We start from the raw sequence: 57,671 nt of genomic DNA, 5'->3' as shown, positions 1-57,671 counted from the left end.
CCTGCGCGCCCTGGCGGATCCGCGCGACGGCACCGTCGGCGATCGCGACCCGGCCGGGTTCGGCGCCGGCGACGTCCAGCGCGATCCGCTGCGGTCCGGATAGCAGGAACGCGCTCGCCTGGGTGACCGGCGCGTCGAATTTCACGACGATGCGGTCGCCGTGCACGCGCACTTCCTGCACCACGCCTGCCCAGCTCGGCACCCCGGTCAACCAGCCGGAGAGGAGGGCAAGCAGGAATAACACCCGCGCGATATGCCGCGCCGGGCCATGAGGGGTCCAGCCCAAATGCATGATACCTAACTCTGAGACACGTCTTCCCTGACAGATCCGGTTTAGGCGGCGGCCATCAAGCCGAAGTGAAACAGCTTGGTTAATCGGCATAAATTTGCCGGATTGCCGGCAATTCCCTGCCGCGGCGGCACGCGGTTATTCGTATTTGGCGCGGTTGCCGCGTGGCGCGGGGGGTGCTAGCAAGAGCTCGCTCCGATCCTTGTATCGGACGATATTCGCGGCCACATCCGCCGCGACAGTTCAGGTTGACGCTCGCATGAGGCAATTTCCCCATCGTCCCACCCGCCAGGCCCTTTCGGCCGGCCGCGTGACGATGGTGGAGCTTCCGGACCACGCGTCCGGGCGTGCCCTGCGAGCAGCAGCAGTTTTCGAAACCTGCGAGACCACAGCCGGCGCCGCCGGCCAAGGCCGCAATTTGTATCGCGCGCTCGCGCTCCAGCCCTTCAGGGTTACCGCCTTCAGGGGTCCAGGCCGGCGCGCCCGGAGAATAATAAATGACCATGCGTATGCTGATCGACGCACGCCACCGGGAAGAGACCCGGGTGGCCGTCGTCAAAGGGAACCGGATCGAGGAATTTGATTTCGAGTCCGCCGAGCGCAAGCAGCTCAAGGGAAATATCTATCTAGCCAAGGTTACCCGGGTCGAACCGTCGCTTCAGGCGGCGTTCGTCGATTACGGCGGCAACCGCCACGGCTTCCTCGCTTTCAGCGAGATCCACCCCGATTACTATCAGATCCCGAAGGAAGACCGCGAAGCGCTGCTGCGCGAGGAGGCCGAGCACGCCGCCGAGGAAGCCGCGCTGCGTGCGCAGGATGATTCGGACGACGACGAGCATCTCGACGGCGAGGACGGCGTAGAGGTTCTCGAGCGTCCGCATGACGACGACGAGCATGAGGAAGATTCCGAGGCGTCGGAGCATGAGGGCGGCGAAGGTCATGACCGCGGCGCTCGTGGTGGCGGCGGTGGTCGTCGTCGCGGACGCGGCGGCAAGGACGACGAGGCCGAGGCGCTGCGCCAGCGCCGGATGAATCTGCGCCGTCGCTACAAGATCCAGGACGTGATCCGTCGCCGTCAGGTGCTGCTCGTCCAGGTCGTCAAGGAAGAGCGCGGCAACAAGGGCGCGGCGCTGACCACCTATCTGAGCCTCGCCGGCCGCTATTGCGTGCTGATGCCAAACACCGCGCATGGCGGTGGCATCTCGCGCAAGATCAGCTCGGCCGCCGATCGCAAGCGCCTCAAGACGATCATGTCGGACCTCAAGCTGCCGCCGTCGATGGGCTGCATCGTCCGCACCGCGGGACTCCAGCGCACCAAGACCGAGATCAAGCGCGATTTCGACTATCTCGCGCGGCTGTGGGACGGGATCCGCGAGACGACGCTCCAGTCGTCGGCGCCGGCCCTGGTCTATGGCGACAGCGACCTGCTCAAGCGCGCGATCCGCGATATCTACAACAAGGATATCGACGAAGTCATCGTCGAGGGCGAGGATGGCTATCGCCAGGCCAAGGACTTCATGAAGCTCCTGATGCCGAGCCACGCCAAGAAGGTGAAGCAATATGCCGATGCGGTGCCGCTGTTTCAGCGCGCCGGAGTCGAGGACCAGCTCTCGGCGATGTACAATCCCGTCGTCCAGCTGAAGTCGGGCGGCTATCTGGTGATCAACCCGACCGAGGCTCTGGTCTCGATCGACATCAACTCGGGCCGTTCGACTCGCGAGCACAATATCGAGCAGACCGCGACCCAGACCAACCTCGAGGCCGCGCAGGAAATCGCGCGCCAGCTCCGGCTGCGCGACATGGCCGGCCTCGTCGTCATCGACTTCATCGACATGGATCACGGATCGAACGTCCGTAAGGTCGAGAAGGCGATGAAGGAGGCGCTCAAGAACGATCGCGCCCGCATCCAGGTCGGCCGCATTTCGGCGTTCGGCCTGATGGAGATGAGCCGCCAGCGCCTGCGCACCGGCGTGCTCGAGGCATCGACTCGCCAGTGCCCGCATTGCGAAGGCACCGGGCTCGTCCGCACCGCTTCGTCGGCAGGCCTGTCGGCGCTGCGTCTGATCGAGGACGAGGCCGCCCGCGGCCGCGGCTCGCAGATCACGCTGCGCGCCAGCCAGGAAGCGGCCTTCTATCTGCTCAACCGCAAGCGCGCCGAACTCGCCGAGATCGAGGATCGCTATGGCGTCCTCATCGAAGTCGTGTCGGACGGCGATGTCGAAGGCGCGCGCATGTCGGTTGAAGCCGGCGGCCCGCCGCCGGCGCACGCGCCCAAGATCGAGCGCCTGATCGAAGAGCCCGAAGACGATTATGTCGAGGAGGTCGACGAAGAGGAGATCGAGGAAGAGACCGAGGCCGAAGCCGAAGCGCCCCGTGCCGCTCGCCCGCCCCGCGAAGCGCGCGAGCGCGACGAAGCCGAGGGCGAAGGCCGCGGCAAGCGTCGCCGTCGCCGGCGCGGTCGTGGCCGGCGCGGTCGCGAGGGCGAGAATGGTGAGCAGGAGGCCGGCGAGAACGAGAGCGGCGAAGACGACCGCGAAGACGAGGGCGATGAGTCCCCCGCGAACGCCGCGACCGAGACTGCCGAGCGCGTCGACCATGACGGCGGCGAAGAAGGCGAGGCCGCCCGCAAGCGGCGCCGGCGCGGTCGCCGCGGCGGCCGTCGCGGCCCGGGCCATGCTGATGAAGCGGTCGCCGACGCGGCGGACGTGGCCGAGGCAGCGGAACCCGCAAGCGACGTCGCTGCGCTGGAAGCCGAACCTGCAGCCGAAGTCGAGGCGCCGGCCAAGCCCAAGCGCTCGCGCCGCAAGAAGGCCGATGCCGAAGCGCCGGCTGCAGCCGCTGAACCCGCTGTAGAAGCGGCGCCGGAAGCTCCGGCAGCCAAGGAGCCGGCCACTGCGCCCGCACCGAAGCGGTCGCGTCGCAAGAAGGCCGATGCCGAACCGGCGCCGGCCGAGGCTGCGGCTCTCGAGCCGGTTGTCGCGGAAGCGCCCGCCGAAAAGCCCAAGCGCAGCCGTCGCAAGAAGGCCGATGCCGCACCTGCCGAGGTTGCGGCGGAAGCACCGGCCGAAGCCGAACCGGTAGCGCAGGATCTCGCGCCGCCCGAGGGAAGCGATGCCGACGACGACACCGCTCCGGACGGCGGTCCGCGCCGCGGCTGGTGGCAGCGGACCTTCGGCGCCTGATCGCGTTCAAGGCCTGAAAAAGGGGGCGTCGGTTCGATGGAGCCGGCGCCCTTTTTCTTTGGCGATTATATAGTTTGCAAATACGTGGTCAGTACGGATGAAACCAATAAACGCCTTGATCTAGTTTCGAATACCGTCCCGCAGGCTCTGGCCAGTCGCGCTCGTTTCGTGAAACATGATACCCCCAGCCGCCATCAAAAAATGGCTTCGTTACTATGTCGATGCTATCCGGACGGACGAATATGATTTCGGGATGGAGGCCCGCGATGGCGGGCGGCCACTGACTTTCCGGAAGGGCCGGGCCAACATAGGTCCGCTTAGATGCCATCAAGATTTGAGATTCGGCTCTTACGGCCTTCAAAGTCGCCTGATCATAGGTCGGGTGCGGAAACGCGCAGTAGACTCCGACCGCTACCAAAATAGTGATAGCGACTCCAATGCTCAGGCACCCTTTCAATCCGGCTTCTCCGGCGCGGGCTTGTGCTTCGCCACCTTCATTAGCCGCTCATCCCCACGCGCTTCGTCCTCATCGGCCTCCACTTCGCGGGCGAGTTCCTTGAACTTGTCGGATCGGGTTTTCGGTTCGGTCATCACCCTACGCCACACGAAAAGCCCGACGGATAAGGGAGGGGTTCGGCGCATGGTGCAACATTGTCATATGAGCGGAGACTTCACCAGCGGTTCATCGGTGCGCACGCACGGCCAATGCCATTGATCGCGGGTGGAAATGGGGAGATACGGACAGCCATGAAGCGCATCCTCGCCCTGCTCTCGGCAGCTCTGCTGCTCTGGGTCCAGCCCGCCACGGCGCAATCGATCCTGCGCGATGCCGAGACCGAGGCTCTGCTCGCCGACATGTCGCGCCCGATCATCATCGCGGCGGGGCTTTCACCTGCCAATGTCCGGGTGGTGCTGGTCAATGATCAGTCGATCAACGCCTTCGTCGCGGGCGGGCAGATCGTCTATATCCATTCGGGGCTGCTCGACGCCGCCGACACCGCCAACGAAGTCCAGGGCGTGATTGCGCACGAGATCGGCCACATCGTCGGCGGCCATGCCGTGTTCCAGAACGACGGCGGCTACACCAACATCTCGATCCTCAGCCTGTTGCTCGGTGCCGCCGCGATGGCGGCGGGCGCGGGCGAGGCGGGCACCGGCATCCTGATGATGGGCCAGCGCGCCGCGATCGGCAAATATCTCGCGTTCAGCCGGGTGCAGGAATCCTCGGCCGATGCGGCGGGCGTGCGCTTCATCAAGGGCGCGGGCATCAGCGGCAAGGGCATGCTCAGCTTCTTCGACAAGCTGACTGCGCAGATGCATCGCTATGGCTATTACGCGACCGAGAATAATCCCGAGGTCGATCCCTTCGCCCAGACCCATCCGATGTCGGCAGATCGCGTCGAGACGCTGAGGACCGACCTGCAAGCCGCGCCGTCATGGAACAAGCCGCTCGATGCCGGCATCGAACGGCGCTTCAAGCGGGTCCAGGCCAAATTGCGCGGCTATGTAGCCGAGCCCGAGACGACCTTGCGGCGCTATCCGGCGAGCGATCAGTCGGCTCCGGCGCATTATGCGCGGGCTTATGCCTATCACAAATCGGGCTATCCCGATCAGGCGGCGGCGGAGACCGCGGCGCTGGTCAAGACCGCGCCCGACGATCCCTATTTCCTCGAGCTCGAAGGGCAGATCCTGCTCGAATCGGGCAAGCCGGCAGAGGCGCTCGGCGCCCTGCGCGAGGCCACGCGCCGCTCGAACAATCAGCCGCTGATCGCCGCGACCTTCGGCCATGCCTTGCTCGCCACCGAGGACAAGGCGAACCTTGCCGAAGCCGAGTCGGTCCTGCGCACCGCAGTCGCGCGCGACAAGGAAAACCCGTTCGCGTGGATGCAGCTCGGCACGGTCTATGAACGCAAGGGCGACGAGCCGCGCACTGCGCTGGCGACGGCCGAGCGCGCGCATCTGATGGGCGATATGCGCACCGCGCTGATGAGTGCGCGCGCGGCGATGGGCAACCTGCCGCAGGGTTCGACCGACTGGATCCGCGCGCAGGACATCGCGATGGTCGCACAGACCGCGATGGACGAAGAAAAGCGGCGGCGGCGATGACCGACAAACTGTTGCGCAGCCCGCTGGCGCTCGCCGGCGCGATGCTGGTGTCCGCCTTGCTCGGCGCGGGCGCATTCGCGCTGCTGCTGAGCTGGATGCCCGGGCTCGCCGGGCCGGCGATCCGCGGCTATCTGCTCGAGCATCCCGAAATATTGCCCGAGGCGATGGAGCGGCTCCAGGCGCGCGAATCGGCGCGCTACGAAAAGGCCCAGCAGGGCGCGCAAGCGGTAGTTCCGCAGCACCTCGCCCAGCTGCAAAAGCCCTATGCCGGCGCCTGGGCGGGCAATCCGAACGGCGACGTCACCGTGGTCGCGTTCATGGACTATGCCTGCGGCTATTGCCGCGCCAGCCTGCCCGGGATCGAGGAATTGCTGGCGAAGGATCCGAACGTCCGCGTGGTCTATCGCGAATTACCGGTGCTCGGCCCCGAGAGCATGGTCGCCGCGCGCCTCGCGCTGGCCGCGGCGGAGCAAGGCAAGTTCCGCGCCTTCCACGACGCGCTGTACGCCGCGGGATCGCCCAATGCGGAGAACATCGCGGCGGCCGCCGAAAAGGCCGGGCTCGACAAGGCGCTGGCGACCAAAGCCAGCCAGTCGAAGCCCGTCGAGCAGGAGATCGCCGCCAACCACAAGCTCGGCGAACAGCTGGCGATGACCGGAACCCCCAGCTGGGTGGTCGGCGGCAAATTGCTCTACGGCGCGCGCGATTATGCCGGGCTGGCGGCGGCCGTCGCCGAGGCGCGGGCGGGGAAATAATCGCCCCCGGGTTGCCGCATCTCGAGGCCAACCCTACGTAACGGATCCGTTCCGGTCCGGGGTCCCCCATGCAATCCATTCTGTCGGTTTCCCAGGTCAGCAAGACCTATGGCTCGGGCCATAAGGCGCTCGACCATGTCGATCTGGAGATCCGCCGCGGCGAGATCTTCGCGCTGCTCGGCCCCAATGGCGCGGGCAAGACCACCTTGATCAGCATCATCTGCGGGATCGTCACGCCCAGCACGGGGACGATCATGGTCGACGGGCACGACGCGATCCGCCACCCGCGCGAGGCGCGCAGCCGAATCGGGCTGGTGCCGCAGGAAATCGCAGTCGACATGTTCTCGAGCGTCGCCTCGACGATGCGCTTCTCGCGCGGGCTGTTCGGCAAGAAGCCCGATCAGGCGTATCTCGATCAGGTGCTCAAGGATCTGTCCTTGTGGGACAAGCGCGACGCCAAGGTCATGGAATTGTCGGGCGGCATGAAGCGCCGGGTGATGATCGCCAAGGCACTCAGCCACCAGCCCGAGATCCTGTTCCTCGACGAGCCCACCGCGGGCGTCGACGTCTCGCTTCGCCGCGACATGTGGAAGATGATCGGGAAGCTGCGCGAGCAAGGCACGACGATCATCCTGACCACCCATTATATCGAGGAGGCCGAGGAAATGGCCGATCGAGTGGGCGTGATCAACAAGGGGCAATTGCTGCTGGTCGAGGAAAAGGCCGCGCTGATGAAGAAGCTCGGCAAGCGCGAGATGGACATCGCTTTGGTCGATCCGATGACTGCGATCCCCGCCGATCTCGACGAATGGCATCTCAGCCTCGAGGATGAGGGGCATCGCCTGCGCTACGTGTTCGACGCGCAGGCCGAACGCACCGGCATCCCGTCGCTGCTGCGCAAGCTCGCCGATCTGGGGATCGCCTTCAAGGACCTCGACACCAGCAAGTCGAGCCTCGAGGACATCTTCGTCGATCTGGTCGAGCACAAGGAAGCGTCGAACGAAGGAGCCGTGGCATGACCGGCGTCAATTTCCACGGCATCTGGGCGATCTACAAGTTCGAGATGGCGCGCACTCTGCGCACCCTGTGGCAGAGCGTGGTCACGCCGGTGATCACCACCTCGCTATACTTCATCGTCTTCGGCGGGGCGATCGGCAGCCGGATCGATACGATCGGCAACGTCAATTATGGCAGCTTCCTCGTTCCCGGGCTGATCATGCTCTCGCTGCTCACCCAGAGCATCGCCAATGCCTCGATCGGCATCTATTTCCCCAAATTCACCGGCACCATGTTCGAATTGCTGTCGGCGCCGATCTCGGCAGTCGAGATGGTGATCGGGTTCGTCGGCGCGGCGGCGACCAAGTCGATCGTCATCGGATTGATCATCTTGATCACTTCGGCATTCTTCGTGCCGCTCCGGATCGATCACCCCGCGGCGATGCTGGCATTCCTCGTGCTGACTTCGGTCACGTTCAGCATGTTCGGTTTCATCATCGGCATCTGGGCCAAGGGCTTCGAGCAATTGAACGTCGTGCCGGCGCTGCTGGTGACGCCGTTGACCTTTCTCGGCGGCGCCTTCTACTCGATCGACATGCTGCCAGAGCCGTGGCGGACGGTGAGCCTGTTCAACCCGGTCGTCTATCTGGTCAGCGGCTTCCGCTGGAGCTTCTTCGGCCAGGGCGATGTCAGCGTGTGGTGGAGCCTCGGCGTCACCGGGCTGTTCCTGTTGCTGTGCCTCGGCCTGATCGTGGCGATCTTCCGCACCGGGTATCGGCTGAAGAACTAGGGAAACTGGCGCAGCGCCGGCAAGTCTGTATGGTCGGGGGATCAGCGGAGGACGAGCGATGCGACATACGCTACCGGTAACCTTGCTCCTGACCTTGACGGCGTGCGGCGGCGGCAATGTGCCACAGGACGCGCAGAAGACCGCCGATGCCCTTACCGGCGACGCCAAGGGATCGGCGGCGGACAATCCGGTGTGCAAGCTGTTCACCCCCGCCGAACTCGAAGCCTATGCCGGCGAGCCGCTCAACGCCGGCGCGAACGCCGGGGGCGGGCTGGGATGCCAGTGGACGGCCAAGGACGGCGAAGGCGACGTGATGGTCGTCGCGGTGCCCTCCAATTACGCCGAAGTCCCGAAGCTGGCCGACGGCTTCCGCGACATGCCCGAGTTGGGTGAGAAGGGCTATGCCGCTCCCGAGTTGGGCGGCTGGGTCGCCGGCGCGATACTCGGCAAGGAATTCGTCAAGGTATCGGTCGCGGGCGCCAAAGCGAGCGCCGACAATGCGGTCGCGCTGTTCAAGGAAACCGCCAAACGGCGCCCCGCCGGCTGACGGGAGCCGTGGCAGACGAACAAGAATATCGATGGCGGCAGATGTCGGCGGGGGATCTCGCTACGGTATCGTCGATCTCGGATGCGGTGCACGGGCGTTTCACCGAACCGGTCGCGATCTATGCCGAACGGCTGGCGCTCTATCCCGCCGGCTGCCGCGTGCTGGAGCGTACCGGCGGGGTCGTCGGCTATCTGATCAGTCATCCTTGGCATCGTGAGAATCCGCCGAAGCTCGGCGCATTGCTCGGCGCGATCCCGCCCGATGCCGACAGCTACTATCTCCACGACCTCGCCTTGCTGCCCGCCGCGCGCGGGACCGGCGCGGGCAAGGCGGCGCTGGACTTCGTCAAGGCGCAGGCCCGCGCGCTCGGATTCTCCGATATCGCGTTGATGGCGGTGGGCGGCGCCGATCGCTACTGGGCCGCACAGGGCTTTGCCTATGTCCCGCGCGACGTCGACCCGTCCTACGGCCCGGCCGCGTATCTGATGCTCGGCGCCGTGCTTATCTGATCACCGGCAGCGCCACCAGCGATCCGCTGCATACCCGCTGGGTCGCCTTGACGAAGTCCTCGGGCGCCGCCTTGTAGATATTGGGGACGAACTTCTGCGGGTTGCGGTCGATCACCGGGAACCAGCTCGACTGGACCTGCACCATGATCCGGTGGCCCTTCTTGAAGACATGGTCGTGGCTGCGCAGCGGCACGTCCCACGCCACCACCTGGTTCGGCGTCAGCGGCGTCGCTTTCTCGAAACTCTGGAGATAGCGTCCGCGGCGGATCTCCATCGCGATCGGGAATTGATAGCCGTTCATCGTGCGCGGATAGTCGCCGAGCGCGCCGCGGACGGGCTCGTAATCGTCGGGCAGCACGTCGATCAGCTTGACCACGAAGTCGCTGTCGGTGCCCGAGGTCGACGCCATCAGCTTTGCCGCGACTTCGCCGGTGACAGTGAGGTCGGCCTCGAGCGGAGCGCTGGAATAGCTGAGCACGTCGGGGCGGTGATCGACGAAGCGCTGGTCCGCGGCTTCCCACCAGCGCCATTCCTGCGACGGATAGGTGCGCGAGATCGGACGCTCGCGGAACGGCACCGGATTGGCCGGATCGGAAACATATTCGCGGCACTGGCCGGGGTCGGCAGGCGCGGTGAAGGAGAGCGTGCCGTCGCTCTGGAGATAGAGATTGGTCATCGTCGCGCCGGGGGCCGGCCATCTGGCGTACGACTTCCATTCCCACGAGCCACTCTGGAACATCCGCGCCTCGAAAGCCGGCTTGGCGCCCTTGCCGTGGAGCCAGTGCGCAAAGAACGGCGCCTCGATGTCGCGCATGAAGTCCGTGCCGCTTTCCTTACCGAACTTCACATAGCCGACATCGCTGCCGGGCGAATGCCACGTGCCGTGCGCCCATGGGCCGGCGACGATCATGTTCAGGCCGTCCGGGTCCTGCGCCTCCATCTTTTCGTAGATCTTCCACGTGCCAAGCGGATCCTCCTGATCCCAGAAGCCGGCGACGTGGAGCGTCGGAACCGCCGTGCGACCGAGCGTCTCGGTCCAGCGCTGGCGCTTCCAGAAATCGTCGTAGTCGGGATGCTCGATCATCGCGGTCAACTGCGGCACCGATCCCTTGAAATAGAGCTTGTCGAGGTTGGCGACCGGGCCGAGCTTGAGGAACCAGTCATAGCTGTCGACCGGGGCCTTGCCGCCATAGTCGAAATCCTCGCCGGAATCGTTGTTCTGCAGGCTGAACAGCCAGTCGGTGGCGTAGGACAGCCGCATCGCGCCGTAACGGTGGAGATCGTCGTTGATCCACCAGTCGTTCCACGCCGCCTGCGGGCTCACTGCCTTGAGCGCCGGGTGGGGCCGGGCGAGCGCCACTGCCGAGGCATAGCCGGGATAGGAGACGCCCCACATCCCGACCTTGCCGTTATTGCCGGATACGTTCTTGACCAGCCAGTCGACACTGTCCCAGGCGTCAGTCGCCTCGTCGACGCCGTTCCTGCCCTTGGCGTCGAGCGCCATCGACATGGTGAAGTCGCCGTCCGATTTGAACTGGCCGCGCATGTTCTGGAAGACGAGGATATAGCCGTCCTCCATCAGGAACCGCATCGACGCGGGCACGCTCGACGGTGCCTTGTCGGGGACGCCATAAGGGGTGCGCTGGAGCAGGATCGGCAGCTTGCCGGACTTGCCCTTGGGGCGGAGTATGACGGTCTGGAGCTTCGCGCCGTCGCGCATCGGCACCATCATTTCTTCGTAGCTGAAGGCAGAATCAAGGACGCTCGAGAGTGCCGACCGTGGCGCGGTTTGCGACGATGCCGATGCGAGCGGGACGGCAAGCGCCGCCAGTGCCACGAAACCTGCCAAACCACGCATGTCATGCCCTCCCGGATACTGCGTGGGAGGGGTAGGGCGCTGGCGAAGGGGGAGCAAGAGTGCGCTGCACCACGATGCGCAGGATGCGCCTGGGCCAGCAGGCAGGCGAATTTCCAGTGCTCCTGCGAAAGCAGGAGCCCAGGATGACGGGACACTGCGCTACCCTGGGCTCCTGCTTTCGCAGGAGCACTGGAGGTGCAGCATCCGTCTATCCGCCTTTCGGTTGACTTCAGCTGAGCCGGTGCTCGCCCTTGACCCAGCGGACAGTGCCGGAGCTCGCGCGCATCACTACGCTCTCGGTGGTCATCTTGCCGCGCACGCGCTTGACGCCTTCGAGCAGCGAGCCGTCGGTGACGCCGGTCGCGGCGAAGATGCAGTCGCCCTTGGCGAGTTCGGTGAGGTCGTAGATCTTGTCGAGATCCTCGATCCCCCATTTGCGCGCGCGGGCGCGCTCGTCGTCGTTGCGGAACACCAGCCGGCCCTTGAACTGGCCACCGACGCAGCGCAACGCCGCGCAGGCGAGCACGCCCTCGGGGGCGCCGCCCGAGCCCATGTACATGTCGATCGTGGTGTCGGGATTGGTGGTGGCGATCACGCCGGCGACATCGCCGTCGCCGATCAGCACGATGCCGCAGCCGATCCCGCGCAGCTCCGCGATCATCTTCTCGTGGCGCGGGCGATCGAGCACGCAGACGATGATCTCATTGGGTTCGACGCCCTTCGCGGCGGCGAGCGCCTTGACGTTCTCGGTCGGCGACTTCGCCAGATCGATCACGCCTTCCGGATAGCCGGGGCCGACCGCGATCTTGTCCATATAGACGTCGGGCGCGTTGAGCAGACCGCCATGTTCGGCGACGGCGAGTACCGCGAGCGCATTGGGGCCGGCCTTGGCGCAGATGGTGGTGCCTTCGAGCGGATCGAGCGCGATGTCGATCTTGGGGCCGGTGCCGATCGCGCTGCCCACTTTCTCGCCGATATAGAGCATCGGCGCCTCGTCGCGCTCGCCTTCGCCGATCACCACGGTACCGTCCATGTAGAGCGAATTGAGCGCCTCGCGCATCGCCTCGACCGCGACATGATCGGCCGCCTTCTCGTCGCCGCGCCCGACGAGGCTCGACGCGGCGATCGCGGCGGCTTCGGTGACGCGCACCATTTCGAGGACGAGGACACGATCGAGAACGTGGCTGGCGGTCGTCATCGGCTGGAAATCCTCTTGGCAGAATCTGAGGTGGCGATAGGCGGGGCATGTTGCACTGTCGAGGCCGCTAGCGCTGTCAGGGCATTCGCATTTTCGCCACAACCGTGCGCCAGGCTCGCTTCGTCGCAAGCGTAAGGATTTCGGGATGCTGTTGCCGCTGTTACTGATGCTCCAGGAAACCCCGGCGCTCGACGACGCGGTCGCCGCCTATCGGGCGAAGATCGCGGGAGAGGTACCCTGCCGGAATACCGATGCCGACGACGAGATCGTGGTTTGCGCGCTGCGCGATGCGGACCGCTACCGGGTGCCTTTCGTGCCGCCGTCACGGCAGGAACTGCCCGATCAGCGGGTGGATCGGCTGGTTGGCGGGCGTACCGAACCTGATTGCGGGCAAGGCGCCTTCATGGCGCATTGCGGCTCTGTCGGCGTCAGCGTCTCGGTCGGCGGTCGCGGCACGAAATGGGTCAAGCGCGACCTCGCGCCCTGATTCACGCCGCGCGCCGAGCCTGATTTATGCGTCGAGGATGTGCATCCACATCGGTTCGCCGACGAGGCTCTGCGAGCCGCGCAATTTCTCGAGCGCCTGCGCGACGCTGCGCTCCGGGCCCTCATGGGTGACGATCGCGACGAGCACGCTGCCGTCGGCCTGCGCGCCGCGCTGGATCAGGCTCTCGATCGAGACGCCGGCATCGCGCATCGCCGCGGCGATCTCGGCGAGCACACCGACCTTGTCGGAAACAGTCAGCCGGACATAGGCGCGGGCGCGGCGCTCGCCGCTGTCTGCCACTTCCTGCGCTGCCAGCGCGTCGGCGGGCATCGCATAAGGCGGGCCGAATTCGCCGCGGGCGATGTCGATCAGATCGGCGACTACGGCGCTGGCGGTCGGGCCGTCGCCGGCGCCGGCGCCCTGGAACAGTAGCCGGCCGACGAAATTGCCCTCGGCGACCACGGCGTTGGTCGAGCCGACGACATGCGCGAGCGGATGGCTGAGCGGCACGAGATGCGGATGGACGCGCTGGAACAGTCCGTGCGCCCCTGAGTCTGCGACGCCGAGCAGGCGCACACGATAGCCGAGCGCCGCGGCCTCGGCGATGTCGGCGGCGAGGACGTGGCGCACACCGGTGATCGCCACGTCGTCGAACGCCGGCTGCGCGCCGAACGCGACGCTGGCGAGGATCGACAATTTGTGCGCGGCGTCGACGCCGTCGATGTCGAAGCTGGGATCGGCCTCGGCATAGCCGAGCGCTTGCGCCTCGCTAAGGATTTCCGAAAAGTCGCGACCTTCCGCCTCCATCTTCGACAGGATGAAATTGCAGGTGCCGTTGAGGATGCCATAGACGCGGGCGATGACATTGGCGGCGGCGCCTTCGCGCAGCCCCTTGATCACCGGCACGCCGCCGGCGACTGCGGCTTCGAATTTGAGCGCGAGATTGGCGGCCTCGGCGGCGCGCGCGAGCTCGAGCCCGTGATGCGCGATCATCGCCTTGTTGGCGGTGACGAGGCTCTTGCCCGCGCCGAGCGCCGCGCGGGCGAGGGCGAGGGCAGGACCGTCCGATCCGCCGACCAATTCGACCACCACATCGACGTCGGGATGCCGCGCCAGCTCGGCGGGATCGTCGACCCAGTCGAATCGCGCGATGTCGACGCCGCGGTCCTTGGTCCGGTCGCGTGCCGAGACCGCGGTGACCAATATCGGCCGCCCCGCGCGCCGCGCGATCAGCGCGCCATTCGTATCGAGCAGGCGAATCACTCCCGCGCCCACGGTTCCGAGGCCGGCGAGTGCGATACGAAGCGGTTCGGTCATGGGATCCTCGATTGTGGAAGCGGCGGAAAGGGCACCCAGCCCCGTCCGCCGCAAGTCCTCCCTAACCCCGGCATCCTGCCGAGGGGAAGATAGGATTACTTCTTGATCAGCCCGATCTCGACGAGCCGTTCGTGGAGATAATCGTGCGAACTGATCGGCACCGGATACCGGTTCGGCCGTTCGTCGCCGATGCACCCCGGCAGCGTCTCGATCAGGAAATCGGGCGCCGGATGAAGGAAGAACGGCATCGAGTAACGCGAATTGCCGCGGCGTTCGGGCGGCGGATTGACCACGCGGTGCGTAGTCGAGGGCAATACGTGGTTGGTCAGCCGCTGGAGCATGTCGCCGACATTGACCACCATCGCGCCTTCGGGCGGCTTTACGGCCATCCATTTGCCGTCGCGGTCGAGCAGTTCGAGCCCGGCTTCCTCGGCGCCGAGCAGCAAGGTGATCAGATTGATGTCCTCGTGCGCGCCGGCGCGGACCTCGGGCGCGTCGGCGGCGACCGGGGGGTAATGGAGCAGGCGCAGCACCGAATTGCCGTCCTTGACCGCGGGGTCGAACCAGTCGGGCGCCAGCCCGAGATAGCGCGCGATCGCCGAGAGCAATTTGTCGCCGGCATCGTCGAACGCCTGGAACAGCTCGAGAAAGGTTTCGCGAAAGCCTTCGGGCCGATCGGGCCAGATGTTCGCCGGCATCTGCGCGGCGAAACGGTGGCCCTCGGCCAGCTGGCGGCCGACATGCCAGAATTCCTTGAGGTCGACATGGCTGGCGCCCTTGGCGATCTCGGTCTTGAACGGCGTGTAGCCGCGCGCGCCGCCGCCGCCCTCGACGAAATAGCCGCGCTTCTGCTCCTCGGGCAGGTCGAAGAACGCCCTGGTCATCGCCCAGGCGCGCTCGATCAGCGCGTCGGGGATGCCGTGATCGCGCACCACCGCAAAGCCGAAGCGCTGGAAGGAACGGCCGAATTCCTCGGCGAAGCCGTCGGGATCGGATTGCTGGCGCCCAAGCGAAAGCGCCGGGATCTCCGCGAGAGTGTCGAGCATGCGAGTCTCCATGTTGCGTCCAGTTAGACCCGCACACCCCTGCCGAACAAGCGGCTGAAGTTCGGCCCGGGCGGAACGAGGGGGGTGACGCCCGCGCACCGATCGGCCATTGGCACCGCCATGTCCGAGCCGCATCTGTCGACCCAGTCCGTCAATCGCGCGCCGCTGGCGTTCGGCGAATTCGTCGCGCTGATCGCCGCGATGATGGCGCTGACGGCGCTCGGGATCGATTCGATGCTCCCCGCGCTGCCGGCGATCGGCGACAGCCTCGGCGTCACCGAGCCCAATCACCGCCAGTTCGTGATCACTGCCTTCCTGCTCGGCTTCGCCTTCGCCCAGCTGATCTACGGCCCCTTGTCGGATCGGTTCGGTCGGCGGCCGGTGCTGGTCATCGCGCTGGTAAGCTATGTCTTCACCAGCGCGTTGGCGGCGATCTCGGGCAGCTTCGAGCTGCTGCTGGTCGCGCGCGCGGCGATGGGCGCGTCGGCCGCGGGCGCGCGGGTGGTGACGGTGGCTTTGGTCCGCGATTGCTTCGCCGGCCGCGCAATGGCGCGGGTGATGAGCCTCGCCTTCATCGTGTTCATGGCGGCGCCGGTATTCGCCCCCGCCTTCGGTCAGGGTGTGCTCGCCGCGGGCGGATCGTGGCGGATGATCTTCTGGGGCGTCGCGGTGGTTTCGGCGCTGGTGGTGGCATGGTTCTGGCTGCGCATGCCCGAAACGCTCGCCCCGGGCTCTCGCCAGAGCCTGCAGCCGAGCCGGATCGCTGCCGATTACGCGCTGGTGATGCGCGATCGCGGCGCGGTGGGCTATACGATCGCCGCGGCGTTGCTCTCCGGCGGGCTGTTCGGCTTCATCGGATCGGTGCAGCAGATCATGGAAGTCGTATTCGGCCGGCCCGAATTGCTCACTTTGGTGTTCGCCGCGGTGGCGGGCACGATGGCGATCGGGTCGTTCCTCAATTCGCGGATCGTGATGCGAGTCGGCACGCGGCGAATCTCGCACACCGCGCTTTCGGCGCTGATCCTGTTCGCCGCGATCCACCTCGCCATCGCCTTTTCGGGGCACGAGACCTTGTGGACCTTCGCGATCCTCCAGGCGCTGATGATGGCGAGCTTCGGCCTCGCCACCTCGAATTTCTCGGCGATGGCGATGGAGCGGATGGGCGAGATCGCCGGAACCGCCTCGAGCCTGCAGGGCTTCGTCTCGACTCTGGGCGGGGCGCTGATCGGCGCGCAGATCGGCCAGTCGTTCGACGGCACCACCGTGCCGCTCTACACCGGCTTCCTCGCAATGGGTGTGCTCGCCCTCGTCGCAGTCGCCGTCGCCGAGAAGGGCCGGCTTTTTCGGCCGAGCTGAGCGCTTCGTATCGCGCTTTACGGAACGGATAGGGCGCGCTTTCCGTTCGGTCGGGTGACGGGGGACGTTGGTCGCCCCTGGAACAGAAGGACAGGCTATGGGCGGCAATCAGGTTACCCCGCATCCCACCGACAATTGGTCCGCGGAAGGCTATGACGAGGCGCAGGGCGCCGAAATCATCGAAGCCACGCAGGACGGGCCGAGCAACGGCACGATCCTGACCGACATTCCGCTCGGGCTCGACGACCCGGACGCAGTCGCCAGCGAAGACGAATTGACCATGGTCGATGGCGAGATCGGCGAAGAGGATGACGACGCCGACCTTGCCGACGACGATATGCGCGAGGACGAGATCCAGGCCGATCTCGACGACGAGGATGTCGACGAGGAGGATCTGGACGAGGAACTCGACGACGGCGACGATACCGCGCTTGCCCCCTGAAGCTTGACCGGGCGCCCGGGCCGGATCAGCATTCGCGGCCGATCAGGGGAGGAGCGCCATGCCGCAGGATCCGCGCGTCGACACCTATATCGCCGGCCGGGCCGAATTCGCCCGGCCGATCCTGAGCTGGATGCGCGCGCGCGTCCACGCCGCCTGCCCCGATGTGGAGGAATCGATTAAATGGTCGATGCCGGCCTTCCTCTACAAAGGCCGGTCGCTGGCCAATATGGCTGCGTTCAAGGCGCATGCGAGCTTCGGCTTCTGGGATCGGCAGGCGCTCGCGACGGGCAAGGAAGGCGAGGCGATGGGCCAATATGGCCGGATCGAGAGCCTCGACGATCTGCCCGCGGCGGAGATGTTCGAGACGCAGGTGCGCGACGCAGTGGCGCGGATCGATGGGGGGCAGAAGCCCGTCCGCGCCGCGAAAGCGCCGAAGCCCGAGCTCCCGGTGCCGCCCGAGCTGGCCGAGGCGCTGGCCGGCGATCCGAAGGCGACGGAGACCTTCACTGGCTTTCCGCCGGGCTGCCGCCGCGAATATTGCGAATGGATCGCCGAGGCAAAGCGGCCCGAGACAAAGGCGAAGCGCGTCGCCGACGCAGTCGAATGGCTGCGCGAAGGCAAGCGCCGCAACTGGAAATACGAGAGTTGCTGAGTCCTGACTCAGCCCCAGGCCGCTCGTCATCCCGGCGAAAGCCGGGATCTCAGTCGAAGGCGGGATACGGCACGAGATTCCGGCGTGCGCCGGGATGACGTGGGGTTGATCGCCCCTCTGGACAACTTCTCCGGTCATGATACGTTGCATCATAACAACAAAGGAGAGGTGCCATGGTCAAGGCCGCGCGTGTCCCCGAGCCCGTTCCGTTCAGCGCGATCAACGTGACGCCGTTCATCGATGTGATGCTGGTGCTGCTGATCGTGATGATCCTCAGCATTCCGATCGCCACGCACAAGGTGCCCATCGACTTGCCCAGCGGCCCGGGGCTGATCGTTGAAGAGCGGCCGCACCAGCTCGGCATCGATCGCGGCGGAGCACTGTTCTGGGATGGCCGCCGGATCGCCGACGCCGAACTGCCGGGGCTGCTGGAGACGATGCAGCGCGACACGGCGGCGGTGCTCCACATGAACACCGATCCCGATGCGCGTTACGACCGGTTCGACGGCGTGCTGGCGGTGGTCAAGCGCGCCGGAGTCGAACGGCTCGGCTTCGTCGGCAATCGTCCTCTCCCGGACTGAGGAACAGGCGCGGCGGCGGGCGCGTTCGTCGCCCGCTGCCTGACATGGATCATCCTATGCGCCTGACTCTGCCGTTGCTCCTCACGCTTGCCGCTTGTTCGTCCCAGCCCGCCGAAAATGCCACGACCCCCGGCAATGCGGCCGTGCCCGGAAACGACGTGGCTGCGCTCCCCGCGGACACGCCGGCCCCGGCGCCGGCCCCGGAGCCTTCGGCAAGTCCGGCGCCGCTCAATCCGCCGGCGCCGGGCCAGCCGGGCGGACTTGACGACGACAGAACCCCGGTCAGCGAAGCCCCGTTCACCGAAGACAGCGCGCAGGGCGCGGCCAATGTCGTGCAGACCTATTATGCGCTGCTCGGCGAAGGCAAATACGGCCAGGCGTATCGGCTATGGGAGCCGGGAGGCGCCGGCATGGACGCCCGCGCGTTCGCCGCGAGCTTTGGCCGCTATTCCGAATATCACGCCAATATCGGCGCGCCGGGCCGGATCGATGCCGGCGCGGGGCAGCGCTACGTGACCGTGCCGGTGCAGGTCTATGGCCGGCTCAAACAGGGCGCGCGCGAATTCAACATGCGCGGCTCGGTGACGCTCCATCGTACCGCCGACATCGACGGCGCTACCGCAGACCAACGCCGCTGGCGCATCCGCAGCACCGACATCAAGCCGCGGCCCGAGATAGCGCCCTCGCCGCGGCCGACCGAGGACAATCGCTCGACCGCGCGCTATCGCTGCATGGACGGTTCGCGCCTCGTCGCCCGGTTCGACCCCGACAAGGATCGCGTCACCGTCTCGCGCGGCGGCAAGGTACTGGCGACCCTGCGGGGCCAGCGTGTCGCCTCCGGAATCCTGTATGCGGCGGGCGGATACGAGCTGCGCGGCAAAGGCAGCGACATCAGCTTCACTGCGCCCGGCCTGCCGCCGATCGCCTGCACCGCGATCCGCTGAGGGGCGCTCGCATCGAAATCACGGCTGCGCTAGACCCCTGCGCATGACGCCCTACACCACCACGATCACCGCGGGCCCCGAGGACATCGACATCCTCGGCCACGTCAACAATGCCGTATGGGTCAAGTGGATCCAGGACGTCGCGGTGGCGCATTGGCACGCGATCGCCGCTCCCGGGCATCACGACGCCTATATCTGGGTGATCACGCGCCACGAGATCGATTATCGCGGCAGTGTCCTCGAAGGCGAGACGGTGACCGCCGAGACCTGGGTGCAGGAGCCGCCGCGCGGCGCGCGGTTCAATCGCTACATGAAATTCACCGGCGCCGACGGCAAGGTCCGCGTCGAGGCGAAGACCACCTGGGCGATCCTCGATCGCGCCACCGGACGATTGGTGCGCGTGCCGCCGGAAGTGGCGGCGCCGTTTCTCGAATAGCCGTGCTCCTGCGAAAGCAGGAGCCCAGGATCACAAAGGTCCGCGATCGCGACTCTGGGCTCCTGCTTTCGCAGGAGCACTGGTCTTTACCCGCTGTTGCGCAGTGCCGTGGCGATCGCGTTGATCGACAGCAGGATGCCTTCGCCGATGCGCGCGTCTTCCTCGCCCGCGCGGTGGCGCTTGAGCAATTCGATCTGGAGCAGGTTGAGCGGCTCGATATACGGCGTGCGCAGCCGGATCGACGTCTCCAGCCCCGGATGCTTCTCGAGCAGGCGGGTCTGGCGAGTCACGGTCAGTAGCCCGTCATGGGTCGTCTTCCACCCGTCGTGAATGCGGCTGAAGATCGCGTCGCGCAGGTCCCCGTCTTCGACCAGGGCGGCATAATGCTGCGCGATGTCCATGTCGGACTTGGCGAGCACCATCTCCATATTCGCCAGGGTCGAGGCGAAGAGCGGCCAGCCCGTCGCCATCTCGCGCAGCAGCCCCTTGTCGACGAACGCCTCGATCGCCGCGCCGACGCCATACCAGCCCGGCAGCATCACCCGCGCCTGCGCCCAGCTGAACACCCAGGGGATCGCGCGCAGATCCTCGATCGCGTCCGATTTCTTGCGGCTGGCCGGGCGTGAGCCGATCTTGAGCCCGGCGATCTCGGCGATCGGCGTTGCCTGGCGGAAATAGGTGGTGAAGCCTTCGGTCCCGTAGACCAGCCCGCGATAGGCCTTGAACGCGGTTGCCGAGAGTTCGTCCATCGCCGCGGCGAAGCGCTCCGCATCGGCTGGCGCGAGCTGTTCGGGCTCGAGGCTGGCGAGCAGGGTCGCCGACGCCATCGCCTCGAGATTGGTCATCGCGCTCGCGCGGGTGCCGTATTTGGCGGCGATCACTTCGCCCTGCTCGGTGATGCGGATGCGGCCCTGCACGGTGCCCGGCGGCTGGGCGAGGATCGCCGCAAAGCTCGATCCGCCGCCGCGCCCGACCGCGCCGCCGCGGCCATGGAACAATTGCATCGCGAGATTGGCTTTCTCGAATACCGGCTTGAGCGCAGTCGATCCGCGCGAGAGCTGCCAGGTCGAGGTGAGATACCCCCCGTCCTTGTTCGAATCGGAATAGCCGATCATCACTTCCTGATGCCCGCGCTTCGCCGCGATCGCGGCCACTTCGGGCAGGTCGAGCCACGCCGCCATGATCGCCGGCGCGCCCTCGAGATCGGCGATCGTCTCGAACAGGGGGATCGCCATGATGTGCGCCTGCGGCTGCGCGCCGGGGATGTACAGCCCCGCTTCCTTGAGCAGCACATGGACCTCAAGCAGGTCAGACACCGATTGCGCCATCGAGACGATATAATGGGTGATGCACTGGCGGCCGTATTTCGCATGCGCCTCGGCGGCGGCGCGGACGATGGCGAGCTCTGACGCGGTCTCTTCCGAATATTGGGCATAAGGGCTGGTGAGCGGGCGCGGGCTCTCCAGCTCGTGGCGAAGCAGCTTTACCCGTGCCTCCTCGGACAATGCGGCATAATCGTCGCACGCGCCTGCGGCCTTGAGCAATTCGGCGACGGCGCGCTCGTGCACCGCGCTGTTCTGGCGCATGTCGAGGGTGGCGAGATGGAAACCGAACGTCTCGACCGCGCGGATCAGCCGGCCGAGCGCGCCGCCGCTCGCCAGCGGTCCGTCGCCCTCGGCCGCCAGCCCGCGCGCGATCGAGGCCAGCTCCTCGCGCAACTGCGTCGGCTCGGCATAGGGTTCGGCCTGAAGCGGGGCCGGCCGGGCGGCAGGCTTGCCGGTGAGCTTCTGATGCGTTGCCGAAAGCCGCGCATAGATGCCGGTGAGCGCGCGGCGATAGGGTTCGTCCTCGCGGCTGCGGCCGGCGTCGCGGCTGGCCTCGGCGAGCTTGAGGACGGCGTCGCTCACCCTGGTGTGTTCGGTCGAGATCGACAGCTCGGCGCCGAGCGCGTGGACCGATTCCATGTAATAAGCGAGCACCGTCTCGGCCGAGCGCGCCAGCGCCAGTTTCATCGAGTCGGCCGTGACGAAGGGGTTGCCGTCGCGGTCGCCGCCGATCCAGCTGCCCGCGCGCAGGAAGCTGGGCGCGCGTTCGCCCAGCGCGCGGTCCCAGCGGGCATAGAGCGCCGGGAGGACGGGCAGGAACACGTCGCGCAGATACGAGAGTGCCGTCTCGACTTCGTCGGCGACGCCCAGTTTCTCGCGGCGCAGGACGCGGGTCTGCCAGAGCAAGGCGATCTGGCGCAGGATCGCCTCCTCGACCTTGTCGCCGTCCTCGGTCTCCTCGACTCCGCGATCCTTGAGCGCCATCAGCTCGGCGATGCGGTTCTTGTGGTCGATCATCGATTTGCGGCGCACTTCGGTGGGATGTGCGGTCAAAACCGGGGCGACCAGCGCATGCTCGAGGAGGGCCATGACTACATCGTGGCCGATACCATGCTCCCGCAACCGCACCAGCGCCGACCCCATGTCGGCCTCTGCCTCGGTCTCGACGCCCTGACGGTCTTCGGCGAGGTTGGCGAGCATCGAGAAGAGCATGAAGCCGCGGACGAAATCGAGCGTCTCGTCGAGGCTCAGCCGGTCGAGCCCCGAATCGATCGCGCCTGCGCCGGCGACGCCGCGATGCCGGTCGACCGAGGTGGCGCGGATATATTCGATGCGCTTGAACAGCTCTTCGCCGCCATAAGCGCGGATCACGTCACCGAGAAGCCGACCCAGAAAGCGGATGTCGGGATTGTTTGCGATCGCGAGACTTGCCATGGCCGATGTTGCTGCACTGCGGGAGGGACTTGGTCAATCCACGCCTTGTTGCGTCACCAAAATGGCCGCTTTTGCTCCCGATTTGTCTGCGTAAGCGTGCGCATTGTCGCGCCTCCCGGCTTGTCGAACACGCGCGGCGCCCTAGCTTGAGCGGATGAGTCCCGCCAGCCGAGCCGCCCGCACCTTCAAATCCGCGCTGATCGGACAGGTGCGCGCGGTGTTCAACGATCAGAGCCGCGGCGAGAAACCGGTGGTGCGCAGTCCCGATGGACTGTTCGGTCCGCAATCAACGGTGTGGCGCGTGCATGGCGATGTCACGACGATGATGGTCGGCGGAGTCGCGGCGCTGCTGCTCCAGATGCTCCACCCCGCAGTGCTTGCCGGCGTCTGGGATCATTCGAGCTTCCGCGGCGACATGCTCGGCCGGCTGCGTCGTACCGCGCGCTTCATCGCGGTCACCAGCTATGGCTCGCGCGAAGACGCCGAAGCGATCATCGCCAAGGTTCGCGACGTCCACACCCGGGTGCGCGGCATCCTGCCCGACGGCACGCCTTACACTGCGGACGATCCCCGCTTGCTGGCCTGGGTGCACGTCACCGAAGCAGTGAGCTTCCTCGACGCCTGGCGCCGTTATGCCGAGCCCGGCATGTCGCTGCGCGATCAGGACCGCTATTTCGCCGAGTTCGCGCGCATTGCCGAGGCACTGGGTGCGGATACGATCCCCCGCAGTCGCGCCGGGGCCGACGCCCTGATCGACGCCATGCGGCGCGAACTCGTCGCCGACGAACGCACCCGCGAAGTCGCCCGGCTCGTGCTTTCGCAGCCGGCGCCCAATCTGGCGATGAAGCCGTTTCAGGCGCTGACCTTTCAGGCGGCGGTCGATCTGCTACCCACCTGGGCACGCCGGATGCACGGTCTCGCGGGTCCCGGTCTTGCGGCGCCGGTCGTCCGGTTCGGCACAAGCGGGATCGCGAGCACGCTGCGCTGGGCGTTCCGATAGGGTGTCTTGCCGTGGCGTCGACTGGACCGGCTCGGAGGCACGATCTTGAAGCAAGTCTTTTCTGCGGCCGAAGCGCGCCGGATCGCACTCCATGCCCAAGGCTTTGGCAAAGCGCGCCCATCAGCCGGGATCGGGCCTGCGCATCTCGCCAGGGTGATCGGCCGCGTCCAGCTACACCAGATCGACAGCGTCAACGTGCTGACGCGCGCGCATTATCTGCCGCTCTTCTCGCGGCTGGGCGCCTATCCGCGCGATCTGCTGGACCAGCTGGCCTGGGGCAAGCCCCGCCGCCTCTTCGAATATTGGGCGCATGAGGCCTCGCTCTTGCCGCTCGAACTCCACCCGCTGCTGCGTTGGCGAATGGGGCGCGCCGAGCGCGGCGAGACGATCTGGGGTGGCATGAGACGGTGGGCGGGCGAACAACGTGGCGAGGCCGAGGCACTGCTCGCCCGGATCGAGGCCGAGGGGCCGCTGGCCGCTTCCGATATCGCCGAGACCCGCGGCACCGGCGGCTGGTGGGGCTGGAGCGATACCAAGAGCGCGCTCGAATGGCTGTTCTGGGCGGGGCGCATCACCACGGCGACACGGCGGGGCAGCTTCGAACGCGTCTATGATCTGCCCGAGCGCGTCCTTCCCGTCGCCGTGCTTGCGCAGCCCACCCCCGCCGATGCCGATGCGCATCGGGCGCTCCTCGCGCGTGCGGCCGCCGCGTTCGGCATCGCCACCGCGGGCGATCTGCGCGACTATTTCCGCCAGAAGCCCGCCGACGCGCTTCCGCGGATCGCCGAGCTGGTGGAAGAGGGGACGCTGCTGCCGGTGCAGGTTCGCGGCTGGAGCCAGCAGGCCTATCTGCACAGGGATGCCACGCTGCCGCGCCGCGTGGCCGGTCAGGCGCTGCTCGCCCCGTTCGACCCGTTGATCTGGGAACGCAGCCGCGCGGAACGGCTGTTCGGCATCCGCTATCGCCTCGAAATCTACACGCCGGCCGAGAAGCGCGTGCACGGTTATTATGTCCTGCCTTTCCTGTTGGGCGAGCGGATCGTCGCGCGCGTGGACCTCAAGGCCGATCGCAAAGCAGGCCGTCTCGTCGTCCAGAGCGCCCATTCTGAGCCCGGTGCACCGGACGCGGCGCCGGCGCGTTTGATGGAGGAGCTCGAACGCATGGCGGGTTGGCTCGCCCTCGACGGTGTCGAGATCACCGGCCGCGGCGATATGGCCGCGGCGATGCTCGCGGTTCAGGGTGTCCGGTGTACTGAGGCGTAGTGGGAGAGCGGGTTTCGGGCGTCTCGCTGCAGGCGTCAGCGCGCGGCAATCCCCGCCGGGCCGAGGATGCCCGAAGGCTGGCCCGCTGGCGCTTCGAGGAGCAGCACGACCGTGCGCGGCCCCACGCCCGGTGCGATCGCTGCGCGCAGCGGCGCAGCCTCCGGACTGTCCTTGACGGCGATGCGCGTCGCGTCGACCCACAGCTCGGCGCGACCGCTGATTGCCTCGAAAGTGATCACGCCCCCGTTTGCGGCGATGCGCTTCCACGGCGTTACCCGCGCCCGATAGATGCGCCACCCCGTTTTGGCCTCGGCGGGGGTGGGCTGGCCGCTGCGGACGACATCCCAGCTGTTATTGTCGCCATCGGCCGGGGCGAGGGCAGGATCCGGTCGCTCGGCGAAGGCCGCCGAGCGGCGCCACTCGCGCAGCTGCATCGCCGCCGGCGGTGTCGCCGCGATCTGCGGACGCGGCGCGACATCGGCACGGTCGATCACCAGCATCGCCGCCTTCAGTCCCTCCGCCGTGGCGCGCACGGTGATCCGCCCCCGGCCGGTGCCGGCGCGCACGATCAACTGCGCAAGGCCGTTGAACAGCGCGCGCGTTCCCGCCGGCCTGGCGAATTGCTCGGGCTCATGGCTGTTGGGATCGCCATTGCCGACCCCGAGGAGCGTCGCGCCTTCGACGGTGAAGTGCGTCATCAGATTGGCGGTGGGGACGTGCCGCCCGCGGGCGTCGACTGCGTCGATCGTGATCGGCTGGGCGTCCTCGTCGTCGCCGGCCATGACGGTGCGCGCGGGCGTCAGCCGCAGCGCTACCGGCTTGCCGGCGGTTTCGTGCACCGCCGTGGCCAATAATTTACCGCCGCGCATCGCGCGGGCCTCGATCCGGCCGGCGGCATAGGGAACGGTCCATTCATTGCCCATAATCCGGTCGACCTGCTGAACGCCGAGGTCGCGACCGTTCAAGCGCAACGCCACTGTTTCGGCATTGCTGGCGACGAATATTTTGACTGGCTCGCCCTCGCGCCCCGGCCATGTCCAGTGCGGGGTGATCGCAACGACCGGCCGGTCGTCGATCCAGTGCGCGCTGTGAATATCGAACGCGGTCTTGGGGAAGCCGCACAGATCGAGGATCCCGAAGAAGCTCGATATGGTCGGCCAGGCGTGCGGGGTCGGTTCGCCGTGATAGTCGAATCCGGTCCAGACGAAGCCGCCGGCGACGAACGGCCGCGCGGCGATTTCCTTCCACGTATCGCGATGGGTGCCGCCCCAGCTCGCCGCTTCGGTGTCGTAGGACGTGATGACGTGTCCGGCCGAATCAGTCGCGAAGGCGCCGCGGGTTTCGAAGGCACTGGTGTCCTCCGAGCTGGTGATCGGCTTGGTCGGGTTCAGCCGGTGGAACTTGTCGTAATCGGCCTGATAATAATTGAACCCCATCACATCGACGACGCTCGACACGTTTGCGGGATTGTAGAACGAGCCGTTCATCGCGGCGGTAACCGGGCGGCTGTCGTCGAGCCGGCGGACCGCCGCCGACATCCGCCGCACCATCTCGACCCCGGCTTCGGTGCCCTGCATCGGCTCCTCGTTGAACACCGACCACAGGATCACGCTGGGATGGTTGCGATCGCGTCGCACCAGCCATTCGAGCTGGGTGAGAAATTCGGGTGCCGGATTGAAGATGCGGTTCTCGTCCATGACGAGGAAGCCCATCCGGTCGCACCAGTCGAGCAATTCGGCAGTAGGCGCGTTGTGCGACATACGGATCGCGTTGCAACCCATCGCCTTCAATCGCTCCAGGCGCCAGGCGAGCAGCGAATCGGGCACTGCCACGCCGACGCCGGCATGATCCTGATGCAGGCACACGCCCTTGAGCTTGACCGGCGCATCGTTGACGAACAGCCCCTTGTCGGCATCGAAGCGCACGCTGCGAAAGCCGATCACGATGCGGCGTTCGTCGACCGCCACGCCGTCGCGCAGCACGCGGGTGCGCACGGTATGGAGCGTCGGTGTCTCGACCGACCAGAGCGCGGGGCTGCCGGCATCGAGGACCACTTCCGCCTTGGCGCGATCGAGCGTGGAGACAGTCACCTCCGTCCGTCCGGTCGCGACCTCGCGTCCAGCGGCGTCGAGCAGGCTGGCCTCGACCGTCACGGTTGCGGGGCCGCGCTCGATGCTGGCGAGGGTCGCAGTGACCGGCACGCGCCAGCTGCCGTTGGGTGCCCGCCGCGGATCGCAGTGCACGCCGTCGCTGACGATCGCCACGCTCGCGCGGCGGACCAGCCAGACATGGCGATAAAGGCCGGCGCCCTCGTACCACCAGCCTTCCTTGGCGTTGGCATCGACGCGCACGACGATGATGTTCGTCTCCTCGCCGAAGCGCGCGAACGGCGTCAGATCGACATGGACGCTATTATAGCCCGACCAGTTGTGCGCGACGACGCTGCCATTGACCCAGATCGTCGCGTTAGTCGCGATCCCGTCGAAATGGAGCTCGATCGCCTTGCCGCGATCGGCGGGGTCGAGGCGCAGCGTACGGCGGTACCAGCCGATGCCGCGTGGGCGATAGCCCTGCGAGACGTTCGCCGTCTCGACGAACGGCTGGGCCGCGGCCCAGTCGTGCGGCAGCCGCACCTCGGGCCAATCCGAATCGTCGAAAGCAATAGCTGCGGCGCCGGGCGCATTGCCGGCCTTCACGCTCATATAGGTTTCATGATGTCCCTGGGGTTCGGACACCGCGATGTCGCCTTCGTGAAAACGCCAGCCGAGCTCGAGGAGCGTGCGCGAAGGATCGGACTGGGGAAGCCGCGCCGGCAGAAGCCGTCGCGCCGGTGGCATCGGGAAGCCGTCGCCGCCGTCGGCCTCGGGTCGCGTCGCCGCAGCACCTGCGCTTGCCGGCGTGACGAGCAAGGCGCCGGCGCCCCCGAGAAGAAGTTCGCGGCGATCCATTACTTAAGACTCCAACTGGGCTGGGTGCGGGAAAGTCGCGCTAGATGTCGCTGAGCTCGGCGACGAAATCATAGGCGTCGCCGCGATAATAAGAGCGCGTGACTTCGGCGGGACGGCCATCGCGCAGAAAGGCGCGCCGTTCGATCAGGAGCCCGGGATGGCCGGGGTCGACCCCGAGCATCTTGGCATGCTCGCTGCCGAAGGGCACTGCACGGAGCCGCTGCAGCGCCCGGACGGGACGATTTCCGGCCTTTTCGAGTGCGCCGTACAGCGAGTCCTGGACCATATCGACCGAGGAGAGGCAGTAACCGGCGATCGTCGAGAATTCGAGCGCCATCGCCTCGTCATCGGCAAACCGGATGCGCGCGAAGCGCAATACCGGGGCGCCGGGGGAGAGTCCCAGCATCATTGCCTCTTCCGGGTTCACCTGACCGGGCGCGCGCGAGATCCAACTGCTACTCGCCTTGCGGCCGCGCGCCGCCATGTCCTCGGTAAACGAGGAGAGCTTGGAGAAGCTCTTTTCGACGCGGCCGGTGACGAAGGTGCCGGCGCCGCGCCGCCGTGTGAGCAGGCCTTCCTCGACCAGTCCTACGATCGCCTTGCGCACCGTGATCCGCGCCACCTCATATTCGACGGCGAGATCGCGTTCAGGCGGGATCGCATTGCCGGGAGTGAGAACCTCGGAGCTGATCGCGTCGCGGATGAGCTGCTGGAGCTGGAGATAGAGCGGAGATGGATTATCCTCGCGGAAACGCCCGACCTGATCCGAGAATGCCATCAATCCTCCCCTACGGTGCCCCCTGCAGCCGTCGCCCCGGGTTGGGAGGGACGCTATCGCAACAGCCCCGTTGGAGCAATGGGATGGATGTGGATTCATATTGGTCCCCATCCTCCTTGGCGGCAGGACCTCGATCGAGGCACGCTCAACAAGCGTTGCTGCGAAGGTAGCTATTGTGTGACAGGACCCATATTGGTTACATCCAAGAACCGCGTCTCCGGGCGCCAGTAAGGGGTGCGTGATGCAGGTTGTTGGAGTGCGGCAGGTCCGTCATCTTGGTTGGACAGTGTTGCTGTGCGGTTCCGCGGTAGTGGCGCAACCCGCCGATCCGCTTCCGCTGACGCCTCTCCCCCAATCGATCGTGCGCGAGACGGGCAGCTTCACAATAAGCGACGGTGCCATCGTCGGCGTGGTGCCGGGCGATGCGGGCGCGACGGCCGCGGCGCGCGTGCTCGCCGCGCACGTGAAGATCGAGCGCGGGCTCACGCTGGCGTCGCGCGTCGGCAAGGGGGCAATCACCCTCGTCCGCGACGCCTCGGTGCAGGGGGACGAGGCCTATCGCCTCGTGGTGAACGGGCAGGGCATCCGCGTCAGTGCCTCGGGAAACCGCGGGCTGCTCTATGGCGCGATGACCGTCGCGCAGCTGCTGAGTCCGGATCGCGGCTTCGGCAAGCCGGTCAAGGTGCCGGCGGTGACGATCGAGGATGCGCCTCGCTTCGGCTGGCGCGGTCTGATGCTCGATCCGGTGCGCCACTTTCAGCCGATCGAATCGATCTACGCGGTGGTCGATCAGATGGCCTCGGTGAAGCTCAACACACTGCACCTCCACCTCACCGACGATCAGGGCTGGCGCTTCGAAGTGAAGCGTTACCCCAAGCTCACCGAGATCGGCGGATGGCGCACCCCGCCCTCGACCGGCGGCGCGCCGGGAGCAAAGGTCGGCGGCTTCTACACGCAGGAGCAGCTCAAGGCTTTGGTCGCCTATGCCGCCGAACGCGGCATCACCATCGTTCCGGAGATCGATCTGCCCGGCCATGCCCAGGCGCTCGTTGCCGCCTATCCCGAGTTCGGGGTGTTCGGTGACCGGCCCGAAGTGTCGCACGATTGGGGGGTCAATCCCTATCTGTTCGATCCCGGACCCAAGGGTGTCGCCTTCGTCAAGGAAGTGCTCGACGAAGTAGTGGCGGTGTTCCCGGGCAGCTATATTCATCTCGGCGGCGACGAGGCGGTCAAGGACCAATGGGAACGCTCGCCACGGGTTCAGGCGCAGATCAAGGCACTTGGGCTCAAGGACGAAAACCAGCTGCAGAGCTGGATGATCGACGAGTTCGGCACCTATCTGGCGAGCAAGGGGCGGCGGCTGATCGGCTGGGACGAGATCCTCGAAGGCGGGCTGCCGCCTTCGGCTTCGGTAATGTCGTGGCGCGGGGAGAAGGGTGCGGTCGACGCGGCCAACCAGAATCACGACGTGGTGCTGACTCCGGCGCCGACTCTATATCTCGACAGCCTGCAGAGCGACCGCAGCGACGAGCCGCCGGGCCGCCTCTCGATCCAGACGCTTGCAGACGTCTATAAATACGAGCCGATGCCCGCGGGCATCGATGCCGCGAACGCCAAGCATATTCTCGGTGCGCAGGGCAATGCGTGGAGCGAATATCTGGCGACGCCGTATCAGGTGCAGCATATGATCTTCCCGCGCGCCGCCGCGATCGCCGAGATCACGTGGTCGGCCAAAGAGAAGCGCGACTTTACGAGCTTCCTTGGCCGGCTCGATCCACAGATCCAGCGCTGGCGGCGCTCGGGGGTGGAAGTCGCCGACAGCGCCTTCGCAGTGGGGTATCATCTCGAAGGCACGCCGGGCGAGGCGCTCCGCGCGAACCGGGTGCGCGTCGCGCTGGCGACGCAAGCGCCTTATGGCACGATCCGCTATACGCTCGACGGCAAGGTGCCCACGGCGAAATCGCCTGCGTACAAGGCGCCGCTGTCGCTCAAGCCGGGTGTGACGATCCAGGCGGCCGCATTCGATGCCGCGGGCAACACGACCGCCCGTCCGCGCAGCTTCGACAGCAGCCGGGCGGCGTTGCTCACCAAGACGAGCTCGGAGCTGGTCGCCTGTCCGCGCGGCGCCTTCGGTCTGCGCGTGCCGTTGACATCGGAGGCGACGGAAAACGCGCCGGTGTTCAACGTCAATCTGTTCGACACCTGCAGCGCCTATCCGGCGGCGCCGCTCGACGTGGCGAAAAGCTTCACGGTCGATGTCGCGCGGCTGGCCCGGCATTACGGGCTGGCGCACGAAGCCAGGGCGTTGCGCTCGCATTTCAACGTCACCACACATGGCGAGCTGGTGATCTCGGCGCGCTGCATCGCCGCAGCCAAGGACAAGACGATCAAGCCGATCGTCGTCGCCAGCTTCCCGCTGCCCGACCCCAAAACCGCGCCGACGCAGTTCAGCTTCTCGGGTACATTGCCGGCAATGGCAGGAGACGAGGATCTATGCTTCCAGTTCACTTCGCCGCTCTCGGATCCCTTCTACGCGGTCGAGCGGGCAACGCTGCGCGAGTCCGCCAAGTGAGAGCGCGGGCGCTCGCATTGCTGCCCGCGCTCCTCGCCAGCGTCTGCGCCTTTGCGGCCCCGCGCGAGGCGGTGTCGCTCGATGGCGCCTGGGAGGTGCGGATCGATCCGGCGGACGCCGAGAAGGTCGGGCAACACCCGAAGGAAGCGCAATGGTTCCCCGCGCGCGTCCCCGGTAGCGTCCAGCAGGATTTGATCGCCGCTGGCCGCGTCCCTGATCCGTTCAAAGGGATCAACGAGGCGCCCATCCAATGGGTCGGGCTGACCAACTGGCAGTTCCGCAAGATAATCGAAGTGACTCCGGCGATGCTGGCGCGCGACCATGTCGAACTGGTGTTCGACGGGCTCGACACTTTCGCCACCGCGACGCTGAACGGCAAGCAGTTGCTCGCCGCGGACAACGCGCATCGCCGCTGGCGAGTCGATGCCAAGGCGGCGTTGAAGCTCGGCCGCAACGAACTGATCGTTCGCATCGCCTCGCCGATCGGCACCCTCCAGCCGATGGTGCTCGCCGAAGCCAATCCGCTGCCGGGCGAATATGATTCGGCCTTCGGCGACGAGCCCAAGGGCAAGCAGACCTCGCCCTATATCCGCAAACCCAAATATCATTACAGCTGGGACTGGGGTCCGCGGCTGGTCAATATCGGCCTGTGGCGGCCGGTGCGGATCGAAGCGTGGGACGAAGCGCGGATCGACGGGTTCCGCGTCGATCAGGAAGCGCTCAACGACACCGAGGCGCGGCTGGTCGCGCGCTGGCGGATCGTCGCTGGCGCCCCCGCCGACGTGACGCTGCGCGCGCGCGTCACCGGCCCCGACGGCAAGCTGGTCGAAGTCAGCCGTACCGCCAGCCTCGCCGCCGGCGAAAATTGGGTCAGCGCGCCGCTGACGATCGCGAAGCCGCAACGCTGGTGGCCGGTCGGCTATGGCGGGCAGCCGCTCTACTCGGTCGAGGCGACGCTCGACGCGGGCGGCGCAACCGAGGATCGCGTGGCTCAGCGTATCGGGCTGCGCACCAGCGAGTTTATCCGCAAGGACGGCAGCTTCGGTTTCAAGATCAACGGCGTGCCGATCTTCGCCAAGGGCGCGAACCTGATCCCGTTCGACAATTTCCCGTCGCGCGTGCCCGCGGCGCAGATGCGTCAGGTTCTCCAGAGCGCACACGATGCCAACATGAACATGATCCGCGTATGGGGTGGCGGCTATTATCTCGACGACGCGTTCTACCAAATGGCCGACGAGATGGGGCTGATGATCTGGCAGGATTTCATGTTCGGCGGATCGGTGACGCCGCCCGACGCGCCGTTCCGTGAAAATGTGCGGATCGAGGCCGAGGAACAGGTCGAGCGGCTCCAGCCGCACCCCTCGGTGGTCGGCTGGGCCGGCGGCAACGAAGTGCTGTCGGGTTGGGAAAACTGGTCCGATCGCAAGGCGTTCAAGAAGCGCATCGGCGCCGATGCGCAGGAGCGGATCGGCGCGGGCATGGCGGTGTTGTTCGATCGTGTGCTGCGCGAGGCCGTCACGAAGCGCGCGCCCGGCACGCCCTATTGGCCGGGCTCGCCTTCGACCGATTATGAAGGCCCGACCGACACCGACAAGGACGGCGACCGCCATTTCTGGGACGTCTGGTCGGGATCGAAGCCAGTCGAGCGCTATCTCGATTCGTGCCCGCGCTTCATGTCCGAATATGGCTTTCAGGCGATGCCGGATCTGTCGACGATCCGCGGTTTCGCCGGGAAAGGCCCACTCGCGATCGGCAGCCCGGTGCTCAAGGCGCATCAGAAGTTCCTCGCGGGCGAAGGCAATGAACGCCTCCAGCTCTATCTCGACCAGAGGCTGCGCAAGGCGCGTGACTTCGACGATCTCGTCTATCTAACGCAGGTCAACCAAGCACAGGCGATCGACATGGCGGCGCGCCACCACCGCGCATGCCGCCCGGTGACAATGGGCTCGCTCTACTGGCAGCTCAACGATACATGGCCGGCGATCTCGTGGGCGAGCGTGGATTATAACGGCCAGTGGAAGCTGCTGCATTATGCCGCGCGGCGCTTCTTCGCGCCGCAAGCGATTGTCGCCGAGCACAAGGACGGCGCGACTCGCGTCGCGTTGGTCTCCGACGCGACGACGCCGATCGCCGCGGAGTGGCGCGTCCGTGCGTTCGACATGGCCGGCAAGCCGCTCGGCACCAAAAGTGCGGCGGTGGCACTCGAACCGCTTGGTGCGCAGGAAGTGGCGAGCGTCGCCGATGCCGAATTGTTCGCCGGGGCCGACGCGAAGGCGAGCTTCGCCGTCGCCGAGCTGCTGATCGAGGGGCGCCGCGTCTCGCGCACGATTATCGAGCGCGCATTGCCGAAGGATATGGCCTATCCGGCGCCCGGGCTGATCGCGCGCTGGGAGGGAAAAAGCGTGACGATCACCGCAGGTTTGCTCGCCCGCGCGGTGATGCTCGATTTCGGCGAGGTGGCGGCACAACCGGCCGACGACGGCTTCGATCTGCTGCCCGGCGAAAGCGTGACGATCGAAATCCGTTCCGCCGCCTCCGCCGCCGCGCTCAAACGCGCGCTCACGCTTCGTACCCTGGGACCGCAATAATGATCCTGTCGATCCTGCTCGCCGGCGCCGAGCCCGATCCCGACGCAGTGGCCAAGGCTATCGCGACGATGACCGTCGCGGAGAAAGCAGCGCAGCTCCAGAGCACCGCGCCTGCCGATGCAGAGGCCGGTCTTCCTGCCTATGACTGGTGGAACGAGGGGCTGCACGGGCTGGCGCGCAACGGCTACGCCACCGTTTTCCCGCAGGCGATCGGGCTGGCGGCGACGTGGGACACCGCGCTGATGCAGCGCGTCGGGGACGTGGTGGCGACCGAGGCACGGGGGAAGTTCAACGCGCGGCCGATCGGCGCCGACCGGCGGATCTATGAAGGGCTGACGATCTGGTCGCCCAACATCAACATCTTCCGCGATCCGCGCTGGGGACGGGGGCAGGAGACCTATGGCGAGGACCCGTATCTGACCGGGCATCTCGGGGTGGCGTTCATCCAAGGGCTGCAGGGTCCCGACCCCGCGCATCCCAAGGTGATCGCCACCCCCAAGCATCTCGCGGTGCACAGCGGCCCCGAAGCTGGGCGTGACGGCTTCGATGTTGATCCGAGCCCGCAGGACCTCGAATCGACATATCTCCCGGCGTTTCGGCTGGCGGTGACCGAGGGCAAGGCGCGCTCGGTGATGTGCGCGTATAATTCGATCCACGGTGTGCCGGTCTGCGCGCTGCCGTCGCTGATGATCGATCGCCTGCGCGGCGATTGGGGTTTCACGGGCCTCACCGTCTCGGACTGTGACGCCGTCGCCAACATTCATCTTTTCCACCATTACCGGCTCGACGGGGCGGCGGCGGCGGCCGCTGCGCTCAAGGGCGGCAACGACCTCAATTGCGGATCGGCTTATGCCGCGTTGCCGCAGGCCGTGCAGCGCGGGCTGGTGACCGAGGCGGAGATTGACACTGCGCTCGCCCGCGCGCTTTCGGCCCGCGTCGCGCTCGGCACCTTGTTCGGCGCGGACAGCCCGTGGAACCGGATCGCGCCAGATGCGGTCGGCACCCCCGCTAACCGCGCGGTGGCGCTCGAGGCCGCGCGCAAGGCGATCGTATTGCTCAAGAACGATGGCGGCCGGCTGCCGCTCGCCAGGGGCAGTCGCATCGCGGTGATCGGTGCCGATGCCGACGATCTGAACGTGCTCGAAGCCAATTATCATGGCACCGCCAAGGATCCGGTGACGCCGCTGGAAGGTATCCGCCGCCAGTTCGGCGCGGCCAATGTGCGTTATGCCCAAGGCTCGATACTGGCGGACGGCGCGCCGGTGGTGGTGCCTGAAACCGCCTTCGTCGCAGACGGCAAACCGGGGCTGAAAGCCGAGTATTTCGCTACCGCGACCGTCACGGGCGCGCCCGCAGCGGTGCGGCAGGATCGCCGGATCGACTTCAATTACACGCGCGCCGCGCCGGTACCCGAGGTTGACGCCAAGGGTTTCGCGGTCCGCTGGACCGGCGAACTCGTGCCGCCGGGGCCCGGACGCTACACGCTGGCGATCGACATTCCGGCCTGCTGGAAGGATTGCACCGCGCACGACGCCGTGCGGCTGTGGATTGACGGCAAGCCGCTCCATCAGGGGCCGCTCGGCAAGGCCCGCGTCGAGGTTCCGCTCGCCAGCGATGGCCGCCGCCACAGCTTCCGGCTCGAGCTCGACCATCATGGCGAGGATGAGGGATTGCGGCTGTTGTGGCTCCCCCCGGCCGAACCCTTGCTCGAACAGGCCGTCGCGGCAGCGCGCGCTTCGGACGTAGTGGTCGCAGTGCTCGGCCTCTCGCCCGATCTCGAAGGCGAAGCACTGCAGGTCACCGTCCCCGGCTTTGTCGGGGGCGACCGGACCGACATCGCATTGCCGCTGGCGCAGCAGCGGCTGTTGCAGGCGCTGCGCGATACCGGCAAGCCCGTCGTGCTGGTGGTGACCAGCGGCAGCGCGGTCGCGGTCGATCCGGCGATGGCCGATGCGGTCCTCGCAGCATGGTATCCGGGCGAGGCCGGCGGCACCGCGCTCGCCGAGACGTTGGCCGGGGCGAACAACCCCTCGGGGCGCTTGCCGGTCACCTTCTACAAGAGTGTTTCGGACCTGCCCGCTTTCGTCGATTACGGGATGAAGGAGCGGACTTATCGCTTCTTCACCGGCACGCCGCTTTGGGGCTTCGGCCATGGGCTTAGCTATACCAGCTTCGCCTATGGCGGGCTGACCGCGAAGGGTGCGGCCACCGGTGCGCCGGTCGAGGTCCGCGTGACTGTCCGCAACAGCGGTGCGCGGGCGGGGGAGGAGGTCGTCCAGGCCTATCTGGTGCCGCCGGCCGCGAAAGGCGGGTCGCTCACCAGCCCGGTCCTCCAGCGCCAGCTCGTCGGCTTCCAGCGCGTGACGCTCGCGCCGGGCAAGGCGCAGAAACTGATGTTCGCCCTCGATCCGCGTAGCATCAGCGTCGTGGCGCGTGACGGCACGCGCCGGGTGTTGCCGGGTGCTTATCGCTTGTGGGTCGGCGGCGGCCAGCCCGGCGACGGACCCGGCCAATGGGTCGATTTCACGCTCGGCGGCGAAGCCCATGAGCTGCCGAAGTGACCACGCGCCGCCAGCTTCTCTCCTCTGCTGCCCTCGGCGCGGCCGCCGCTGCGCTGCCCGTGCGTGCGCATACGCCGTTCCCGCCGGCCGAACCCAATCTGTTCATCGGGACCGGCGGGACCGGCCACACCTATCCGGGCGCGACCTTGCCGTTCGGGATGGTGCAATTGAGCCCTGACACCGGCGTGGAGCGCTGGGAGACCTGCTCGGGCTATCACCGCGGCGATACTTCGATCCTCGGTTTCTCGCACACGCATCTCTCGGGGACCGGCATCGGTGATCTGCTCGATGTGCTGGTCGTTCCTGGCACCGGCGCGATCCGGCTCCAGCCGGGAGCGGCGGACAAGCCGGGTAGCGGCTACCGCCAGCGCTTCGCCGACGAGCATGCCGAGCCGGGCTATTACCGCGTGAAGCTGGAGAACCATGTCGCGGCCGAGCTGACCGTCACCGAGCGTACCGGCTGGCATCGCTATCGCTTTCCGAAGGGGGCGGGGCATTTGCTGGTCGACCTCTCGCACCTCGTGCTCGATCGCGAAGGCGCGCGGCCGCTGATCGACGAGGCGATGCTCGCGATCGAGGCCGACGGCACGCTGACCGGCACGCGGCGGGTGTTCCGCTGGGCCAAGGGGCGGCGGATCTTCTTCGCGCTGCAGCTGTCGCGCAAACCCGACCGCATCACCCTGATCGGCGACGGCGATATCGAGCAGCCTGCCGGGGCCGCGCAAGTGACGGGCAAGCGGCTCAAGGCAGTGCTTCACTATGACGATGCCGGCAAGGCGCCAGTGATGATCCGTTGCGGCATCTCGGCGGTCGACGCCGCCGGGGCACGCGCCAATCTAGATGCCGAGGCCGCGCATTGGGACTTCGATCGCGTGCGTAGCGTTGCGGCAGACTATTGGCACAATGCGCTCGACGTGGTCCGGGTGGAGGGTGGCACCACCGATCAGCGCACGATCCTGTCCTCGGCGCTTTACCACGCCCAAGTGGCGCCGACCCTGGTTTCGGACGTCGACGGCCGCTATCCCGGGCTCGACGGCAAGGTGCAGAATGCGCCCGCCGACGGCGCAGCGTATAGCAGCTACTCGCTGTGGGACACCTATCGCGCATTGCATCCCCTGCTGACGCTGGTCCAGCCCGAACGGACCAAGCAACTGATCGACGATCTGATCCGTCAGACCGCGCAATCGCCTTTCGGGCCTCTGGTCTGGCCGCTGCAGGGCAAGGAGACGGGCACGATGATTGGCTGGCACGGGGTCGTGCCGCTGGCCGAGGCGCAGGCCAAGGGGGTCGAGGCCGATTATGGCGCGGCATGGCCGGCGATCCGTAAGCGCAGCTTTGATTTTGCCGCGCCGGACAAGGAGAATAGCCGCGGCCGCGATCTCTACGATCGCCTCGGTTTCGTGCCCGCCGACAAGGTCAACGAGAGCGTCAGCCGCACGCAGGAATATGCCTATGACGACTGGGCGTCGGCGCGGCTTGCGCGGGCCGCGGGCGCCGGCGGCGACGCGGATCGGCTGCTCAGGCGCTCGCGCAACTGGCGCAACGTGATCGATGGCAGGATCGGCTTCGCTCGTCCGCGCTTCGCCGACGGCAATTGGTGGAAGGATTATGACCCGATCCAGCTTGGCCATATGCCCGAGCCCGACTGGCGCGATTATACCGAGGCCAATGGCTGGCAGGCGACCTTCCTCAACCAGCACGATATTTACGGCCTGATCGCGCATCTCGGCGGCGATGCCAAGTTCGAAGCGAAGCTCGACGCATTGTTCAGCGCTCCGTCGACGTTGCCCGACAATGCTCCGCCGGACATTTCCGGTCTGGTCGGCCAATATGCGCACGGCAACGAGCCGGATCAGCACGCGCCCTATCTCTATGCTTTTGCAGGCGCCCCGTGGAAGACACAGGCGATCGTCCGCCGGCTGTGCACCGAGATGTACAAAAACGACCCCGACGGCATCATCGGCAACGACGATTGCGGGCAGATGAGCGCGTGGTTCGTCTTTTCGGCTTTGGGCTTCTATCCGGTCGATCCGGTCGAGGCGGCCTATGTCTTCGGCTCGCCCTTGTTCGAACGTGCTGAACTTCGCGTGGGAGCGGGGCGCAAACTGGTGATTGAGGCGCCGGGCAACGGCCCCGACACACCCTATGTCGTCGCCGTCCATTGGAACGGCGGCCCCTGGACGCGCAGCTGGATTTCGCATGCCGAGCTCGCAAAGGGCGGCACCCTGCGCTTCACCATGGCGCGCGCGCCCAATCGCGCCTTTGGCCGCGCGGCTGCCGACCGGCCGCCGTCGTTCGGCCGCACTCCCGTTTGAAGAGGACTGGTATGACCGAGCTTTCCCGGCGCACGCTGATCGCAACCGGGCTCGCCGCGAGCGCGCTTCCCGCCGCCCCCGCGCTGGCGCGGACCGCATCGCCGACTCCGTTCGGTGCAGTGCCCACCCCGCGGCAATGGCGGTGGCATGGGCGCGAGCAATACGCGTTCGTCCATTTCTCGATCAACACCTTCACCGACAAGGAATGGGGCTTCGGCGACGAGGACCCCAAATTGTTCGATCCGAGCGAATTCGATCCCGACCAGATCGTCGCGGCGGCCAAGGCTGGCGGGCTCGAGGGGCTGATCCTCACCGCCAAGCATCATGACGGCTTCTGCCTGTGGCCCACGAAGCTGACCGAGCATTGCATCCGCAACAGCCCCTATAAAGGCGGCAAGGGTGATATCGTCCGCGAGATGGCCGATGCGTGTCGGCGTGCGGGACTCCCCTTCGGGCTGTATCTCTCGCCATGGGATCGCAACCACGCCGAATATGGCCGCCCGGCCTATGTCGACTATTATCGCGCGCAGCTGACCGAACTCTGTACGCGGTACGGCCGGCTGTTCGAGGTCTGGTTCGACGGCGCCAATGGCGGTGACGGCTATTATGGCGGCGCGCGCGAGGCGCGGAAGATCGATGCGCCGCGCTATTACGACTGGCCGTCGATCGTCGCATTGGTGCACAAGCTCCAGCCCGACGCCTGCACCTTCGATCCGCTGGGGGCGGACATCCGCTGGGTGGGCAATGAGGACGGCGTCGCCGGGGATCCGTGCTGGCCGACCATGCCCGACAAACCCTATGACCAGAAGGAAGGCAATTCCGGGGTGCGTGGCGGCGCGATCTGGTGGCCGGCCGAAACCGACGTCTCGATCCGTCCGGGCTGGTTCTACCACGCCGACGAGGATTCGAAGGTCAAAAGCCCCGAGCGGCTGATCCGGCTGTACGACGAGTCGGTGGGGCGGGGCACCAATCTGAACCTCAACATACCCCCCGATCGCAGAGGACGAATCCCGGACCAGGACTTCCGGATCCTCAAGTCGTTCGGCGACGCGGTCCGCGCGACCTTTGCGCGCGACCTGGCCAAGGGCGCCGTCGCGCATGCGAGCCACAGTCGCGGCACCGGCTTCGCACCGGCACGCGTGCTCGACGGCAATCGCGAGACCTATTGGGCAAGTCCAGATGGCGTCGCGACCCCCACCCTCACGCTCGATCTCCAGCCCGGCACGCGCTTCGACGTGATCCGGCTGCGGGAATATCTGCCGCTGGGCGTCCGCGTGACGCGCTTCGCAGTGGACGCGGAGATCGACGGTGGCTGGCGCACCCTCGCCGAGCACGAATGCATCTCGGCACAACGGATCATCCGGCTCGATGCGCCGATCGCACCGCGCCGTGTGCGGCTGCGCGTGCTGGAGGCGCGGGCGTGCCCCGCGATCAGCGAGTTCGCGCTGTTCCACGCCGTCGCGCCGGTGCCCGTGCCACCGATCGTGTCGACCGACCCCACCGTGCTCGACGTGACCAAATGGAAGATCGTGTCGGCCAGCGCCCCTGGTGCGGAGAAACTGCTCGACAATGAGGCCGCGAGCATCTGGGTGCAGGCGCGGCCGATGCCCGGGGCGCCGGCTCGCGTCACTATGGATCTCGGCGCGGATCCGATGCTCGCCGGGTTCAGCCTGACGCCCTCGCGCCAGGTGATGACCGGCGCCGCCCCGCCCAAAGGCTATGTCGCCGAGACGAGTCTGGATGGAACCAATTGGGAACCTGCGGCGGCAGGTGAATTCTCCAATATCGCCTATGCGCTGTCCACGCAGCGGATCGCCTTCGCCACGGCGAGGCCGGCGCGCTTCTTGCGACTGACCTTTGCCGAGGCAGCGGTGCCGGCCGCGCGGCTCGCAATAGCCGGCATCGGTGGATTCATCTCCCCGCGCTAACCCTGCCGCTCCTGCGCCTGCCAAAGCATCAATCCCGCCAGCGTATGCTGGCGGGCCGCGGAGCGTGCGCAACCATGGCGTTGGTACGTAAGATCTGCCCAAACAATAGCACCAAAGTTGTTTTTGGTATTGAAATTATGTTTCATATATGACAATCCTGTTGCGTTGCCGGTGCGTCTGAATGACGGCTCCGGCGGCATCGAGGCGGCCGGAGGGACGCCAGAGTCCGGGTACCAGGGATCGTGTCCATGAAGACGTCTCGTCGCGGCGCACTCGCAATTGGGCTCGGTGGAGCCGCGGTTGCTGTAGCGCAGCCTGTGCTGGCGCAGTCGCAGCCGCGCAGTTTCATGGTGTCGACCTGGGATTTCGGCGCCGCCGCCAACGCCGCAGCCTATAGCCGCTGGAAGGCTACCGCCAATCTGCTGGACGCGCTCGAGGCGGGCGCGCAAGTCACCGAGGCGGACGCCTCCAATCATTCTGTGGGCCTTGGCGGCTATCCCGATCGCGACGGGCACGTGAGGCTCGACGCGATCATCATGGACGATCGCGGCAATGTGGGCGCGGTCGCCGCGCTCGAGGACATTCTGCATCCGATCTCGGTCGCTCGGCGCGTGATGGAAAAGACTCCGCACACCATGCTGGTGGGTGCGGGCGCGCGCCAGTTCGCGCTTTCGCAAGGGTTCGAGACCACCAGGCTGCTGACGCCCGAGGCCGAGGCGGCATGGCGCAAATGGCTCGAGACCGCCGAGTACAAGCCGGTCGCCAATAGTGAGAACCAGCGCGGCTCGGCGCTCGACCACGATACGATCGGCCTGCTCGCCTGCGGGCCCGATGGTGCGCTGGCGGGCGCCTGCACCACTTCGGGCATGGCGTTCAAGCTGCGCGGCCGGGTCGGCGACTCGCCCCAGGCGGGCTGCGGCCTGTTCGTCGAGCGGGGCGTCGGCGCCGCGACGGCGACCGGCGTCGGCGAGGAAATCACCCGGATCGCGGGCACGGCGCGCGTCGTCGCGTCGATGCGCGCCGGGATGCGCCCGGCGGCGGCCTGCCGCGAGGCGGTTCGCCACATCGCCCAACTGCGCGGAGACGCGGTCAAGGATGCCCAGGTCGCGTTTCTCGCGATCGACACGCGCGGCGAGGTGGGCGGCTATGCCCTCCAGCCGGGTTTCACATTTGCAGTTACCGACCCCGAAGGTCGCACGGAAGTGCGTGCCGCGGAGAGCCTCAAAGGGCCACGCGGCGCGAAGTGAAGTTCAGGGAGCCAAAAAGGAAAAACCGATGAAGAAATTGAATACATTTCTGCTCGCCTCAACCTGCATCGCAGGCGTCTATGCGATGCCCGCGATGGCGCAGGACCAGATCGCGGATACCCAGGCTGAACAGGCCGAGGCCGACAGCAACGAGGATGCAGTGATCGTCGTCACCGGTTCGCGGATCACGCGTCCCAACGCCGCCGCGGCGTCGCCGATCACTTCGGTCACTTCCGATTCGATCCGCGCCCAGGCAGCGGTGAACATCGAGGAAGTGCTCAACCGCATCCCCTCGATCGCACCCGACAGCCAGCAGAATTATCAGGATTCGGACGGCCGCCAGCGCATCAAGCTGCGCAACCTCGGCTTTGAGCGCACGCTGATCCTCGTCGATGGCAAGCGCCTCGGCACGATGAACGGCCTCGATGCCAACATGATCCCGACTTCGCTGATCTCGCGCGTCGACGTGCTCACCGGCGGCGCTTCGGCGGTCTATGGTTCGGACGCAGTCGCCGGCGTCGTCAATTTCATCATGGACAATGATTTCGAAGGCATCCAGGCCAACGCGAACTACAATTTCTACGCGCACCAGAACAAGCCGGGCCTCGTTTCGCAGGTCGCCAGCGGATACGGTTTCAACCAGCCCGATCACGGCCTCGCCGTCGATGGCGGCCGCGTCGATCTGTCGCTGACCGCGGGCAAGAAGCTGTTCGACGACCGCTTCCACATCTCGGCCTATGTCGATTATCGCCAGGCGAACCTCGTCCCCTACAGCGCGCGCGAGACTTCGGGCTGCCAGCTGGTCGAGGGCGCCAAGGACGGCCCGCTCAGTTGCTCGATCTCGACCTATACGCGCACCGGCTATGTCTCGCCGCGATCGGGCCCGAATAACGGCAACGTCTATGTCAACAACCCGAACGGCACCCGCACCTTCGTGCCCTATTCGACTGCGCTCGCGGCGAACCCGTATGACGGTTATTCGTTCCAGCGCAAAAGCGAGCGCTGGAATGCCGGCGGTTTCGCGTCGTTCGAGATCTCTGACGCTGCCGAGATTTATAGCAGCGCGATGTGGTTCCGCGACAAGTCGGCGAACGTCTATCCGGCGCGCGTCTATAGCTCGACGGCTTATTCGGACGGCCCATACCAGGTGAGCTGCGCCAATCCGTACATGTCTGCGGCGCAGGCGACGACGATCTGCGGCGCGGCCGCGGGCAGCACCACTTTCGTGCCGATCGAGCTACGCTATCGCTTTACCGGCGTGCCGGATCTGGAAGACCGTTACCTGAATCAGGGCACCCGCATCACCGGCGGTGTCCGCGGCGCCTTCGCGCAGGGCTGGAGCTATGACATCGGCGGCGTCTATGCCCGCAACAAGATGACCATGAGCTGGGCCCAGCCGACCTATGCGCGCGTCAACAATGCGCTCAATGTCGTCAGCAACAACGGCGTAATCAGCTGCGCCAACGACGTCGCGAACGGCTGCCTGCCCTTCGATCCGTTCAGCGCCAATTCCTCGGTCAACAACAGCGCGCTGTACAATTATCTGATCCAGGACACGTACGGCAACTCGACCACGACCAACACGCTCTACAACGGCATCGCCACTGTCCAGGGTGATCTTGGCACCTATGGCATCAAGAGCCCCTGGGCCGAAGAAGGCGTGGCGATCGCGTTCGGCGCCGAATATCGCGAAGACCAGCTGCGCAGCCATGCCGACGCGCTCTGGCGCGAGAACGTCAGCGACGATGCCGACCGGTATCTCTCCCAGCATGTATGGGAAGGCAACGTCGAGATTCAGGCACCGATCGCGCAGGACAAGCCGTTCGCGGACCTGCTTCAGGTCAACGGCGCGTTCCGTCTGTCGAAGTACAGCAGCAACCCCGACACCTTCTCGACGTGGAAGGCCGAGGCGGTATGGGCGCCGATCCCGGACATCACTTTCCGCGGCTCGATCAACCGTGCCCAGCGCGCACCGACTTTGGTCGAGGCGTTCCAGGGCTCCAACACCAGCTACGGCCGGATCACCACTGCGTATAACGACATCTGCGCACCGACCATCACTGGCACTGTGATCGGGCCGAATGGTCAGCCGATCAACACCTATGGCGCGCCGGTTGCATCGCGCGCGGCCTGCGCTGCCACCGGGCTCTCCGACGCCCTCTACGGCAGCGCGACTTTGCTCTGCCCGACCGATGTCGGCTGCACGTATCGTGCCGGCGGGTTCACCGTCGATCCGGAAACCGCCTACACCAAGACGTTCGGCGTGGTCCTGAAGCCGCGGTTCCTGCCGGGGCTGGTCATCTCGGCCGATCGTTTCCTGATCGATCTCAACCAGTCGATCGGGTATAACGACTACGCCTATTTTTCGCGCGGCTGCGCCGAAACCGGCGAAGAGTTCTTCTGCAGCATGTTCGTGCGTAACGCCAACGGCACGCTCTCGAGCACTCCGACGAGCAACCCGACCACGGGCTTTATCCGCCAGGGCACGACCAACTATTACAAGACCAAGTCGCACGGCTGGGACTTCCAGGCGCAATACGCACTGCCGCTCGGCGGCGCCGGACGTGTGGACTTCGACTTCTCGGGCTCGCTGACCACGCTGGCCGGCGCGCAGGACGCGTCGTTCCTGGCAGAGCGCAACTGCGTGGGCTATTATGGCGGTGCCGGTTGTGGCCAGTTCATCGCGAAATGGACGCACAATCTGCGCGGCACCTGGACCACGGCAGACCAGTTCTTCAGCGCGTCGCTGAACTGGCGCCATCTGGGCCCGCTCACCCGGACGTCCAACTCGGGCGAGGAGAGCCTCGGCGCGAGCCCGGACTCGGTGCGCACGACCTTCTACCGGATCGACGCGTATGACTATTTCGATCTCGCGCTGAACTTCCGGATCCAGAAGGGCTTCTCGTTCCGCGTCGCGGCGAACAATATTCTCGACAAGACGCCGCCGGTCATGCCGAATTCGTACGATATCGGCCTGTCGCGCGCGAACACGATATCGGCCCGCTACGATTCGCTCGGCCGCCAGATCGCCGTTGGAACGACGATCAACTTCTAACCCCCCGCCCTTGATCCCCGAGGGCCTCCCAAATGGGCCCGCCTCCTCACGGAGGCGGGCCACTTTTTTGCCTGGTCGAGCTCGAGCCTCAGCGCGGGGACGAGGGCCCCGACTGGAACAAGGCGGCGCGCGCCAGATCGAGCGCGGCAACTGCGTCTTGCTTCGCCTGCGCGGCGCGCATCGCATCGAAGTCGAGACGGTCGAGCGCGCCCTCGATGTGCTTGAGAAAGCCGATCGCGCTTTTCGCGGCTCCGACGCAATCTTCTCTGAACGGAAACTGGTCGAGCTGCCACACGCCTTCCCACTTGTTCTTGCGCAACGTGTAGAAGAATTCGAACAGTTCGATGGGATGCACCGAGCCGGCGATCATGTCGTCATCCCAGCCGCGGAAATTGTCGTTGACGTCCATGCCGAACAGCCGGCCATGGTCGATCGCCAATTGGGCGGCATCGGCAGGAGATTCGCCGCCGTAGAGCGAATGACCGAAATCGAGCAGGATGCCGACATTGGGGAGGCCGATCTTCTCGATCCCCAGCAAGGTCCGCGCAACGCTGTCGAAGCTCATGTGATTGCGCGGCTCGCGCGGCTTATATTCGATGACGAACTTCAGGTCGGGATTGGCCTGGGCAAGCTCGCCTACGCCGTCCATGCTCATCCGCCAGAGATCGCCGTGATCGACCTGGAAGGGATAGTCCCAGCCGTCCTGGCCGGGCCAGAGCTTGACGTAATCCGCGCCGAAGCGGCGGACGACGTCGGCGGCTTCGGTGACCAGTTCGTTGGCGCGGCGGCGCACCCCGGCGTCGGGATTGGTGAAGGCGCCGCGCGCGAATTCGCGGGTGTAGATTTCGGGCGTAATGCCGATCACGTCGAGATTATTGCGCTTGAGCGCCGCTTCGACGGCAGCGAAATCGGTCTCGCCGCCCGGGAAGGGATAGTTGATGTCGACCACCGACAGATCGCCGACCTGCCCGGCGAGGTCGATCATCTCGATCAGCGAGCGCGGCGGGCCGTAGCCGTCGGTCGCATAGCGATCGACATAGGTCGCGAAATGCCAGATTCCCGCGCCGAACTTCTGCTGGCTCGCCATGCATTCTTCCTCTCGATTGAAGCGCTCAGTGCAGCCCGAGCGCGGAACTGGCTGGCCGGGCGTGCGCCCGGCTCATGATGCGATCACGACCTTCACCCCGGCATCCTCGAACGCGGCGCGATCCTCGTCACGGATTCCCTCGTCGGTCACCAGCACATGGACGAGTTCGATTCCGCCCAGCGAAGAGAAGGACCGGCGGCCGATCTTGCTGCTGTCGGCCACGAGGATGACTTCGCTGGCCGACGAGATCATCGCCCGCTTCACCGAGATGTCGGAAAGCGAAGGGAAGGTCAGTCCTGCCTCGATCGACACCGCCGCGGTTGCCAGAAACAGCTTTTGCGCAAACAGGCCGTGGAAATAGTCAGCCGAGCGTTCACCACTCAGCGACAGCGTCGGCGCCTTGAAATGGCCACCGGGCATATGGACCTCGAAGGTCTGGAGGCCGCCGAGCACCAGTGCGATGTTGAGCGCGTTGGTGATGATCGTCAGCCCCTCGCGATCGACGAGATGCGTGGCGACTTCGGTCACCGTCGATCCCGAATCGAGGATCACGGTCTCGCCGTCCGCCACCATTGCGGCGGCGGCGCGGCCGATCCGGCGTTTGGCGTCCATGTGGATCATGTGGTGCAGCGCCATTGCCTGCACTTGCTGCGTCACCGATTTGAGAAAGGCGCCGCCATGCTCGCGCACGATATGGCCTTCGGTTTCCAGCTTCTCGAGGTCCTGGCGAACCGTGACTTCCGACACGCCAAAGGCTTCAGCGAGGGTGCGGACTCGCGCGGTCCCTTCTTCCTGCAACCATTCGAGGATCTTCATGCGGCGTGCTTCGCCAAGCAGACCATGGGTCGTCGGCCGTGCCATCATTCGGTTCTCCAGCAGCCTCGCGACATGCGATGCCGAAGCTGGTCTAGCATGACAGCGCCGAGGGTCATCCCGGCATCGACGCCGATTTGTGGCATGCCTCTCACCCTCTTCCTGAGCAGCCGCGTCAGCGACCGCCGTTGGCCTTTGCTACCCGGCGAGCGGGCGGATAGTCAAATGGATGCTTGTTATTTTTGCGAGAAAGCGAAATAAACGAAAAAAATCGCAATAGCCCGTAAGGCGCGACCAATGCATTCGGGGTGCACCCCGACGTGAGGATATGGTGAGCAGAGAAACCGATACTTTTCTATCCGCGGAGCAGGCCGCGCATGTGAAGGAGCGCGCGAACTGGATCCGGCGGCAGGCCTTGCTCATGGCGCATCGCGCGGGACAGGGGCATCCGGGCGGCGACATGTCGGCGGCGGATATCCTCGCGACCTTGTATTTCGGCGTGATGCGCATCGATCCCGCCGTGCCCGATGCTCCGGGTCGCGACCGATTCGTGATGAGCAAGGGGCATTGCACCGGCGCTCTCTATTCGGCGCTGGCGCGGGCGGGCTTCTTCCCGGTGGAGGAGTTGAAGACGTATCTGCAGCCGGGCTCCCGGCTCAACGGCCATCCGAACCGCACCTATCTGCCTGGCGTGGAGACCAATACAGGGCCGCTGGGCCATGGTCTGCCGGTCGCAGTGGGCATCGCAGTGGCGGGGCAGATCGATGCGGCTGACTATCATGTCTTCGCGCTGACCGGCGACGGCGAGCTGCAGGAAGGCAGCATGTGGGAGGCCGCGATGTTCGCCGGGCACCGCCGGCTCGGCAATTTGACCGCGATCGTCGATCGCAACGGATTGCAGCAGGGCGCGACGACCGAGGACACCAATGCGCTGGAGCCGCTCGCCGATAAGTGGCGGGCGTTCGGATGGGAAGTCGCGGAGGTCGATGGTCACGATGTGGCGGCATTGCTTTCGGTACTTGCCATTCCGGCGGTTCGGCGGGCACGGCCGCTATGCGTGATCGCGCGCACCACGAAGGGGAGAGGCGTCAGCTTCATGGAGAATCAGGCGGGTTGGCACCATGGGACGCCGAGCGACGCGCAACTGGCGCAGGCGCTTGCCGAACTCGATGCGGAGCTACAGGCATGAGCGCGGCTGTACCGGCAACGGGCATGTTCGATTGCCGCAATGCCTATGTCGAGACGTTGGAAGCGCTGGCGGGCGAAGACTCGCGGATCGTCGCGGTGGTCAACGATTCGATCGGATCGAGCAAGCTCGGCAAGTTCCACGAGCGCTTTCCCGAGCGGCTGATCAACGTCGGCATCGCCGAGCAGAACATGGTCGGTGTTGGCGCGGGGCTGGCCAATGGCGGCAAGGTGCCCTTCGTCAGCGGCGCCGCCTGCTTCCTCACCGGGCGTGCGCTCGAGCAGATCAAGGCCGATTGCGCCTATAGTAACGCCAATGTGAAGCTATGCGGAATCTCGAGCGGAGTCGCCTATGGCGAACTCGGCGCGACTCACCACAGCATCGAGGACCTCGCCTGGCTGCGCGCGATGAAGGGGCTGACGATCATCGTGCCGTCGGACCCCTGGGAAACCGCCGAGGCGATCCGCTGGGCGGCCGCACATCAGGGGCCGGTGTTCATCCGGATCAGCCGCATGCCGGTGCCCGCGCTGCCGCGGCCGGCGGATGCGCGCTTCGAGATTGGCAAGGCCGAGCTACTGCGCGACGGCGGCGACGTCGCAGTCGTCACCTGCGGCACCCTCGTCCACCACGCGCTTGCCGCCGCCGACATCCTCGCTGCTGAGGGCATCGAGGCGCGGGTGCTCAACATGGCGACGATCGCCCCGTTCGACGTGGAGGCAGTGGTCGCCGCGGCAGGCACGGGCGGGATCGTTACCGCCGAGGAGCATGTCGTCCGCGGCGGGCTGGGCGGTGCGGTGGCGGAATGTGTCGTCGCCGAACGGCCGGTGCCGGTGCGCATCCTCGGCTTCCCCGGCTTCCTGCCAACCGGATCGGCCGAATGGCTGATGGAGCAGCACGGCCTCAGCGCCGCCGGCATCGCCCAGGCGGCGCGCGATCTGGTCGCCCGGCGCGGCTGATGACGCGCGCGGCGATCCTCGCGGTCGATCAGGGAACGACCAACACCAAGGCGCTGCTGATCGCCGCCGATACCGGCGAGGTGCTGGGTCGCGCGTCGCATCCGCTGGGCGTGACGATTCCCCGTCCCGGCTGGGCCGAGCAGTCGGGCGAGGCGATCTGGGGCAGCGTGGCAGGCGCGATCGCTGAAGTGCTGGCGACGACTTCCGGCGTCGAGGTCGCGACCATCGCCATCGCCAACCAGCGTGAGACGGTGCTGCTCTGGGATGCCGTGAGTGGTGAGCCGGTGGCGCCGGCGATCAGCTGGCAATGCCGCCGGACCTCCGAACGCTGCGCGGCGTTGCGCCTGCACGAGGCGGCGATCGTCGCGGCAACCGGGCTCGGCGTGGATCCGCTGGCGTCGAGCACCAAGCTCGCCTGGCTGCTCGACGAGACACCGGGCGCACGCGCGCGTGCCGAGGCGGGCGAGCTTCGCGCGGGAACGGTCGACAGCTGGCTCCTGTGGCGGCTGACCGGTGGCACGGCGCACGCCACCGATCCGAGCAATGCATCGCGGACCCAGCTGATGTCGCTCGACACGCTCGACTGGGACCCCGCGATGCTGGCGCTGTTCGGGATTCCCGCATCGGTGCTCGCCAAGATCCGGCCATCGGACTCGCGCTTTGGGGAGACGTGTGCGGCGGGTGTGCCTTCGGGACTGCCGATCCATACGATGATGGGCGATTCGCACGCCGCCTTGCTCGGCCACGGTTTCGCCGATGCGGGGCAGGCCAAGGTGACCTGCGGGACGGGATCGTCGCTGATGGGCGTGACTCCGGGACGCGTCCATTCTTCGCGCGGCCTTTGGAGCACGATCGCCTGGGTCAAGGGCGAGCGGGTCTTCCATGCGCTCGAAGGCAATGTCGCGGTCTCGGGCCACGCGGCTGCGTTCGCCGTGCGGCTGATGAACCTCAAGGACGAGATCGAGCTCGGGACTCTCGCCGCCTCGGTGGCGGGAAGCGACGGCGTGACCTTCGTCCCCGCGCTCGCCGGGCTCGGCGCGCCGCATTGGCGCGATGCCGCGCGCGGACTGTTGACCGGCATGTCGCTCGGCACACGCCCCGCACATGTCGCGCGCGCGGTGCTCGAAGGGATCGCGCTCCAGATTTCCGACATCGTCTTCGCGATGGACGCCGATCTCGGCACGCCGCCCGCGACTTTGTCGGTCGATGGCGGGGCAGCGGCTAACGATCTGCTCGTCCAGATCCTCGCCGACGCGATCGGGCGCCCCGTGCTGCGCCCGGGCCAGCTCGACCTCGGCGCCCGCGGCGTCGCCCGACTGGCGGCGGAGGCCGCCGGGCTCGTCAGCGACCGATGGCCTGACGGGGAGCGTGATCGTTTCGAGCCGATGATGCGCGGAGCAGATCGTGCCGCGATGCTGAGCCGGTGGCGCGCGGCGGTGGAAGCGGCGGCGCAGCCCGCCGGCTGAGGATCAGCGCGCCGCTTCGCGGCTGGTGTGGCCGATGCCGGGGTTGAACATGTTGCAGGGGTCGAGCGCCAGGTAATGCGCGCGCAGCGCCGGCTTGGCGGGGTAGAGGTGCCCGACATTGTGCTCGGCGGGATATTCGGCGCCGCGGCGGTCGAGCAGCGCCCACATCGCATGTTCGAGCGCGAGCGGGTCGGTGCCCTTGCGGACGATATAGTCCTGATGGAAGACGTGGCAGAGGAAGTGGCCGTAATAGAGCTTGTGCAGGATCGGCGCGGATAACGCCTCGGGCAGCCGCTCGAACCAGTCCTGGGTGTTGCGGGGCAAAGCGATGTCCAATGCGACGATGTCCTCGACCGCGTCGCCATGGATCTGCCGGTAGCGTATCGCGGCGCCAGCGGCGGCAAAGCGATGCAGAAAGGCGGCGTCGCCCTCGGCCTGCGTGCATTCGAACCAGTCGCCTGCGGCGGAGGGATAGCGCGCCGACAGCGCCGCCCGCACCTCCGCCACCCCGTCCTCGGCAATCCGCAGCACGAGATGATGCTCGTAGCAGTCGCGCCAGGCGCCCATCCGGGCGGGCAGATGATCGGGCATTCGATCGGCTAGCCATTGCAGCATCCGATCAGAAAGATGGCTGCCGAGGAAGGGCAAGCGCGCCGCCAGCGAATCCACTCGCGCCTTGATCGCATATAACAGCGGCAGGCGATCGGTGCCGAGATGGCGGATTGCGAGATAGGTGTCCTTGCCATAGCGCGCCGCGATGTCGAACGCCTCGCGGTGCATATATTCCGCCGCGATCGGCAGGTGCGCGAAGCTGCTGAGGATCGTCCGGCGCAGCTCCGCCAGTTCGGCCGGATCGCTGGTCCCGATGTAGAAGACGCGGGTCCGGGCTTCTTTCGGGAAGGTGTCGAGACGAACCGCGAATACCATCACCTTGCCGGCGCTTCCCGAGGCTTCGAACAGCCGCGACGGATCGGCGTTGAACCGCGCCGGAGTGTCGGCATCAATCGCACGGACATGCGCGCCGTAATGCGGATCCGATGCGGCGCGATCGGTCGTCGCGGTCACCTCGGATTCCGCGAAGGCGCCGCGTTCGAGCCGGTCCAGCATCATCACCGGATCGTTACCCAGCGCAATGCCGAGATGATTGACCAGCGAAAGCACGCCGTGTTCGTCGACCTGCGCATAGAGCGCCAGCTCGGTATAGGCCGGGCCGCGGCGGACCAGCGCGCCGCCCGAATTGTTGCACACCCCGCCCATCACCGACGCACCGATGCACGAGGATCCGATCACCGAATGCGGCTCGCGGCCGAGCGGCCTCAGCCGTGCCTCCAGTTCGTACAGCGTCGTGCCGGGCAGCGCGATCACCTGCGCGCCCTCGCGGATCAGGTGCAGTCCCTTGATTCGCAACGTATTGATGACGACCACCGGCCGATCATAGGCGCCGTGCGGCGTGGATCCGCCCGTCAGCCCGGTGTTCGCCGCCTGCGGGATCACGATCACCCCCGCGGCGATGCAGGCTTGCAGCACCCGCCATTGTTCGACCATCGTGCCCGGACGCACCACTGCCAACACCGGGCCGCTGCCGAAGCGAAAGCCGGTGCGATGGCGATGCGTCTCGCGGTCACTGGCAAGCACATGCCTCCGCCCGACGATCCCGCGCAACCTGTCCAGCAGCGCGGCGGTGTCGTCAGTTTTCGAGAGAGGAAAAGTAACGGGCATCGGTGCGGATTCCTGAGGCGACCATTGCATTTCGAACAGTCACCGAGCCGGATGGACTTTCGAATTTCTTCGATATATTCCTGATCGCAAATCCGCAGCCTCCCGGCAAGCGGGATCGGGAGAGCGACCACCATGACAGCGACGATCGCCGGACAGCCCGGGCAGGCTGGCGGCAGCAAGCCGGAAGATTGGAAGAACACCATCCTCGCGGGGCTGGCCAATTACATCGATTCGGGTTCGATCGTCGCCGGATCGGCGGCGCTGGCATTGTGGGTCGAAGCCTATCATCTCGACAATAATCTGGTCGGGCTGCTCGGCGCGTTCGGCCCGAATGCGATCGCGGCGGGGATCGGCGCGCTGATCGGCGGGCGGATGTGCGATCTATTCGGGCGCAAGAAGATCTACCAATACGACATGCTGTTCTACGCGTTCGGCATGCTCTGGCTGATCTTCGCGATGAACGCGTGGATGATCGTGCTCGGCTTCTTTCTCGTCGGGCTGGCGGTGGGCGCCGACATTCCCGCTTCGTGGTCGCTGATCCTTGAAATGGCGCCGGACCGCGAGCGCGGAAAGCATAGCGGCGTCGCGCAGGTGCTCTGGTATCTGGGACCCGTCGTCGTGCTGCTGATGTTCCTCGTGCTCTCGCCGCTCGGCCTGCTGGGTGCGCGCATCGTATTCGCGCATCTCGCCATCCTCGCGGTGGCGCTGACGTTCCTGCGATCGCGAATGCCCGAATCCGAACGCTGGCTGGAGGCGCAGGCCAGCGCCAAAGCCGGCGGACCGGCACCCGAGCGGGCACGGCTTCGCGACCTGTTCACCCGCCAGCACATCCGATCGATGGCGTTCCTCGCCGGCATGTACGTGTTCTGGAACCTGTGGGCGGGAACCAATGGCTTCTTCTTCCCCTATATCCTGCGCACCGTGGGCAATCAGAGCCAAGTCGCCTCGGTGGCGATTCAGGCGCTGAGCTTCCTGATCGGCATGCTGTCGATCTGGTTGATCTTCATGCGGTTCTCCGACCGGGTGAACCAGCGGATGATGTTCCTCGCCTCGGCAGTGATCCAGGTGGTGGGCATGGCGTTGCTCGCGATATTCCCGCTCACCTTGCCGGTCGCGCTGATCCACGTGTTCCTGATGGCGTTCGGCCAAGGCTTCGGCGCGCAATGCTTTTTCCAGCTGTGGAGCGGCGAGATGTTCCCGACCTTGCTGCGCAGCACCGCGCAGGGGGTGATGTTCGCAGTCGTCCGGGTGACCTTGGGCGTGTTCAGCTTCTTCGTGCCGATGCTGACCGCGACGGGGTTCACCACGCTCGCGTGGATCCTCACCGGCTTCCTCGTGATCAGCGGCCTGATCGGCTTCCTTGGCGCCCCGCGCAACGAAGGCAAATCGCTCGACGAACTCGACGAGGAACGCGTCGCGCCGGCGTGAGCGGCCTCAGCGCAATCGGCGCGGGTCGATCACCACGTGGCGGACGCGCTCGCGGTTATGGGTGTACGTGACGTGGACCAGCCCATCGCGGGTCTGGATCACGGCGGGGTAGGCATATCCGCTGGGGAGCGGCGCGGATTCGAGCGTCAGCACGTTGCGCCACGTCACGCCGTCGTCGGAGAGCCCGATATTGAGCGGCCAGCGCGGTCCCTTGCCCGGCTGATCGACGCGATGTCCGCTGTGATTGTAGACGATCAGCTGACGGCCGTCGCGGAGCGTCACTGCGTCAGTCCCTGAATTGGGATTGGGCAAGTCGATCGCGGCGAGCGGCGACCAGGTCACGCCATTGTCCCTCGACCAGGTCATCGCGAGCGCGCCCTGGCGGGTGCGCGCCACCGCTTCGAGCACGCCATCCTTGTGAAAGAGGATGCTCGGCTGGATCGCATCCAGATGCACTGGCGATTCCACCGGGGCGGTCCGCTTCCATGTCGCGCCCTTGTCGGTGCTTCGTTCGAAGTGGAGCTTCCAGATGTTTCCCGGCTGCTCGGTGCTCGAGGGCGACAGCCAGTCGCCATTGGCAAGCTGGACGGGCTTGTTCTTGATCGGGCCGAGAATGCCGTCGGGGAGGCGGCGGGGCGCACTCCAGGTCTTGCCCTCGTCAGTCGAATGGATCTCCATGCCCCACCAGGCCGCGGGGCTGGGGCCAACCTTGTAGAAGAGGTGGAGCGCACCGGCGGGATCCTGAAACAGGACGGGGTTCCATGTGGGGAGGCGTGGGCCGCTCGGCTGGACGCCGTTGGCGACCGAGGCGGGACGTTCCCACCCGTTGGGGCCGCGACGCGCGAACCAGATCTCGACATCGGGGTTGCGTTCGCCCGTGCCGCCGAACCACGCCGCGGCGAGTATGCCCGATTTGAGCTCGACGAGAGTCGAGGCGTGCGCCTGCGGATAGGGCGCCTGTGTGTAGATGAACTCGCGGAGCAGTTCCGGATTGGCGGGCGCTACTTGGGCGAAAGAAGGCGGTAGCACCGCCGTGCTCAGGACCGTTGCAGCGAGCAGGGCAAGGGTTCGAGTCATTACATACTCTCCGGTTGACGCGATTGTGGCGCAGAAACGGGCCGGTACAAAAAAAAGGGCGACGCCGCGGCGCCGCCCCAGATGGAGGCCAAAATGGCCGGGGAACATCAGAATTTGAGGCGGACGCCCGAATAATAGCGGCGGCCGATCGGGTCGTAGGTGCCCGCCGCGGTCTCGGTTCCGGTCACGCTGCCGGTGAGGCCGGTGATCACCGGCGCCGGCTGGGTATCGAGCAGATTGTTGACGCCGGCGAAGAACTCGAAGCCCTTGTCGACGGTGAACCGCATTTGCATGTCGGCATAGAAAGCCGAGTCGACGCGGAAATACTTCTTGTCGGGCAGCGCCCCGTCGGCGAGCAGGAAGCGCGCGCGATACTGATCGTCCAGATAGGACGCGCCGATATACTGGCCGTTAAAGTTGACTCCGAAGCTGTCGGTGTCGACGCCGACCGAGAAGCTGGCGCGATCCTTGGGCGTGTTGATCTCGCCGTCCGAACGATCGAACGCCGCGCCGGTCAGCGGGATGCCGCCCTGGCGGATCAGATGGGTCCAGCTCGCCGCGAAGCTCGCGGTCGCGCCGCCGAGCGGCAGGCGCCAGGACAAAGTGGTGTCGACGCCTTCGGTTGATGCCCCGCCACTGTTGATCAGCTGCGAATTGACCAGCTGGATGGAACCGGCGCTGTACGGGCCCGACGCGATGGTGCGGCGCGAAATCAGCGAGCAGAAGTCCGGGTCATTGTTGAGATAGCATTGCTGGAGGATGAAATCGCGGCTGGTGCGTGCGATCGCGTCGTCGAGCTTGATGTTGTAATAATCGACGGTGAGCGTGAGGTTGCGCAGCGCGTGGATCGAGATCGGGTTGATCACTGCGCCAAAGGTCCAGGTGCGCGCCGATTCCTCCTGGATGTTCGGGTTGCTGACGTTGAGCCCACCGACGCCCTGAAGATCCGACTGGCTGAGCGTGAACACGCCGTTGGCGGCGATGTTCGCGGCGACGCCGGCATCGGCGCGGCAGGTGGTGCTGGTCGTGCCGGTGCTCGTCGCGGTGACACCGGCGCAGGGATCGTTGACCGACGAGATGCTGATCGCCGGCGCGGCGAACAGTTCGCCGATATTGGGCGCGCGCACCGCGTGGGCATAGACGCCGCGGAAGCGGATGTCGGGGATCGGCGCCCATTCGACGCCGGCGTTCCAGGCGTAGAAGGTGCCAACCGTGGAGTAATCGGACATGCGCGCGGCGCCGCGCAGCGTCAGGCTGTGGATGAACGGGGTGTCGTGGATCAGCGGGACGACGAGCTCGCCGAACAGCTCCTTGACGTCGAAATGCCCCGAGGTGTTGGTCTGCTGGACATAGGCGTTGCGCGCCGCGATCGAGAGGGGATCGAAGACCTCGCTGCTCGATTCCTTGCGATATTCGGCGCCCAGCGCGACCTGCACCGCGCCGGCGGGCAGATCGAACAGCGATCCCGAAAGGTTGGCCGCCGCGACGTCGAGCGTCTGTACAGCGTTGCGCGTGGAATCGACACCCAACCAGGCGATCGACGCCGCGGACGCCTTGCCCGCGCCATAGACGTTCCACGGCACGCAGCCCTGCGCGCGGGCTTCGGCGCTTGCGCAGATCGCCTCGGCGGTGTTGCCGTTGCCATTGGCGTCATAGACATCCTGGATGACGTTCAGCGCCTGGACCGCGCGATCCTGGTTGATCAGCCCGGTCAGCCGGCTGTCGGCAGTGGTCTTGCCCCAATTATACGAGACGTCCCAATTCCATTTGTCGCCGAGCTTGCCTTCGGCGCCGACGACCATCCGCAAGGTGGTGCGATCGAAGATCGCGAAGCGCTGGCCGAATTCGGCGAGGCGGCGCGACACCGCGACATCACGGAAGCCATCGCCGTTGGTGTCGGTCGCGACATTGTAGAGCCCGGCCGGGACCAGCGGGTTGCGCACGATCTGTGATTGCGCCGCGTTGGCCGGATTGGTGACAACCTGCTCGATATTGTAGCGGCCATTGCCTTGGCGGAAGAGCCCCAGCGCGCCGGTAGGGACCAGCGGCGAAGGCTCGAGCAGGCCCTTCGACGTGGTGTTGGCATAGCTGCCCTCGGCGAAGAAATTGATTCCTTCGCTGACCTGGTAGTTCGCCCGCGCGGCGAAGTTGCGGCGCTCGATCGGCACCGAGATATTGTCGAACGGCGTCCGATCGAAGCCGTCGGTCGCGCTGCTGAACGGACGAACGGTGCCGGCCGAGTCGACGATGTAGTTGGCGGTGCCGGCGTTGAACGTGCTCGCGGGAACCACGGTCGAGAAGTTGCGCTGCGCCTTGAACAGGTTCTGCGCGGCGGTGAGGTTCGCGTCGGTCCGGTTGTTGCTGCGCTGGAGCGCGCCGATGCTGGTCTGGTCCGAGCGGCTGCGTGCGCGGCTGGCGGACGAGACGGCGCCCTGCTTCGACCAGCCGGCATAGGCGATGACATTGCCGCGCCCGTCGGCGAAGTTGCCGCCGGCGGTGAGATTCGCCGAATATTGGTTGTCGTCGCCCTGCTCGGAGATGCCCGTCTGGGCATTGAGCTGTACGCCTTCGAAATTCTTGCGATAGATGAAGTTGACCACACCGGCGACGGCGTCCGAGCCATATACCGCCGAGGCGCCGCCGGTCAGCACGTCGACGCGCTCGATGAACGAGCTCGGGATCATCGACAGGTCGACCTGCGCCGAACCGGGCACGCCGGCGACGACGCGGCGGCCGTCGATCAGCACCAGGGTACGGTTGGCGCCGAGGCCGCGCAGATTGACCGTCGACAGGCCGGCGCTGAGCGCGCCGTAGTTCGACGTGTTGCGCGACTGGCCGGGGACGCCGAACGAGGGATTGGACTGGAGGACTTCCTGGATGTCGAGGCGGCCGGTGCGTTCGATATCCTCGGCGGTCACCGCCTGAAGCGGCGAGGGCGAAGTGAGCGTCGGGCTCTTGATGCGGCTGCCGGTGACGACGATGTCGCCCGTGGTTTCGGTCGCTTCTTCGCTCTGGGCGCTCGGCGCGGCGCCGGCAGGGGCATCCTGCGCGCGGGCCGTGGAAGCCGCGAAGATCGCGGCGGCGCTGGCGCCGGTCAGCAACGCGCCGCGCATCAGCCGCTCGATGCGGTTACCCTTTGATGTTGCGATTGTTTTCATTTTCTCTCCACCCCTCGACTGTTTTGTTCTCACGAAACCAGGAGAGGTAGGTCATGGGCGGGCGCCATGCGCGGGGCATCCGGCAAAGGCATCCCCGCGTGAATTGCGCGCGTGTTCTCGCGTCGCGCCTTCAGCCCCATTTGTCTCTCTCCTGACGGCAAGGCCTAATGCGATTTTTATCGAAACTCAACCAATCTCTTTCGATTACCTTCGAATACAAACGAATCGGCCTTTCTAATTGACAGCTGTCGAAGCTGGCCGGTACCGAGTGAGGCG

41 protein-coding genes (1 of these 41 cut by a window edge) are annotated in these 57,671 nt (G+C 66.4%); 27 read left to right on the top strand and 14 right to left on the bottom strand.

Annotated features, from left to right (window positions below):
- Positions 1-292, bottom strand: the beginning of a protein-coding gene (locus CVN68_RS12775; protein ID WP_100282546.1) for an N-acetylmuramoyl-L-alanine amidase. The gene continues 956 nt to the left of window position 1, outside the view; only the first 292 of its 1,248 coding nucleotides appear in the window; its start codon is at positions 290-292; the stop codon falls past the left edge of the window.
- A 506-nt stretch (positions 293-798) separates the two neighbouring features.
- Here CVN68_RS12775 and CVN68_RS12770 point away from each other — a divergent pair.
- Positions 799-3,471, top strand: a complete 2,673-nt coding sequence (locus CVN68_RS12770; RefSeq protein ID WP_100284386.1) for an Rne/Rng family ribonuclease — start codon at positions 799-801, stop codon at positions 3,469-3,471.
- Between the two features lie 453 nt (positions 3,472-3,924).
- On the opposite strand, the gene CVN68_RS23675 is transcribed toward CVN68_RS12770, so the two are convergent.
- Positions 3,925-4,062: a hypothetical protein gene (locus tag CVN68_RS23675; RefSeq protein WP_199560080.1), complete on the bottom strand. Its 138-nt coding sequence runs from the start codon at positions 4,060-4,062 to the stop codon at positions 3,925-3,927.
- A gap of 156 nt (positions 4,063-4,218) precedes the next feature.
- Here CVN68_RS23675 and CVN68_RS12765 point away from each other — a divergent pair, with 156 nt between their 5' ends.
- From CVN68_RS12765 to CVN68_RS12740, 6 genes are all read left to right on the top strand, one after another.
- Entirely contained in the window at positions 4,219-5,577 is a 1,359-nt protein-coding gene (locus CVN68_RS12765) for a M48 family metalloprotease (RefSeq protein WP_100282545.1), read from the top strand.
- The gene (locus CVN68_RS12760; RefSeq protein WP_100282544.1) at positions 5,574-6,332 is read left to right on the top strand and encodes a DsbA family protein; all 759 of its coding nucleotides are present in this window, start codon (positions 5,574-5,576) and stop codon (positions 6,330-6,332) included. Before CVN68_RS12765 ends, CVN68_RS12760 begins: the two co-directional genes overlap by 4 nt.
- 68 nt (positions 6,333-6,400) lie before the next feature.
- Positions 6,401-7,351, top strand: coding sequence for an ABC transporter ATP-binding protein (locus tag CVN68_RS12755; protein WP_100282543.1), 951 nt, complete (start codon positions 6,401-6,403; stop codon positions 7,349-7,351).
- Positions 7,348-8,118 (top strand): ABC transporter permease, encoded by a 771-nt coding sequence (locus CVN68_RS12750; protein ID WP_100282542.1) that lies wholly within the window; start codon positions 7,348-7,350, stop codon positions 8,116-8,118. Before CVN68_RS12755 ends, CVN68_RS12750 begins: the two co-directional genes overlap by 4 nt.
- Before the next feature lie 58 nt (positions 8,119-8,176).
- Positions 8,177-8,665, top strand: a complete 489-nt coding sequence (locus tag CVN68_RS12745) for a hypothetical protein (protein WP_158298876.1) — start codon at positions 8,177-8,179, stop codon at positions 8,663-8,665.
- An 8-nt stretch (positions 8,666-8,673) separates the two neighbouring features.
- Positions 8,674-9,174, top strand: a complete 501-nt coding sequence (locus CVN68_RS12740; protein WP_233503334.1) for a GNAT family N-acetyltransferase — start codon at positions 8,674-8,676, stop codon at positions 9,172-9,174.
- On the opposite strand, the gene CVN68_RS12735 is transcribed toward CVN68_RS12740, so the two are convergent.
- Both CVN68_RS12735 and glpX read right to left on the bottom strand, forming a co-directional pair.
- Positions 9,167-11,032, bottom strand: coding sequence for a CocE/NonD family hydrolase (locus CVN68_RS12735; protein WP_100282539.1), 1,866 nt, complete (start codon positions 11,030-11,032; stop codon positions 9,167-9,169). The genes CVN68_RS12740 and CVN68_RS12735 overlap by 8 nt on opposite strands.
- Before the next feature lie 229 nt (positions 11,033-11,261).
- The gene (gene glpX, locus CVN68_RS12730) at positions 11,262-12,230 is read right to left on the bottom strand and encodes a class II fructose-bisphosphatase (RefSeq protein WP_100282538.1); all 969 of its coding nucleotides are present in this window, start codon (positions 12,228-12,230) and stop codon (positions 11,262-11,264) included.
- A gap of 145 nt (positions 12,231-12,375) precedes the next feature.
- On the opposite strand from glpX, the gene CVN68_RS12725 reads away from it, so the two are divergent.
- Positions 12,376-12,717, top strand: coding sequence for a hypothetical protein (locus tag CVN68_RS12725; protein WP_100282537.1), 342 nt, complete (start codon positions 12,376-12,378; stop codon positions 12,715-12,717).
- A gap of 24 nt (positions 12,718-12,741) precedes the next feature.
- On the opposite strand, the gene CVN68_RS12720 is transcribed toward CVN68_RS12725, so the two are convergent.
- The gene (locus tag CVN68_RS12720; RefSeq protein WP_100282536.1) at positions 12,742-14,034 is read right to left on the bottom strand and encodes a homoserine dehydrogenase; all 1,293 of its coding nucleotides are present in this window, start codon (positions 14,032-14,034) and stop codon (positions 12,742-12,744) included.
- Positions 14,035-14,129: 95 nt separating this feature from the next.
- Positions 14,130-15,080 carry an isopenicillin N synthase family dioxygenase gene (locus CVN68_RS12715; RefSeq protein ID WP_100284385.1) on the bottom strand — a complete coding sequence of 317 codons (951 nt, stop codon included), beginning with the start codon at positions 15,078-15,080 and terminating at the stop codon, positions 14,130-14,132.
- 120 nt (positions 15,081-15,200) lie between these two features.
- Here CVN68_RS12715 and CVN68_RS12710 point away from each other — a divergent pair, with 120 nt between their 5' ends.
- From CVN68_RS12710 to CVN68_RS12685, 6 genes are all read left to right on the top strand, one after another.
- Positions 15,201-16,436 (top strand): multidrug effflux MFS transporter, encoded by a 1,236-nt coding sequence (locus CVN68_RS12710; RefSeq protein WP_100282535.1) that lies wholly within the window; start codon positions 15,201-15,203, stop codon positions 16,434-16,436.
- Positions 16,437-16,533: 97 nt separating this feature from the next.
- Complete coding sequence (locus CVN68_RS12705) at positions 16,534-16,878, top strand: DNA primase (RefSeq protein WP_100282534.1); 345 nt, start codon at positions 16,534-16,536, stop codon at positions 16,876-16,878.
- Between the two features lie 58 nt (positions 16,879-16,936).
- Positions 16,937-17,530 (top strand): YdeI/OmpD-associated family protein, encoded by a 594-nt coding sequence (locus CVN68_RS12700; RefSeq protein WP_100282533.1) that lies wholly within the window; start codon positions 16,937-16,939, stop codon positions 17,528-17,530.
- 173 nt (positions 17,531-17,703) lie between these two features.
- A complete protein-coding gene (locus CVN68_RS12695; protein WP_100282532.1) occupies positions 17,704-18,111 on the top strand; it encodes an ExbD/TolR family protein in 408 nt (135 codons plus the stop codon).
- A 56-nt stretch (positions 18,112-18,167) separates the two neighbouring features.
- Positions 18,168-19,055, top strand: coding sequence for an MliC family protein (locus tag CVN68_RS12690; RefSeq protein ID WP_233503333.1), 888 nt, complete (start codon positions 18,168-18,170; stop codon positions 19,053-19,055).
- Positions 19,056-19,098: 43 nt separating this feature from the next.
- On the top strand, positions 19,099-19,491 hold the full coding sequence (locus tag CVN68_RS12685) for an acyl-CoA thioesterase (protein WP_100282531.1): 393 nt from the start codon (positions 19,099-19,101) through the stop codon (positions 19,489-19,491).
- 86 nt (positions 19,492-19,577) lie between these two features.
- Here CVN68_RS12685 and ppc read toward each other — a convergent pair whose 3' ends face one another.
- Positions 19,578-22,250 carry a phosphoenolpyruvate carboxylase gene (gene ppc / locus CVN68_RS12680; protein WP_100282530.1) on the bottom strand — a complete coding sequence of 891 codons (2,673 nt, stop codon included), beginning with the start codon at positions 22,248-22,250 and terminating at the stop codon, positions 19,578-19,580.
- Positions 22,251-22,404: 154 nt separating this feature from the next.
- On the opposite strand from ppc, the gene CVN68_RS12675 reads away from it, so the two are divergent.
- Entirely contained in the window at positions 22,405-23,250 is an 846-nt protein-coding gene (locus CVN68_RS12675) for an oxygenase MpaB family protein (protein ID WP_100282529.1), read from the top strand.
- A gap of 45 nt (positions 23,251-23,295) precedes the next feature.
- Positions 23,296-24,513, top strand: a complete 1,218-nt coding sequence (locus CVN68_RS12670) for a winged helix-turn-helix domain-containing protein (RefSeq protein WP_100284384.1) — start codon at positions 23,296-23,298, stop codon at positions 24,511-24,513.
- A 35-nt stretch (positions 24,514-24,548) separates the two neighbouring features.
- Here the strand turns inward: CVN68_RS12670 and galA are convergent, their stop codons facing one another.
- Together galA and CVN68_RS12660 are read right to left on the bottom strand one after the other, a co-directional pair.
- Positions 24,549-27,461 carry a beta-galactosidase GalA gene (gene galA, locus CVN68_RS12665; RefSeq protein ID WP_100282528.1) on the bottom strand — a complete coding sequence of 971 codons (2,913 nt, stop codon included), beginning with the start codon at positions 27,459-27,461 and terminating at the stop codon, positions 24,549-24,551.
- 40 nt (positions 27,462-27,501) lie between these two features.
- Positions 27,502-28,239, bottom strand: a complete 738-nt coding sequence (locus CVN68_RS12660) for a GntR family transcriptional regulator (protein ID WP_100282527.1) — start codon at positions 28,237-28,239, stop codon at positions 27,502-27,504.
- Between the two features lie 241 nt (positions 28,240-28,480).
- Here CVN68_RS12660 and CVN68_RS12655 point away from each other — a divergent pair, with 241 nt between their 5' ends.
- From CVN68_RS12655 to CVN68_RS12625, 7 genes are all read left to right on the top strand, one after another.
- On the top strand, positions 28,481-30,811 hold the full coding sequence (locus tag CVN68_RS12655) for a beta-N-acetylhexosaminidase (RefSeq protein ID WP_100282526.1): 2,331 nt from the start codon (positions 28,481-28,483) through the stop codon (positions 30,809-30,811).
- Positions 30,808-33,399: a beta-mannosidase gene (locus CVN68_RS12650; protein ID WP_100282525.1), complete on the top strand. Its 2,592-nt coding sequence runs from the start codon at positions 30,808-30,810 to the stop codon at positions 33,397-33,399. The genes CVN68_RS12655 and CVN68_RS12650 overlap by 4 nt, the downstream gene beginning before the upstream one ends.
- Entirely contained in the window at positions 33,399-35,960 is a 2,562-nt protein-coding gene (locus CVN68_RS12645; RefSeq protein ID WP_100282524.1) for a glycoside hydrolase family 3 C-terminal domain-containing protein, read from the top strand. Before CVN68_RS12650 ends, CVN68_RS12645 begins: the two co-directional genes overlap by 1 nt.
- Entirely contained in the window at positions 35,957-38,275 is a 2,319-nt protein-coding gene (locus CVN68_RS12640) for a GH92 family glycosyl hydrolase (protein WP_100282523.1), read from the top strand. The genes CVN68_RS12645 and CVN68_RS12640 overlap by 4 nt, the downstream gene beginning before the upstream one ends.
- An 11-nt stretch (positions 38,276-38,286) precedes the next feature.
- The gene (locus tag CVN68_RS12635; protein WP_100282522.1) at positions 38,287-40,203 is read left to right on the top strand and encodes an alpha-L-fucosidase; all 1,917 of its coding nucleotides are present in this window, start codon (positions 38,287-38,289) and stop codon (positions 40,201-40,203) included.
- A gap of 248 nt (positions 40,204-40,451) precedes the next feature.
- Positions 40,452-41,450 carry a N(4)-(beta-N-acetylglucosaminyl)-L-asparaginase gene (locus tag CVN68_RS12630; protein ID WP_100282521.1) on the top strand — a complete coding sequence of 333 codons (999 nt, stop codon included), beginning with the start codon at positions 40,452-40,454 and terminating at the stop codon, positions 41,448-41,450.
- A 28-nt stretch (positions 41,451-41,478) separates the two neighbouring features.
- A complete protein-coding gene (locus CVN68_RS12625) occupies positions 41,479-44,505 on the top strand; it encodes a TonB-dependent receptor domain-containing protein (protein ID WP_233503331.1) in 3,027 nt (1,008 codons plus the stop codon).
- 88 nt (positions 44,506-44,593) lie between these two features.
- Here CVN68_RS12625 and CVN68_RS12620 read toward each other — a convergent pair whose 3' ends face one another.
- Positions 44,594-45,592: a sugar phosphate isomerase/epimerase family protein gene (locus CVN68_RS12620; RefSeq protein WP_100282520.1), complete on the bottom strand. Its 999-nt coding sequence runs from the start codon at positions 45,590-45,592 to the stop codon at positions 44,594-44,596.
- 72 nt (positions 45,593-45,664) lie between these two features.
- The gene (locus tag CVN68_RS12615; protein WP_233503330.1) at positions 45,665-46,408 is read right to left on the bottom strand and encodes a DeoR/GlpR family DNA-binding transcription regulator; all 744 of its coding nucleotides are present in this window, start codon (positions 46,406-46,408) and stop codon (positions 45,665-45,667) included.
- A 328-nt stretch (positions 46,409-46,736) separates the two neighbouring features.
- Here CVN68_RS12615 and CVN68_RS12610 point away from each other — a divergent pair, with 328 nt between their 5' ends.
- The 3 genes from CVN68_RS12610 to CVN68_RS12600 are packed head-to-tail and all read left to right on the top strand — an operon-like array spanning position 46,737 to position 50,013.
- On the top strand, positions 46,737-47,594 hold the full coding sequence (locus CVN68_RS12610) for a transketolase (RefSeq protein ID WP_233503329.1): 858 nt from the start codon (positions 46,737-46,739) through the stop codon (positions 47,592-47,594).
- Positions 47,591-48,547, top strand: coding sequence for a transketolase family protein (locus tag CVN68_RS12605; RefSeq protein WP_100282518.1), 957 nt, complete (start codon positions 47,591-47,593; stop codon positions 48,545-48,547). The genes CVN68_RS12610 and CVN68_RS12605 overlap by 4 nt, the downstream gene beginning before the upstream one ends.
- Positions 48,547-50,013 (top strand): FGGY family carbohydrate kinase, encoded by a 1,467-nt coding sequence (locus tag CVN68_RS12600; RefSeq protein WP_158298874.1) that lies wholly within the window; start codon positions 48,547-48,549, stop codon positions 50,011-50,013. Before CVN68_RS12605 ends, CVN68_RS12600 begins: the two co-directional genes overlap by 1 nt.
- 3 nt (positions 50,014-50,016) lie before the next feature.
- Here the strand turns inward: CVN68_RS12600 and dld are convergent, their stop codons facing one another.
- Positions 50,017-51,732: a D-lactate dehydrogenase gene (gene dld / locus CVN68_RS12595; protein WP_100284381.1), complete on the bottom strand. Its 1,716-nt coding sequence runs from the start codon at positions 51,730-51,732 to the stop codon at positions 50,017-50,019.
- A gap of 132 nt (positions 51,733-51,864) precedes the next feature.
- Between dld and CVN68_RS12590 the strand changes: the two genes are divergently transcribed.
- On the top strand, positions 51,865-53,160 hold the full coding sequence (locus tag CVN68_RS12590; RefSeq protein ID WP_100282516.1) for an MFS transporter: 1,296 nt from the start codon (positions 51,865-51,867) through the stop codon (positions 53,158-53,160).
- A gap of 6 nt (positions 53,161-53,166) precedes the next feature.
- Here CVN68_RS12590 and CVN68_RS12585 read toward each other — a convergent pair whose 3' ends face one another.
- Together CVN68_RS12585 and CVN68_RS12580 are read right to left on the bottom strand one after the other, a co-directional pair.
- Positions 53,167-54,237 carry a sialidase family protein gene (locus tag CVN68_RS12585; RefSeq protein WP_100282515.1) on the bottom strand — a complete coding sequence of 357 codons (1,071 nt, stop codon included), beginning with the start codon at positions 54,235-54,237 and terminating at the stop codon, positions 53,167-53,169.
- Between the two features lie 107 nt (positions 54,238-54,344).
- Positions 54,345-57,395, bottom strand: a complete 3,051-nt coding sequence (locus CVN68_RS12580) for a TonB-dependent receptor domain-containing protein (RefSeq protein ID WP_100282514.1) — start codon at positions 57,393-57,395, stop codon at positions 54,345-54,347.
- Between the last annotated feature and the right edge of the window lie 276 nt (positions 57,396-57,671).

This window comes from Sphingomonas psychrotolerans, from assembly GCF_002796605.1.
In the GTDB taxonomy this organism is placed as follows: Bacteria; Pseudomonadota; Alphaproteobacteria; order Sphingomonadales; family Sphingomonadaceae; genus Sphingomonas; species Sphingomonas psychrotolerans.
The sequence above is the reverse complement of the archived record's forward strand: the minus strand, read 5'-3'. Positions and strand labels throughout refer to the sequence as shown.

Bases quoted from the DNA above. Each gene is read 5' to 3' on its own strand.
- ppc (WP_100282530.1), bottom strand. From the start codon at position 22,250: ATGGCAAGTCTCGCGATCGCAAACAATCCCGACATCCGCTTTCTGGGT.
- dld (WP_100284381.1), bottom strand. From the start codon at position 51,732: ATGCCCGTTACTTTTCCTCTCTCGAAAACTGACGACACCGCCGCGCTG.
- CVN68_RS12695 (WP_100282532.1), top strand. From the start codon at position 17,704: ATGGTCAAGGCCGCGCGTGTCCCCGAGCCCGTTCCGTTCAGCGCGATC.
- CVN68_RS12625 (WP_233503331.1), top strand. From the start codon at position 41,479: ATGAAGAAATTGAATACATTTCTGCTCGCCTCAACCTGCATCGCAGGC.
- CVN68_RS12715 (WP_100284385.1), bottom strand. From the start codon at position 15,080: ATGCTCGACACTCTCGCGGAGATCCCGGCGCTTTCGCTTGGGCGCCAG.
- galA (WP_100282528.1), bottom strand. From the start codon at position 27,461: ATGGATCGCCGCGAACTTCTTCTCGGGGGCGCCGGCGCCTTGCTCGTC.
- CVN68_RS12655 (WP_100282526.1), top strand. From the start codon at position 28,481: ATGCAGGTTGTTGGAGTGCGGCAGGTCCGTCATCTTGGTTGGACAGTG.
- CVN68_RS12605 (WP_100282518.1), top strand. From the start codon at position 47,591: ATGAGCGCGGCTGTACCGGCAACGGGCATGTTCGATTGCCGCAATGCC.
- CVN68_RS12620 (WP_100282520.1), bottom strand. From the start codon at position 45,592: ATGGCGAGCCAGCAGAAGTTCGGCGCGGGAATCTGGCATTTCGCGACC.
- CVN68_RS12755 (WP_100282543.1), top strand. From the start codon at position 6,401: ATGCAATCCATTCTGTCGGTTTCCCAGGTCAGCAAGACCTATGGCTCG.
- CVN68_RS12690 (WP_233503333.1), top strand. From the start codon at position 18,168: ATGCGCCTGACTCTGCCGTTGCTCCTCACGCTTGCCGCTTGTTCGTCC.
- CVN68_RS12745 (WP_158298876.1), top strand. From the start codon at position 8,177: ATGCGACATACGCTACCGGTAACCTTGCTCCTGACCTTGACGGCGTGC.
- CVN68_RS12705 (WP_100282534.1), top strand. From the start codon at position 16,534: ATGGGCGGCAATCAGGTTACCCCGCATCCCACCGACAATTGGTCCGCG.
- CVN68_RS12600 (WP_158298874.1), top strand. From the start codon at position 48,547: ATGACGCGCGCGGCGATCCTCGCGGTCGATCAGGGAACGACCAACACC.
- CVN68_RS12630 (WP_100282521.1), top strand. From the start codon at position 40,452: ATGAAGACGTCTCGTCGCGGCGCACTCGCAATTGGGCTCGGTGGAGCC.
- CVN68_RS12660 (WP_100282527.1), bottom strand. From the start codon at position 28,239: ATGGCATTCTCGGATCAGGTCGGGCGTTTCCGCGAGGATAATCCATCT.
- CVN68_RS12580 (WP_100282514.1), bottom strand. From the start codon at position 57,395: ATGAAAACAATCGCAACATCAAAGGGTAACCGCATCGAGCGGCTGATG.
- CVN68_RS12590 (WP_100282516.1), top strand. From the start codon at position 51,865: ATGACAGCGACGATCGCCGGACAGCCCGGGCAGGCTGGCGGCAGCAAG.
- CVN68_RS12710 (WP_100282535.1), top strand. From the start codon at position 15,201: ATGTCCGAGCCGCATCTGTCGACCCAGTCCGTCAATCGCGCGCCGCTG.
- CVN68_RS12675 (WP_100282529.1), top strand. From the start codon at position 22,405: ATGAGTCCCGCCAGCCGAGCCGCCCGCACCTTCAAATCCGCGCTGATC.
- CVN68_RS12585 (WP_100282515.1), bottom strand. From the start codon at position 54,237: ATGACTCGAACCCTTGCCCTGCTCGCTGCAACGGTCCTGAGCACGGCG.
- CVN68_RS12760 (WP_100282544.1), top strand. From the start codon at position 5,574: ATGACCGACAAACTGTTGCGCAGCCCGCTGGCGCTCGCCGGCGCGATG.
- CVN68_RS23675 (WP_199560080.1), bottom strand. From the start codon at position 4,062: ATGACCGAACCGAAAACCCGATCCGACAAGTTCAAGGAACTCGCCCGC.
- CVN68_RS12725 (WP_100282537.1), top strand. From the start codon at position 12,376: ATGCTGTTGCCGCTGTTACTGATGCTCCAGGAAACCCCGGCGCTCGAC.
- glpX (WP_100282538.1), bottom strand. From the start codon at position 12,230: ATGACGACCGCCAGCCACGTTCTCGATCGTGTCCTCGTCCTCGAAATG.
- CVN68_RS12720 (WP_100282536.1), bottom strand. From the start codon at position 14,034: ATGACCGAACCGCTTCGTATCGCACTCGCCGGCCTCGGAACCGTGGGC.
- CVN68_RS12750 (WP_100282542.1), top strand. From the start codon at position 7,348: ATGACCGGCGTCAATTTCCACGGCATCTGGGCGATCTACAAGTTCGAG.
- CVN68_RS12700 (WP_100282533.1), top strand. From the start codon at position 16,937: ATGCCGCAGGATCCGCGCGTCGACACCTATATCGCCGGCCGGGCCGAA.
- CVN68_RS12615 (WP_233503330.1), bottom strand. From the start codon at position 46,408: ATGAAGATCCTCGAATGGTTGCAGGAAGAAGGGACCGCGCGAGTCCGC.
- CVN68_RS12735 (WP_100282539.1), bottom strand. From the start codon at position 11,032: ATGCGTGGTTTGGCAGGTTTCGTGGCACTGGCGGCGCTTGCCGTCCCG.
- CVN68_RS12635 (WP_100282522.1), top strand. From the start codon at position 38,287: ATGACCGAGCTTTCCCGGCGCACGCTGATCGCAACCGGGCTCGCCGCG.
- CVN68_RS12765 (WP_100282545.1), top strand. From the start codon at position 4,219: ATGAAGCGCATCCTCGCCCTGCTCTCGGCAGCTCTGCTGCTCTGGGTC.
- CVN68_RS12685 (WP_100282531.1), top strand. From the start codon at position 19,099: ATGACGCCCTACACCACCACGATCACCGCGGGCCCCGAGGACATCGAC.
- CVN68_RS12645 (WP_100282524.1), top strand. From the start codon at position 33,399: ATGATCCTGTCGATCCTGCTCGCCGGCGCCGAGCCCGATCCCGACGCA.
- CVN68_RS12770 (WP_100284386.1), top strand. From the start codon at position 799: ATGCTGATCGACGCACGCCACCGGGAAGAGACCCGGGTGGCCGTCGTC.